General features: G+C 60.9%; 41 protein-coding genes, 1 tRNA gene, 13 pseudogenes and 1 riboswitch. Of the genes and pseudogenes, 31 read left to right on the top strand and 24 right to left on the bottom strand.

What is annotated here, in order from left to right; translation table 11 throughout:
• A partial coding sequence (locus JFT80_RS23345) for a response regulator (protein WP_201149754.1) occupies positions 1-203 on the bottom strand: 203 nt, incomplete at its 3' end.
• 378 nt (positions 204-581) lie between these two features.
• On the opposite strand from JFT80_RS23345, the gene JFT80_RS23340 reads away from it, so the two are divergent.
• From JFT80_RS23340 to JFT80_RS23325, 4 genes and pseudogenes are all read left to right on the top strand, one after another.
• Entirely contained in the window at positions 582-1,559 is a 978-nt protein-coding gene (locus tag JFT80_RS23340; RefSeq protein ID WP_201149752.1) for a tripartite tricarboxylate transporter substrate binding protein, read from the top strand.
• Positions 1,560-1,615: 56 nt separating this feature from the next.
• A complete protein-coding gene (locus tag JFT80_RS23335; protein WP_201149750.1) occupies positions 1,616-2,074 on the top strand; it encodes a tripartite tricarboxylate transporter TctB family protein in 459 nt (152 codons plus the stop codon).
• Position 2,075: 1 nt separating this feature from the next.
• Positions 2,076-3,589, top strand: a pseudogene (locus JFT80_RS23330) (tripartite tricarboxylate transporter permease).
• A pseudogene (locus JFT80_RS23325) lies at positions 3,582-4,615 on the top strand (AbrB family transcriptional regulator). Before JFT80_RS23330 ends, JFT80_RS23325 begins: the two co-directional pseudogenes overlap by 8 nt.
• Here JFT80_RS23325 and ung read toward each other — a convergent pair.
• Positions 4,612-5,304 (bottom strand): uracil-DNA glycosylase, encoded by a 693-nt coding sequence (gene ung, locus JFT80_RS23320; RefSeq protein WP_201149748.1) that lies wholly within the window; start codon positions 5,302-5,304, stop codon positions 4,612-4,614. The pseudogene JFT80_RS23325 and the gene ung overlap by 4 nt on opposite strands.
• A 132-nt stretch (positions 5,305-5,436) precedes the next feature.
• Here ung and JFT80_RS23315 point away from each other — a divergent pair, with 132 nt between their 5' ends.
• Positions 5,437-6,549: an enoyl-CoA hydratase/isomerase family protein gene (locus JFT80_RS23315; RefSeq protein ID WP_201149746.1), complete on the top strand. Its 1,113-nt coding sequence runs from the start codon at positions 5,437-5,439 to the stop codon at positions 6,547-6,549.
• A gap of 142 nt (positions 6,550-6,691) precedes the next feature.
• On the opposite strand, the gene JFT80_RS23310 is transcribed toward JFT80_RS23315, so the two are convergent.
• Positions 6,692-7,135, bottom strand: a complete 444-nt coding sequence (locus tag JFT80_RS23310; RefSeq protein WP_201149744.1) for a hypothetical protein — start codon at positions 7,133-7,135, stop codon at positions 6,692-6,694.
• 348 nt (positions 7,136-7,483) lie between these two features.
• A riboswitch (guanidine-I (ykkC/yxkD leader) is annotated at positions 7,484-7,584 on the top strand.
• 61 nt (positions 7,585-7,645) lie between these two features.
• Here JFT80_RS23310 and JFT80_RS23305 point away from each other — a divergent pair.
• The 13 genes and pseudogenes from JFT80_RS23305 (at position 7,646) to JFT80_RS23235 (ending at position 22,568) form a co-directional block, all read left to right on the top strand.
• Positions 7,646-8,714, top strand: a pseudogene (locus JFT80_RS23305) (putative urea ABC transporter substrate-binding protein).
• 15 nt (positions 8,715-8,729) lie between these two features.
• Complete coding sequence (locus tag JFT80_RS23300) at positions 8,730-9,545, top strand: ABC transporter permease (RefSeq protein ID WP_201149742.1); 816 nt, start codon at positions 8,730-8,732, stop codon at positions 9,543-9,545.
• A pseudogene (locus JFT80_RS23295) lies at positions 9,542-10,249 on the top strand (ABC transporter ATP-binding protein). Before JFT80_RS23300 ends, JFT80_RS23295 begins: the two are co-directional and overlap by 4 nt.
• 89 nt (positions 10,250-10,338) lie before the next feature.
• Positions 10,339-11,064, top strand: coding sequence for an urea amidolyase associated protein UAAP1 (locus JFT80_RS23290; RefSeq protein ID WP_201149740.1), 726 nt, complete (start codon positions 10,339-10,341; stop codon positions 11,062-11,064).
• Between the two features lie 11 nt (positions 11,065-11,075).
• Positions 11,076-11,718 (top strand): annotated as a pseudogene (locus JFT80_RS23285) (urea amidolyase associated protein UAAP2).
• 278 nt (positions 11,719-11,996) lie between these two features.
• Positions 11,997-15,630, top strand: a pseudogene (uca, locus tag JFT80_RS24680) (urea carboxylase).
• A 26-nt stretch (positions 15,631-15,656) separates the two neighbouring features.
• A pseudogene (gene atzF / locus JFT80_RS23265) lies at positions 15,657-17,431 on the top strand (allophanate hydrolase).
• Between the two features lie 172 nt (positions 17,432-17,603).
• Positions 17,604-19,103: a sensor domain-containing diguanylate cyclase gene (locus JFT80_RS23260; RefSeq protein ID WP_201149736.1), complete on the top strand. Its 1,500-nt coding sequence runs from the start codon at positions 17,604-17,606 to the stop codon at positions 19,101-19,103.
• The gene (locus tag JFT80_RS23255; RefSeq protein ID WP_122837797.1) at positions 19,096-19,314 is read left to right on the top strand and encodes a cysteine-rich CWC family protein; all 219 of its coding nucleotides are present in this window, start codon (positions 19,096-19,098) and stop codon (positions 19,312-19,314) included. The genes JFT80_RS23260 and JFT80_RS23255 overlap by 8 nt, the downstream gene beginning before the upstream one ends.
• 31 nt (positions 19,315-19,345) lie before the next feature.
• Positions 19,346-20,037: pseudogene (locus JFT80_RS23250) on the top strand (16S rRNA pseudouridine(516) synthase).
• 317 nt (positions 20,038-20,354) lie between these two features.
• Positions 20,355-21,239: an alpha/beta fold hydrolase gene (locus tag JFT80_RS23245; protein WP_201149734.1), complete on the top strand. Its 885-nt coding sequence runs from the start codon at positions 20,355-20,357 to the stop codon at positions 21,237-21,239.
• A gap of 165 nt (positions 21,240-21,404) precedes the next feature.
• Positions 21,405-21,478 (top strand) — tRNA-Gly (locus JFT80_RS23240).
• Positions 21,479-21,839: 361 nt separating this feature from the next.
• Positions 21,840-22,568 (top strand): class I SAM-dependent methyltransferase, encoded by a 729-nt coding sequence (locus tag JFT80_RS23235; RefSeq protein WP_201149732.1) that lies wholly within the window; start codon positions 21,840-21,842, stop codon positions 22,566-22,568.
• 171 nt (positions 22,569-22,739) lie between these two features.
• Here the strand turns inward: JFT80_RS23235 and tam are convergent, their stop codons facing one another.
• Entirely contained in the window at positions 22,740-23,510 is a 771-nt protein-coding gene (gene tam / locus JFT80_RS23230; RefSeq protein ID WP_201149730.1) for a trans-aconitate 2-methyltransferase, read from the bottom strand.
• 75 nt (positions 23,511-23,585) lie between these two features.
• Positions 23,586-23,732 carry a hypothetical protein gene (locus JFT80_RS23225; RefSeq protein WP_163019358.1) on the bottom strand — a complete coding sequence of 49 codons (147 nt, stop codon included), beginning with the start codon at positions 23,730-23,732 and terminating at the stop codon, positions 23,586-23,588.
• 175 nt (positions 23,733-23,907) lie between these two features.
• Between JFT80_RS23225 and JFT80_RS23220 the strand changes: the two genes are divergently transcribed.
• Complete coding sequence (locus JFT80_RS23220) at positions 23,908-24,318, top strand: low affinity iron permease family protein (RefSeq protein WP_201149728.1); 411 nt, start codon at positions 23,908-23,910, stop codon at positions 24,316-24,318.
• A 47-nt stretch (positions 24,319-24,365) separates the two neighbouring features.
• On the opposite strand, the gene JFT80_RS23215 is transcribed toward JFT80_RS23220, so the two are convergent.
• From JFT80_RS23215 to yiaY, 4 genes are all read right to left on the bottom strand, one after another.
• Positions 24,366-24,869 (bottom strand): DUF4142 domain-containing protein, encoded by a 504-nt coding sequence (locus JFT80_RS23215; RefSeq protein WP_201149726.1) that lies wholly within the window; start codon positions 24,867-24,869, stop codon positions 24,366-24,368.
• Between the two features lie 166 nt (positions 24,870-25,035).
• Positions 25,036-26,385: a GGDEF domain-containing protein gene (locus JFT80_RS23210; protein WP_201149723.1), complete on the bottom strand. Its 1,350-nt coding sequence runs from the start codon at positions 26,383-26,385 to the stop codon at positions 25,036-25,038.
• 19 nt (positions 26,386-26,404) lie between these two features.
• Entirely contained in the window at positions 26,405-27,043 is a 639-nt protein-coding gene (locus JFT80_RS23205) for a LysE family translocator (protein ID WP_201149715.1), read from the bottom strand.
• Between the two features lie 130 nt (positions 27,044-27,173).
• Positions 27,174-28,322, bottom strand: coding sequence for an L-threonine dehydrogenase (gene yiaY, locus JFT80_RS23200; protein WP_201149713.1), 1,149 nt, complete (start codon positions 28,320-28,322; stop codon positions 27,174-27,176).
• Positions 28,323-28,475: 153 nt separating this feature from the next.
• Here yiaY and JFT80_RS23195 point away from each other — a divergent pair, with 153 nt between their 5' ends.
• Entirely contained in the window at positions 28,476-29,495 is a 1,020-nt protein-coding gene (locus JFT80_RS23195) for a DUF4917 family protein (RefSeq protein WP_201149711.1), read from the top strand.
• 103 nt (positions 29,496-29,598) lie between these two features.
• On the opposite strand, the gene JFT80_RS23190 is transcribed toward JFT80_RS23195, so the two are convergent.
• Positions 29,599-30,141, bottom strand: coding sequence for a helix-turn-helix domain-containing protein (locus tag JFT80_RS23190; protein ID WP_201149709.1), 543 nt, complete (start codon positions 30,139-30,141; stop codon positions 29,599-29,601).
• 106 nt (positions 30,142-30,247) lie between these two features.
• On the opposite strand from JFT80_RS23190, the pseudogene JFT80_RS23185 reads away from it, so the two are divergent.
• A pseudogene (locus JFT80_RS23185) lies at positions 30,248-31,029 on the top strand (aldolase).
• Between the two features lie 22 nt (positions 31,030-31,051).
• On the top strand, positions 31,052-31,933 hold the full coding sequence (locus JFT80_RS23180) for a dihydrodipicolinate synthase family protein (RefSeq protein WP_201149707.1): 882 nt from the start codon (positions 31,052-31,054) through the stop codon (positions 31,931-31,933).
• A 143-nt stretch (positions 31,934-32,076) separates the two neighbouring features.
• Here the strand turns inward: JFT80_RS23180 and JFT80_RS23175 are convergent, their stop codons facing one another.
• The 3 genes from JFT80_RS23175 to JFT80_RS23165 all read right to left on the bottom strand — a co-directional run bounded on the left by JFT80_RS23175 (position 32,077) and on the right by JFT80_RS23165 (position 33,421).
• Positions 32,077-32,421 (bottom strand): YegP family protein, encoded by a 345-nt coding sequence (locus tag JFT80_RS23175; protein WP_201149705.1) that lies wholly within the window; start codon positions 32,419-32,421, stop codon positions 32,077-32,079.
• Positions 32,422-32,520: 99 nt separating this feature from the next.
• Entirely contained in the window at positions 32,521-32,826 is a 306-nt protein-coding gene (locus JFT80_RS23170; protein ID WP_201149703.1) for a ribbon-helix-helix domain-containing protein, read from the bottom strand.
• Between the two features lie 13 nt (positions 32,827-32,839).
• Positions 32,840-33,421, bottom strand: a complete 582-nt coding sequence (locus tag JFT80_RS23165; RefSeq protein ID WP_201149701.1) for a DJ-1/PfpI family protein — start codon at positions 33,419-33,421, stop codon at positions 32,840-32,842.
• A gap of 380 nt (positions 33,422-33,801) precedes the next feature.
• On the opposite strand from JFT80_RS23165, the gene JFT80_RS23160 reads away from it, so the two are divergent.
• Entirely contained in the window at positions 33,802-34,692 is an 891-nt protein-coding gene (locus tag JFT80_RS23160) for a DMT family transporter (protein ID WP_201149699.1), read from the top strand.
• A 91-nt stretch (positions 34,693-34,783) separates the two neighbouring features.
• Here the strand turns inward: JFT80_RS23160 and JFT80_RS23155 are convergent, their stop codons facing one another.
• The 4 genes from JFT80_RS23155 to JFT80_RS23140 form a co-directional block, all read right to left on the bottom strand.
• A complete protein-coding gene (locus JFT80_RS23155) occupies positions 34,784-35,998 on the bottom strand; it encodes an SAM-dependent methyltransferase (RefSeq protein WP_201149697.1) in 1,215 nt (404 codons plus the stop codon).
• Between the two features lie 97 nt (positions 35,999-36,095).
• Positions 36,096-36,713: a TPM domain-containing protein gene (locus JFT80_RS23150; RefSeq protein ID WP_122837779.1), complete on the bottom strand. Its 618-nt coding sequence runs from the start codon at positions 36,711-36,713 to the stop codon at positions 36,096-36,098.
• Positions 36,714-36,741: 28 nt separating this feature from the next.
• Entirely contained in the window at positions 36,742-37,491 is a 750-nt protein-coding gene (locus JFT80_RS23145) for a YgcG family protein (RefSeq protein WP_201149695.1), read from the bottom strand.
• Positions 37,492-37,522: 31 nt separating this feature from the next.
• Positions 37,523-38,131 (bottom strand): LemA family protein, encoded by a 609-nt coding sequence (locus tag JFT80_RS23140; RefSeq protein ID WP_045061101.1) that lies wholly within the window; start codon positions 38,129-38,131, stop codon positions 37,523-37,525.
• A gap of 237 nt (positions 38,132-38,368) precedes the next feature.
• Between JFT80_RS23140 and bglX the strand changes: the two genes are divergently transcribed.
• Positions 38,369-40,660 carry a beta-glucosidase BglX gene (gene bglX, locus JFT80_RS23135; RefSeq protein ID WP_201149693.1) on the top strand — a complete coding sequence of 764 codons (2,292 nt, stop codon included), beginning with the start codon at positions 38,369-38,371 and terminating at the stop codon, positions 40,658-40,660.
• A gap of 124 nt (positions 40,661-40,784) precedes the next feature.
• On the opposite strand, the pseudogene JFT80_RS23130 reads toward bglX, so the two are convergent.
• The 5 genes and pseudogenes from JFT80_RS23130 to JFT80_RS23110 form a co-directional block, all read right to left on the bottom strand.
• Positions 40,785-41,941 (bottom strand): annotated as a pseudogene (locus JFT80_RS23130) (phosphatidylserine/phosphatidylglycerophosphate/cardiolipin synthase family protein).
• Positions 41,942-41,946: 5 nt separating this feature from the next.
• Positions 41,947-42,538 (bottom strand): annotated as a pseudogene (locus JFT80_RS23125) (YceI family protein).
• Between the two features lie 205 nt (positions 42,539-42,743).
• Entirely contained in the window at positions 42,744-43,073 is a 330-nt protein-coding gene (locus JFT80_RS23120) for an amidase (protein ID WP_201149691.1), read from the bottom strand.
• Positions 43,070-44,165 (bottom strand): annotated as a pseudogene (locus JFT80_RS23115) (serine hydrolase domain-containing protein). The gene JFT80_RS23120 and the pseudogene JFT80_RS23115 overlap by 4 nt, the downstream one beginning before the upstream one ends.
• 365 nt (positions 44,166-44,530) lie before the next feature.
• Positions 44,531-45,404 (bottom strand): annotated as a pseudogene (locus JFT80_RS23110) (acyl-CoA dehydrogenase).
• Positions 45,405-45,557: 153 nt separating this feature from the next.
• On the opposite strand from JFT80_RS23110, the gene olsB reads away from it, so the two are divergent.
• Together olsB and JFT80_RS23100 are read left to right on the top strand one after the other, a co-directional pair.
• Complete coding sequence (gene olsB, locus JFT80_RS23105; protein WP_201149690.1) at positions 45,558-46,313, top strand: L-ornithine N(alpha)-acyltransferase; 756 nt, start codon at positions 45,558-45,560, stop codon at positions 46,311-46,313.
• Positions 46,313-47,104 carry a 1-acyl-sn-glycerol-3-phosphate acyltransferase gene (locus JFT80_RS23100; protein ID WP_201149689.1) on the top strand — a complete coding sequence of 264 codons (792 nt, stop codon included), beginning with the start codon at positions 46,313-46,315 and terminating at the stop codon, positions 47,102-47,104. Before olsB ends, JFT80_RS23100 begins: the two co-directional genes overlap by 1 nt.
• Before the next feature lie 119 nt (positions 47,105-47,223).
• Here the strand turns inward: JFT80_RS23100 and JFT80_RS23095 are convergent, their stop codons facing one another.
• On the bottom strand, positions 47,224-47,802 hold the full coding sequence (locus tag JFT80_RS23095) for an ACP phosphodiesterase (protein WP_201149688.1): 579 nt from the start codon (positions 47,800-47,802) through the stop codon (positions 47,224-47,226).
• Positions 47,803-47,972: 170 nt separating this feature from the next.
• On the opposite strand from JFT80_RS23095, the gene JFT80_RS23090 reads away from it, so the two are divergent.
• The 3 genes from JFT80_RS23090 to JFT80_RS23080 are packed head-to-tail and all read left to right on the top strand — an operon-like array spanning position 47,973 to position 50,554.
• Complete coding sequence (locus JFT80_RS23090; RefSeq protein WP_008080109.1) at positions 47,973-48,275, top strand: helix-turn-helix transcriptional regulator; 303 nt, start codon at positions 47,973-47,975, stop codon at positions 48,273-48,275.
• 34 nt (positions 48,276-48,309) lie between these two features.
• Positions 48,310-49,476 (top strand): MFS transporter, encoded by a 1,167-nt coding sequence (locus JFT80_RS23085; protein ID WP_201149687.1) that lies wholly within the window; start codon positions 48,310-48,312, stop codon positions 49,474-49,476.
• A gap of 28 nt (positions 49,477-49,504) precedes the next feature.
• The gene (locus tag JFT80_RS23080; RefSeq protein WP_201149686.1) at positions 49,505-50,554 is read left to right on the top strand and encodes an alkene reductase; all 1,050 of its coding nucleotides are present in this window, start codon (positions 49,505-49,507) and stop codon (positions 50,552-50,554) included.
• Between the two features lie 323 nt (positions 50,555-50,877).
• Here JFT80_RS23080 and emhR read toward each other — a convergent pair whose 3' ends face one another.
• Positions 50,878-51,510 (bottom strand): efflux system transcriptional repressor EmhR, encoded by a 633-nt coding sequence (gene emhR / locus JFT80_RS23075; protein ID WP_103307022.1) that lies wholly within the window; start codon positions 51,508-51,510, stop codon positions 50,878-50,880.
• A 266-nt stretch (positions 51,511-51,776) separates the two neighbouring features.
• Here emhR and emhA point away from each other — a divergent pair, with 266 nt between their 5' ends.
• Positions 51,777-52,934 (top strand): efflux RND transporter periplasmic adaptor subunit EmhA, encoded by a 1,158-nt coding sequence (gene emhA / locus JFT80_RS23070; protein ID WP_201149685.1) that lies wholly within the window; start codon positions 51,777-51,779, stop codon positions 52,932-52,934.
• Between the two features lie 3 nt (positions 52,935-52,937).
• The coding region (locus JFT80_RS23065; protein WP_201149683.1) for an efflux RND transporter permease subunit at positions 52,938-55,935 on the top strand (2,998 nt) is incomplete at its 3' end.

Below are 55,935 nucleotides of genomic sequence, written 5' to 3'. Positions count from 1 at the left end.
GAGCGCAGCCGCGCCAGCACCTCGAAGCCATCCATGCGTGGCAACCCGACGTCGAGGATCGCCATGGCGTAATCCTCGCTGCTCAGTGCCAGGTCCGCCGCCACGCCATCGTGTAGCACGTCCACGGTCAGCCCCGTGCTTTTCAGCGCCTGGGCGACACTTTCGGCCAGCTGCAAATGGTCTTCGACGAGCAGAACACGCATGGATCTTTACCTCATTCAGGGATGGTCGACGCCATTCTTTGGCGCGAAGTTTACAGCCCGATCCGGCGCTGTGAAGCAGCAAAACCGTGAAAGCACGCTGAAAGGTTGGCGAAAGGTTGGCCCGTTACAGTCGGCCGACGGACGGTTTCGACTGCAAGCCATCACCCCTTGCTTTGAAATGTAGCTCCCGAAAAACGCCTTTGAAGCGTTTTCGCCAATAAGAACAATAAACGAGGTACTGCACCATGCCGTCCACACGCCGCCAGGCTGACCTGTCTCGCCCATCTTCCGCTCCCCAACGCTTATCGACGCCATTGGCATGGTGCGAAATTGCTTCGCCTGAATCATTCCAAAAACAATAACTCCCCTGGAGACACCATGAATCGATCACTGCGCCGTTTCGCCCTCGCCGCCAGCTGCATGCTCTTCGCTGGCCAACTCATGGCCGAACCGAAACGCCCGGAGTGCATCGCCCCGGCCTCGCCCGGCGGTGGTTTTGACCTGACCTGCAAACTGGCGCAAAGCGCGCTGGTCAACGAGAAGCTGCTGAGTAAACCGATGCGCGTGACCTACATGCCCGGCGGTGTCGGTGCCGTGGCCTACAACGCGGTGGTTGCCCAGCGCCCGGCCGATGCCGGCACGCTGGTGGCGTGGTCAAGCGGTTCCCTGCTGAACCTGGCCCAGGGCAAGTTTGGTCGTTTCGACGAGAACGCGGTGCGCTGGCTGGCGGCGGTCGGTACCAGCTATGGCGCCATCGCGGTGAAAAGCGATTCGCCCTACAAGACCCTCGACGATCTGGTCCAGGCGCTGAAGAAAGACCCGAGCAAGGTAGTGATCGGCTCCGGCGGCACCGTCGGCAGCCAGGACTGGATGCAGACCGCGCTGATTGCCAAGGCCGCCGGGATCAACCCGCGCGACCTGCGTTACGTGGCACTCGAAGGTGGCGGTGAAATCGCCACGGCATTGCTGGGTGGCCACATTCAGGTCGGCAGCACCGACATCTCCGACTCCATGCCGCACATCCAGAGCGGCGACATGCGTCTGCTCGCGGTGTTCGCCGACAAACGTCTCGACGAGCCGGAAATGAAAGACATCCCGACCGCCAAGGAGCAAGGCTACGACATCGTCTGGCCGGTGGTGCGCGGTTTCTATCTCGGGCCAAAAGTCAGCGACGAAGATTACGCCTGGTGGAAAGACGCCTTCGACAAACTGCTGGCCTCCGACGAGTTCGCCAAGCTGCGCGATCAGCGTGAACTGTTCCCGTTCGCCATGACCGGCCCGGAACTCGACACCTACGTGAAGAAGCAGGTCGCGGACTACAAAGTGCTGGCCAAAGAGTTCGGCCTGATCCAGTGATCGTCTCTGTCTAGCGGCTGCGTTCCCGATTGCGGGAACGCAGCACAGGAGCTCCCATGCTTATTCAACGCATTTTCGCCTCGGTGCTGTTACTGGTCTGTGTCGGCCTGGCACTGATGGCGTGGCCGTATCAAGCGGCTTTTTCCTACGAACCGGTTGGCCCGCGCGCCTTCCCTCTGCTGATGCTCGCTCTGATGGGCACAGCGCTGCTGTACATGGTGTTCCGTCCGGCGCCGATCAAGCACAGCGAAGACGAGCCGCCACTGGATCGCGAAACCCTGAGCAAAATCGGCATCTGCGTGGTGCTGTTGCTGGTGTTCGCCGGCACCTTCGAGCCGCTGGGTTTCATCGTCGCCAGCATCGTCACCGGCATACCGATGGCGCGTCTGTATGGCGGCCGCTGGCTGCCGAGCATCGTGGTGACCACGCTGATGGCCATCGGTCTGTACCTCTTGTTCGACCGTGTGATGGACGTTCCGCTGCCCCTTGGCCTGCTCGACGCTCTGGAGAACTGATATGGATACTCTTGGCTATTTGGGCCAGGGCTTCGGCGTCGCGCTGAGCCCCTACAACCTGGTGACTGCGCTGTGCGGCACGCTGATCGGCACCGTTGTCGGGCTGTTGCCGGGCCTCGGTCCGATCAACGGCGTGGCCTTGCTGATCCCGATCGCGTTCGCCCTCGGCCTGCCACCAGAGTCGGCGCTGATCCTGCTCGCGGCGGTATACCTGGGTTGCGAATACGGCGGCCGGATCAGCTCGATCCTGCTGAACATTCCGGGGAAGCCTCCACCGTGATGACCACCCTCGACGGTTACCCGATGGCGCGCAAGGGCATGGCCGGTGTGGCGCTGTCGTTGTCGGCGTGGAGTTCGTTCATTGGCGCGTTTATCGCCACTTGCGGCATGGTGCTGTTCGCCCCGCTGCTGGCGAAGTGGGCGATTGCCTTTGGCCCGGCGGAATACTTTGTGTTGATGGTTTTCGCGATTGTCTGTCTTGGCGGCATGGCCGGTGATCGGCCGTTGAAGACGTTTATCGCGGCGCTGATCGGTCTGTTCCTGTCCACTGTCGGCATCGACGCCAACAGTGGCGTCTATCGGTTTACCGGCGACAACATTCATCTCACCGACGGCATTCAATTTGTCGTGCTGGTGCTGGGGCTGTTCTCGGTCAGCGAGATCCTGTTGCTGCTGGAGAAAACCCACCACGGCCAGGAAGCGGTGAAAGCCACGGGCCGGATGATGTTCAACTTCAAGGAAGCGTCTTCGGTGTTTGTGGTGAACATCCGTTGCGGCCTGCTCGGTTTTATCATGGGCGTGTTGCCGGGTGCCGGCGCAACGCTGGCCAGCGCCGTGGCCTACATGACCGAAAAACGCATCGCCGGTGCCGGTGGCAAATTCGGTGAAGGTGATGCCCGTGGCCTCGCGGCGCCGGAAACCGCTATCGGTGCTTCGGCCTGTGGCGCGCTGGTGCCCATGCTGACGCTGGGCGTTCCAGGTTCGGGCACCACGGCGGTGATGATCGGCGCGCTGTCGCTGTACAACATCACCCCGGGCCCGCTGCTGTTCCAGCAACAACCGGACATTGTCTGGGGCCTGATCGCCTCGTTGTTCATCGCCAACATCATGCTGGTCATCCTCAACATCCCGATGATCCGCATCTTTACGCGCATCCTCGCTGTGCCGAACTGGGCACTGGTGCCGGTGATCGCAATCATTACCGGGATCGGCGTCTACGCAGTGCATGCCACCACCTTCGACCTGTTCCTGATGGTCGGCATCGGCATCTTCGGTTACATCCTGCGCAAGCTCGACTTCCCGTTGTCACCGGTATTGCTGGGCTTCATCCTCGGCGGTCTGATGGAGCAGAACCTGCGTCGTGCGCTGTCGATTTCCAACGGTGCGCTGGAAATCCTCTGGTCGAGCCCGATCACCTTCGGTGTCTGGGTGCTGACCGCGCTGATGCTGGTCTTCCCGCTGATCCGCATCTGGCGCAAACGTTCGGTCGCGCGTCGCGCCCTTGCCGATGTTTGATCGCGCCTCACTTAAATCCTGGTGGGGAACCCCGCTGGTCGGTCTGCTCGGCGGTTTCCTCGCCAGCCAGATCGGCTGGCCACTGCCGTGGATGGTCGGCTCGTTGCTGGCGATCATCCTCGTGCGCTGCCTGACGCCGTGGCAGCTCACGGAAATCCCTGGCGGCCGCAAGTGCGGCCAGTGGATTGTCGGCATCGGCATCGGCCTGCATTTCACCCCGGGGGTGATGGAGCAGGTGCTGAGCCACTTCGGCCTGATTTCTTTGGCGCACTGGTCACCAGTCTGTCCGCCGTGGTCGGCGTCTGGCTGATGCGCCGGACGGGCGAAGATCGCGCCACCGCGTTCTTTTCCAGCATGCCCGGCGGCTCCGGCGAAATGGTCAACCTCGGTGCGCGCAATGGCGCGGTATCGAGCCGTGTCGCTGCCGGGCAGAGTCTACGCGTGCTGGTGGTGGTGCTGTGTGTACCCGCGGCATTCAAGTACCTGCTGGGTGACGGCGCACCGGTTTTCCATCCGGCGGCTGTCAGCTGGTGGTGGCTGGCCCTGCTCTTTCCGGCAGGCGCCTTGGCCGCCTGGGTCTGGGAGTTTCTGCGCCAACCCAACCCGTGGCTGTTCGGGCCGTTGCTGGTGAGTGCGGCAGTGAGCATTGGCTGGGATCTGCACATCGGTTTACCCGATGGTGGCAGTCAGATCGGCCAATGGCTGATCGGCAGCGGATTGGGCTGCCACTTCAACCGGCAGTTTTTCCGCCGGGCACCTTCTTTCATGGGCCGCACCTTGATAGCCACCGTGCTGACCATGCTGATCGCGACACTGGCAGCACTGGCGTTAAGTGCCGTGACCCATCTGGACTTGCGTTCGCTGACCCTCGGGATGATGCCCGGCGGGATCGCCGAGATGAGCCTGACCGCCGAGACCCTGCAGCTGTCGGTGCCACTGGTAACGGCGATGCAGGTGATGCGGTTGTTGTTTGTGCTGTTTCTGGCAGAGCCATTGTTCAAGTACTGGAATCGCACTCCGGATTAGACCGGCGGCAAACGCCATTCGATCGGCGTCTCGCCATTCTGCTCGAGAAACTTGTTGGTGCGGCTGAAGTGCCCACAACCCAAAAAGCCGCGATACGCCGACAACGGCGACGGATGCACCGATGTCAGCACCAGATGCTTGGTCGCATCGATGAGCTTCTGCTTGCTCTGCGCATGCGCGCCCCAGAGCATGAACACCAGATGCGGCTGGCGCTCGCTGACCAGTTCAATGATCCGATCGGTGAAAAACTGCCAACCTTTGTCTTTATGCGCATTGGCGTTGGCGCGCTCGACGGTCATGGTGGTGTTGATCATCAAAACCCCCTGATCGGCCCAGCTCTGCAAGTAGCCATGGTTGGGAATGTCGATGTTGAGGTCGCGCTTCAACTCTTTATAGATGTTGACCAGCGACGGCGGTGCCGGCACGCCCGGTTGCACCGAAAAGCACAAGCCATGCGCCTGTCCCGGGCCGTGGTACGGGTCCTGGCCGAGGATCACCACTTTCACTTTTTCCAGCGGCGTCGAGTTCAGAGCATTGAAAATCATCGGTCCCGGCGGATAGATTTCCTTGCCGGCTGCGCGCTCCTGCTGCAGAAACTGGCGCAACTCTGCCATGTAAGGCTGGTCGAATTCAGCACGCAGTGCCTCCTTCCAGCTCGGTTCGAGTTTGATACGGTCGTCAGCAGTCATGGTCATACCCGGCAAAAACAATGGGGCGAACCCTAGGAAAGCCGACCACGCTTGTCAATTGATCTGACGCAGATCCGGCACTTTCCCATACAGCGATCATACTGAACGCTCAAATTCCCGATCGAGGTCACGATGAATCTGCACTTCGAAGAACTCACCGGCACCGACGGCGCCCGCATCGGTGTCGCCAGCCTGGATGCTGAAAAGTCGCTGAATGCGCTGTCCCTGCCGATGATCAACGCCCTCGGCGACAAATTGAATGCCTGGGCCAAGGATCCACAAATCGTCTGCGTATTGCTGCGCGGTAACGGCGCCAAAGCCTTCTGCGCGGGTGGCGAAGTGCGCAGTCTGGTCGACGCCTGTCGTGAACACCCGGGCGAAGTACCGCCCCTGGCCGCGCATTTTTTCGCGGCGGAATATCGCCTCGATTTCAACCTGCATACTTATCCCAAGCCACTGATCTGCTGGGGCCATGGTTACGTGCTCGGTGGTGGCATGGGCCTGTTGCAAGGCGCAAGCCTGCGCATTGTTACGCCGAGCAGCCGCCTGGCAATGCCGGAAATCAGCATCGGCCTGTATCCGGACGTTGGCGCCAGCTGGTTCCTGTCGCGCCTGCCGGGCAAGCTCGGCCTGTTTCTAGGGCTGACAGGCGCGCACATGAATGCTCGCGATGCGATCGACCTCGACCTGGCTGACCGCTTCCTGCTCGATGAGCAACAGGAAGCGTTACTGGAAGGCCTGTTGCAGTTGAACTGGCAGGAACAGACCGACATGCAACTCAACAGCCTGCTCAAGGCGCTGCAGCAAGAAGCCGTGGCGCAGATGCCCGAAGCGCAATGGTTGCCACGCCGTCAGTTGATCGATGAGTTACTGGATGTCAGCGACGTGACCTGCGCCTGGAAAGCCATCAGCCTGCAGCGTGACAGCAGCGATCCTTTAATCGCACGCGCGGCTAAGACCATGAGCGAAGGCTCACCACTGACTGCGCACCTGGTGTGGGAACAGATTGCCCGCGCGCGGCATATGTCATTGGCCGAAGTCTTTCAGATGGAATACACCCTGAGCCTCAACTGCTGCCGACACCCGGAGTTCAGTGAGGGGGTGCGGGCACGATTGATCGACAAGGACCAGAAGCCGCATTGGCACTGGCCTGATGTCAATCATGTGCCGGAGGCGGTAGTCGATGCGCATTTCCAGAAGGTTTGGGAAGGGCGCCATCCGCTGGCGGATCTCTCGGCGTACTGAAAACAATTGCAGGAGCCGGCTTGCTGGCGATGCCAGCAACGCTGGTATGCCTGTTTAACCCGTAGGGCGCGATGTATCAGATACATCGTAGATGGCCGGCAATCCGTCGCCGGCAATTCGCTCCTACACGGTTTCAGCGGCTTCAGCGGTTGCGGCCACCCCGGCCATCGTGATCACCGCGACCATTATGGTCGCCACGCCCACCGTGGCGTCCGCCTCCGCGATAGTCATTGTTGCCGCCGCCACGATTAGATCCATCCCAGCCGTGCCGCTGCTGAGCCCGATAATCGGCCCGTGGTGATGAGTGGTAATAACGCGGTGCCGGCTGGTAGACCCGTGGCTGGTAATAATGCCGCGGAGTCGGCTGATAATACCGCGCAGGCGGTGCGTAGTAGCGGCGCGGCTGGGTGTAATAACCGCCGCCTCCCGAGTAGTAAGTGCCGCCGGAATAGTAGGCAGGCGCGGGCGAGGTATAGACCTCGGAACTGTAATAGCTGCCTCCTCCATCGGAATAGGGCACGCAGGCGCCCACTGATAATCCCAACGCAGCAATCAGAAGAATTCGCAGTTTTATTCGAGAGAGCATGGCGGCCTCCTGGACCGCGAGTGAGCCACACCAGCGACGCTGGCAGGCGACAGTCAATTATTCGGTGACTGTCGATAGATCAGACATCGATTCCGGAATCTGGTGCGGTCTTGCAATACGTTGAAACATCTCGCCGATGAAAGGTTCTTCATCTATCTCCTGCCCTTTAACCGGCACCACCACGATCCATTGCAGTGCACCGCCGCACCATCACAATGCGCACACCTATCCCCTCCCCTGCATGAAATCCGGCAGAACCCCGGCCCAGAGCGGTCGGGCCGACTTGGCACGGCTCTCGCTTTAACAACCTCGTGCAGGAGTCATCACAGGTTCGCGGCACCACAATTTGCAATGGCTGACTAGGGTTCCGGCTCGCTAAGGCGAGTGGCTGGTCCGAGAGTTGGCGACCTCCAGTTGAGGTTACACGGCGGGACAAAAGCCCGGGAGACAAGCCACCGTTCGCGGTGCCGCGTTGCCTCCTGTCCGCCCATGATCAACTGGAGAACCACCATGTCCCAGCCTCGTTTACCCGTTCTGTTCGCCGCTGCCTTCGCAGCCATCGTGAAGTTTCTCTTCCCAGGCCGCGCAAAAAGACCACTTCAGCGTCTGCTGGACCATCTACGCCGGCTGGATGCCCTGGGAATACGCAGGCAGCCAGGGCATCGTCGATAAATGGGCGAAAAAGTACGGCATCAAGATCGATGTGGTACAGCTCAACGACTACGTCGAATCCATCAACCAATACACCGCCGGCCAGTTCGACGGCTGCACCATGACCAACATGGACGCGCTGACCATCCCGGCAGCCGGCGGCGTCGACAGCACCGCGCTGATCGTCAGCGACTTCTCCAACGGCAACGACGGCATCGTGCTCAAGGGCGATGGCAAGAAAGTTTCCGACCTCAAGGGCATGGACGTCAACCTGGTAGAGCTGTCGGTATCCCACTACCTGCTGGCCCGCGCGCTGGACTCGGTGGACCTCACCGAGAAGGACCTGAAAGTGGTCAACACCTCCGACGCCGACATCTCGGCCGCATTCAACACCGATCAAGTCAATGCAGTGACCACCTGGAACCCGATGCTCTCGGACATCAAGGCAAAACCCGGCGTGAGCGAGGTCTTCAACTCCAGCCAGATCCCCGGCGAAATCATGGACATGATGGTCGTCAACAGCGCCACCCTCAAAGACAACCCGGCCCTGGGCAAGGCCCTGACCGGCGCCTGGTTCGAAGTCGTCGAGTTGATGAACCAGAAAAACGCCGCAGGCAAAACCGCGCTCGAACATATGGCCAAATCGTCCGGCACTGACCTGGCCGGTTTCCAGGCGCAACTGGACACCACCAAACTGTTCGCCACACCCCGGGAAGCACTCGACTTTGCCACCAGCAAACAACTGCCGGAAACCATGCGCAAGGTCGCTGAGTTTTCCTTCCAGCACGGCTTGCTCGGCGAAGGCGCCAAGGACACCAGCGCCGTCGGCATGGCCTTCGCCAATGGCGTGACCAGCGGTGACAAGGCCAACCTCAAGCTGCGTTTCGACCCGACCTATGTACAGCTGGCCGCCGACGCCAAGCTGTAACCAGGAGGACTGGCCATGCGCCTGATCAATCGTCACCCGGACCGCCCGAGTCGCCTTTTGCTGGTGATCCTGCCGTTCGCCCTGGTGCTGTTTGCCTACTTCATGGGCTCGGCCGAGCGACTGGCGGAAAACCCCAACGACAAGCTGCTGCCCAGCGCCGTGCAGATGACCGACGCGGTAAAACGCCTGGCGTTCAACGCCGACGCCCGCACCGGGGACTACCTGCTGTGGCAGGACACTGCATCGAGCCTGCGCCGCCTGGCCATCGGCCTTGGCATCAGCGCGCTGGCCGGCCTGTGCCTGGGAATTGCAGCCGGGACCCTGCCGCTGTTCGGCGCGCCGTTATCCCCACTGCTGACGGTGCTGTCGATGGTGCCACCGCTGGCGATACTGCCCATTCTGTTCATCGTGTTCGGGCTCGGAGAACTGTCCAAGGTGATGCTGATCGTCATCGGCATCACCCCCTGCCTGGCCCGTGACCTGGAACAGCGCGCCCGGGAAATTCCGCTGGAGCTGCTGATCAAGGCCCAGACTCTCGGCGCTTCAACCTGGACCCTGATGCTGCGGGTGGTGCTGCCGCAATTGCTGCCGCGCCTGCTGATTTCCTTGCGACTGATGCTTGGCTCAGCCTGGTTGTTCCTGATCGCCGCCGAAGCCATCGCCTCGACCGATGGCCTCGGTTACCGCATCTTCCTGGTACGCCGCTACCTGGCGATGGACGTGATCCTGCCGTATGTGGTGTGGATCACCCTGCTCGCCTGGTTGATGGACTGGGGTCTCAAGCACCTGACCCGGCGCGCATTCCCCTGGTATGAAGGGGCACGGGCATGAGCTTTATCAGCGTAAAAAACGTCTGGCAGCAATACGCCGACCAGGTGGTGCTCGAAGGCCTGAACCTCAGGGTCAACGAAGGTGAATTCTGCACCCTGGTAGGCGCTTCAGGCTGCGGCAAGTCGACCTTCCTGCGCCTGCTGCTGGGCCAGGAACGCGCCAGTCGCGGCGAAATCCTGCTCGATGGCCAGGCCCTGGCCGGCGAACCGGATTCGAGTCGTGGGGTGGTATTCCAGCGGTACTCGGTATTCCCCACCTGACGGTGCTGGACAACGTCGCACTCGGCCTTGAACTGCCGCATTCGCCGTTGTTCGGGCGATTGTTCGGCAGCGCAAAAAGAAGCCCGCGAACACGCCTCGGTGCTCCTGCACAAGGTGGGCCTCGGGCATTCGCTGGACAAGTACCCGGCGCAGCTGTCCGGCGGCATGCAACAACGGCTGGCCATCGCCCAGGCGCTGATCATGAAACCCCGCGTGTTGCTGCTCGACGAACCGTTCGGCGCCCTCGACCCGGGCATCCGCAAGGACATGCACGCCTTGCTGCTGGAACTGTGGCGCGAGACGCAACTGACGGTGTTCATGGTCACCCACGACCTGTCCGAAGGTTTCAGCCTGGGCACCCGCCTGCTGGTATTCGACAAGGTTCGCGTCGACCCGCACGCCCCGGCGCCTATGGCGCACGCATTACCTACGACATCCCTTTGAACAGCGACCGCCGCGTCCATCGCGCCGCCGTCGACGCTTTGCCGGCATCGCTGGCAGGCACGCTTGGAATCGCTTAGAGGAATTAGCACATGACTGACTCGACTCAACTGTTCCCCATATTCGCCGAAGAAACCCTGCCAGGCGGCGGCCACCGTTCGTTCATCCTCAAGCGCGGCCAACTGCTGCGCCTGACCGACCTGCGCGGCGGCGCCAACGTCAGCCTGACGCTGCTCAACGCCAACGAGAAAAGCGAACGCCTGAGCCTGCCCGACAGCCTCAAATGCCAGCACACCGCCAAGCTCACCAACGGCCATTGCCTGTACTCGGACATGGGCCGCGTACTCGCGGCCATCACGGCCGACACCTGTGGCTGGAGCGACAGCCTCGGCGGCGTGCTGTGCGCTGAAGAAGTCGCGCAAAAATACGGTGCAGGCCGCTACCAGGAACTGCGCAATGGCTTCTTCCGCAACGGCACCGACAACCTGCTGGTGGAGCTGGGCAAATGGGGGCTGGGCCTGTCCGACCTGCTGATGACCCTCAACCTGTTCAGCCGGGTGAACGTTGACGAGGCCGGGGCTTTTCACTTCGTGGCCGGCAACTCCAAAGCGGGGGACTACATCGAGCTGTATGCGCCGATGGACACGCTGGTGGTGCTGACCGCCCTGCAACATCCGATGGACCCGGCACCCGATTATGCGCCCCAACCCCTGAAGCTCAGCTGGATGAACGCCGACGCCAGCGTCGCCGAACACTGCCGCACTTCGCGCCCGGAAAACGAGCGCGGCTTCATCAACACCGACCGCCTGTTCGCCTGAGGATCGCTGCCATGTCACTCGCTATCGCCACCCCGCAACAGCTCCCTGAAACGGCGGTCTACCGCGCCACCATCCCGGCAGGCGAACCTTTCCTGCTGGAGGTCAAGGCCGGCCAGACCCTGCGCATCCTTGACCTTGAGGGTAACCAGGCGGTCGACACCCTTGTTCTACAGCCTCGCCAACCCCAGGGAGCGATACGACGTACAGCGCACTCTGCGCCGGCAGAACAGCGTCTACCTGGGGACCGGGAGCGTGCTGTATTCCAACCTCGGCAGGCCGATGCTGACCATAGTCGCCGACACCTGCGGCCGTCACGACACCCTCGGCGGCGCCTGCGCGCAAGAGAGCAACACCGTGCGCTACGCCCTGGAGAAACGCTACATGCACAGCTGCCGCGATAACTACCTGCGGGCCTGCGCTCACGACGGCCGCTTGAGCAAGGGTGATATCGGGCCAAACATCAATTTTTTCATGAATGTGCCGGTGACGGCGGACGGCGGCTTGACGTTTGAGGACGGCATTTCAGCGCCGGGCAAGTACGTTGAACTGCGCGCAGAGATGGACGTGATCATGCTGATCTCCAACTGCCCGCAACTGAACAACCCGTGCAATGCCTACAACCCGACTGCGGCGCAGGTGCTGGTATGGAACTGAAAATGAAGCAGTTGCGCAAATGGCTGTTCGCCCTGTGCCAGGCCCGTTCAGGCCAGTGCCTGAAAAAGTGAGAACGCCATAGCCCCTGAGGGAGCGGGCTTGCCCGCGATAGCGGTGGGTCAGTCGGCATCGATGTTGGAGTGCCGGCCTCATCGCGGGCAAGCCCGTTCCCACAGTGAACGATGGTGTTCTGAAGAAAATTGAATCTGCAGTCGGGGACGACCCCGGCGCCTGTCGAAAAACTGCGGGACGGCCCGCATCCCCTCCAGGGGTTTGCCATGTTCGAAAAAGTCCTGATTGCCAACCGTGGCGCCATTGCCTGCCGAATCCTGCGCACCCTGCGCGAGCTGAAGGTCAAGGGCGCGGCCGTTTACTCCGAAGCCGATGCCGCCAGCCTGCACATCCTGCAGGCCGACGAAGCGCACAGCCTGGGTGAAGGCGCTGCCGCCGGCACCTACCTCGTCGTCGAGAAAATCCTCGCCATCGCCAAGGCCAGCGGCGCCACGGCAATCCATCCCGGCTACGGCTTCCTTTCGGAAAACGCCGCATTCGCCGAGGCCTGTGAAGCCGCGCACATCGCATTCATCGGCCCCACGCCCGAGCAACTGCGGGTGTTCGGCCTCAAGCACACGGCGCGGGCACTGGCCCGCAAGCAAGGTGTGCCGATGCTCGAAGGTACCGAGTTGCTCGACAGCCTCGACGATGCCCTGCTTGCCGGCGAACAGGTGGGCTACCCGGTAATGCTCAAAAGCACGGCCGGTGGCGGTGGCATCGGCATGCGTGTCTGCCGCAGCGCCGCCGAGTTGAGCGAATCCTTTGAAGCGGTCAAACGCCTGGGCCAGAACAACTTCAGCGACGCCGGGGTCTTCATCGAGAAGTACATCCAGCGCGCCCGACATCTCGAAGTCCAGGTGTTTGGCGATGGTCGCGGTGAAGTGCTGGCACTGGGTGTACGCGACTGCTCGGTGCAGCGCCGCAACCAGAAAGTCCTCGAAGAAACCCCTGCACCCAACCTGCCTGAAGGCATGGCTGACGAGCTCTGCGCAGCGGCTATCAAGCTGGCGAAGGCGGTCAACTATCGCAGTGCCGGCACTGTGGAGTTCGTCTTCGATAGCGCAGACCAGCGCTTCTATTTTCTCGAAGTGAACACCCGCTCTCCAGGTGGAACATGGCGTCACCGAACAGGTGTGGGGCGTCGATCTGGTGCGCTGGATGATCGAACTGGCGGCCGGTGATCTGCCGCCGCTGAGCGAGTTGAGCCGCAGCTTGCAGCCTCAGGGTCACGCGATTCAGGCGCGGCTGTATGCCGAAGATCCCGGCCGGGACTTTCAACCGAGCCCTGGCTTGCTCACCACCGTGAACTTCCCGGTCGCCGACGGCAAACACCTGCGTATCGACACCTGGGTCGAAGCCGGTTGCGAGATTCCACCCTACTTCGACCCGATGATCGCCAAGGTCATCTGCTGGGCGCCGAGCCGCGAAGAAGCGGCCGGCGATCTGCATCGAGTCCTGGGCGACAGCCAGCTCTACGGCGTGGAAACCAACCGCGATTACCTGCGCCAGATCCTGCTCGACGCGCCGTTCGCCAGCGGTCAGCCGTGGACCCGTTGCCTTGAAAACCTGGTGTATCAGGCCAACACCTTTGAGGTGCTTAACGCCGGTACCCAAACCAGCGTGCAGGACTATCCCGGACGTCTTGGCTACTGGGCGGTGGGCGTGCCGCCTTCAGGGCCGATGGACAGTCGCGCACTGCGCCTGGGCAACCGCTTGCTGGGTAACGACGAAGGTGCCGCGGCCCTGGAAATCACCATGAGCGGGCCGCTGCTGCGCTTTAATTGCGATGCCGTGGTGGCGGTCACCGGGGCGGCAATTCCAATGACCTTGAACGCAGAAGCGGTGGCGATGAACACCACGCTGCTGATCCCGGCCGGATCCACCCTGAGCCTCGGCACAATAGCCGGCGCAGGTGCTCGCAGCTATCTGTGCCTGCGGGGCGGGCTGCAGGTTCCGGACTACCTGGGCAGCAAAAGCACCTTCACCCTCGGCCAGTTTGGCGGCCACGGCGGTCGGGCATTACGCGCAGGCGATGTGCTGCACGTGCCGACGCTGCAGGAGCGCAGCACTGGCATTACCCTGCCCGAAGCACAGCTCGGCGAGTTGCCCGCCGTCCGGCAGATTCGGGTGATCTACGGGCCCCATGGCGCCCCGGAATATTTCACCGAGCAATACATCGGCACGTTCTTCGCGACTCAGTGGGAAGTGCACTTCAACTCCAGCCGCACCGGTGTGCGCCTGATCGGGCCCAAGCCTGAATGGGTACGTGCCGACGGTGGCGAGGCGGGCCTGCACCCCTCGAACATCCATGACAATCCGTACGCCATTGGCGCGGTGGATTTCACCGGCGACATGCCGGTCATCCTCGGGCCGGACGGGCCGAGTCTGGGCGGCTTCGTTTGCCCGGTGACCGTGATCGAGGCGGACCTGTGGCAGCTTGGGCAGCTCAAGGCCGGAGACAAAGTGCAGTTCCACCCCGTCGATGTCCAGACCGCCCGCTATCTCGCCTGCAAATGGGATACCTGTGGGAGCTGGCTCGCCCGCGATGGGGCCCGACCAGACACCGCATCAACTTCATCGCTGGCAAGCCAGCTCCCACAGGGCCTTATGTCGCCTGTGGTGCTGGAGTTGGGTGAGGGGGATACGCGGTTGGTTGCAAGGTTGTCGGGGGATACGCATCTGCTACTGGAAATCGGCGCGCCCGAGCTCGACCTGGTGCTGCGCTTCCGCGGCCACGCCCTCATGCAAGCCCTGGAAAGCAAACACCTGCATGGCGTGATCGACCTGACGCCCGGCATCCGCTCGCTGCAAGTGCACTACCAACCCGAGCAATTGCCCCTCGCCGATCTGCTGGGCATCGTTGCCGGCGAGTGGGACGCCGTGTGCGCCGCCAAGGACTTGCAAGTGCCCTCGCGCATTGTCCACCTGCCCTTGTCCTGGGACGATCCAGCGTGCCAGTTGGCGATCGAGAAATACATGACCACCGTGCGCAAGGATGCCCCCATGGTGCCCGAGCAACCTGGAGTTCATCCGCCGCATCAACGACCTGCCAAACCTCGACGAAGTGCAGCGTACGGTGTTCGACGCCAGCTACCTGGTTATGGGCCTGGGCGACGTGTACCTGGGCGCTCCCGTGGCCACCCCGCTGGACCCCGCCATCGCCTGGTGACCACCAAGTACAACCCTGCGCGCACCTGGACCGCGGAAAATTCCGTCGGTATCGGCGGCGCCTACATGTGTGTCTACGGCATGGAGGGCCCTGGCGGCTACCAGTTCGTCGGCCGCACGTTGCAGATGTGGAACCGCTATCGCGAAGTCGCCGCATTCGATGGCAAACCCTGGTTGCTGCGCTTCTTCGACCAGATCCGCTTCTACCCGGTCAGCGCCGAAGAACTGCTGGGCATCCGGCGGGATTTTCCCTTGGGTCGCTTCGAGCTGACCATCGAGCACAGCCAGTTGAACCTTGCTGATTATCAGGATTTCCTCGCGAAGGAAGCACAGACCATCGCGGCGTTTCGCGCTCAGCAGCAAGGCGCATTCAGCGCCGAGCGCGAACGCTGGATAGCCAGCGGCCAGGCGCATTTCGACAGCGACGAGCCGGCCCCGCCAGTGACCGAGGACGCGGCGCTGGCCAGCGGCGAAATGAGCGTCGACAGCCATATCGCCGGCAACCTCTGGCAGGTTCAGGTCGAGGCCGGCAGCCGGGTTCAGGCCGGTGATGTGCTGGTGATCCTGGAGTCGATGAAGATGGAAATCCCGCTGCTCGCGCCGATGGCCGGCATCGTCCGCGAGGTCCGCGTGCAACCGGGTTCGCCGGTGCGCGCCGGACAACGCGTGGTGGTACTGGAACTCGACTGAATCCATTTTGCAAAAGGACTGACAGCATGAACATCAACCTGCAACTCGACGCCCTGCGCACGGCCTACCGCGACGGCAGCCTCACCCCTCGTCAACTGCTTGCGGGTCTGCGCGACAAGGCCGCAGCGCTGAACCCGGATTATCACCTGTTCATCCATTTGCTCAGCGCCGACGAGCTCGAACCTTACCTTGCCGCACTCGACGGTCGCGACATCGAGAGCCTGCCGCTGTACGGCGTGCCGTTCGCGATCAAAGACAACATCGACCTGGCAGGCATCCCGACCACCGCTGCGTGCCCGGCGTTTGCCTATGTGCCGGAGCGCTCGGCGACCATCGTCGAGCAGTTGCTGGCGCTGGGCGCGATTCCCCTGGGCAAGACCAATCTCGATCAGTTCGCCACCGGCCTCAATGGTAGTCGCTCGCCTTATGGAGCATGCCCCAACAGCGTATTGTCGGAGTATCCATCGGGCGGTTCCAGTGCCGGGTCTTCGCTGGCGGTCGCCCTGGGTGTGGCGAGTTTCGCGTTGGGTACCGACACGGCGGGCTCCGGACGCGTGCCGGCCGCACTGAACAATCTGGTGGGGATGAAAGCCACCAAAGGCTTGATCTCCACCGCAGGCGTAGTCCCGGCCTGTCGCACCCTCGATTGCGTCACCACTTTCACTGCTACCGCCCGGGAAGCCAGCCAGCTTTTTGGCGCTGACCGCGCAGCTGGACCCACGGGATGCGTACAGCCGCAGCAATCCGCTGTGGAATGACGGCTCGGCATTCGGTACTGCGGGCCCGTTCCGCTTCGGCGTGCCGCGAGCGCAGGATCTGCAGTTCTTCGGTTGTCCTGAAGGGCCGCTGCTGTTCGGTGATGCCATCGACCGCCTCAAGGCGCTGGGTGGCGAGGCGGTCGAGCTGGATCTGTCGCCCTTTCTCGAAGCGGCGCGCCTGGCTCTATGAAGGCCCCTGGGTCGCCGAGCGCTACAGCGTGGCCGGGGAATTGATGGAGCGCAATCCAGAGGCGGTGCTGCCGGTCATCCGCGCGGTGTTGGCCAAGGCGCCTGCGGTAGATGGCGTGCAAACCTTCCGCGCGCAGTACCGCCTGCAAGCCTTGAAAGCACTTTGCGACAAGGCGCTGGAAAACCTCGACTGCGTTCTTACCCCGACCATCGGCCGACCTGTGACGTTGGCCGAACTGCATGCCGAACCGGTACAGCGCAATTCGGAGCTGGGGTACTACACCAACTTCATGAACCTGCTCGACTACGCCGCCGTGGCCGTGCCCAGCGCCTTCATGGGCAATGGCCTGCCCTGGGGCGTGACGCTGTTTGGCCGGGCGTTCACCGATCAATACCTGCTGAGCGTGGCCGAGGGTTTCCAGCATTCCGACGAGGCCTCCACGCCCGCCCCGGTCGCCCGCAATGATCGCGCCAGGCTGGTGGTGTGCGGTGCCCACCTGGACGGGCTGGCGCTCAACTGGCAGCTCAAGCGCCGGGGAGCGACGCTGGTCGAGACCACTTTCAGTTCAGCGGACTATCGCCTGTACGCATTGGCCGGTGGCCCACCGTTTCGCCCGGGCATGGTGCGGGTCAAGGACGGCGGCGCGGCCATCGCAGTGGAGGTCTGGGAGTTGCCGAGCAGCGAACTGGGCTCGTTCCTCACCGGCATCCCGGCCCCTTTGGGCCTGGGTAAAGTGCAGTTGGCAGATGGCCGTTGGGAGAGCGGATTTATCTGTGAAAATTATGGCCTGGAAGGCGCAGTCGACATCAGCCATTTTGGCGGATGGCGTGCGTATCTGACCGATCGGCAGTGACCTCACGCTTCGCGAGCAAGCCCGCTCTTGCAGGAGCAAGGCTTGCCCGCGATGACAGCCTCCCTGCCACCACCCGTCCTGATCCTTACCAATTCACCCTGCAAATCCCACAGTTATTTCCCCGCAGTGCCTTTAGAATGTTTTGCACCGGATCATTGCCAACGGAATTGTCATGCCGCTTCGCTCGCCGCTGTATTCGCAACGTTCATTGGTGCTCACCCTGATCGCCTTGCTCGGCGCCGGCTTCCTGGCCACGTCCTTGCTCAGCTATTACGCCTCGCGCGCGTCGATCCGCGACAGCATCGTCAACACCGAGCTGCCGCTGACATCGGACACCGTCTATTCGGAAATCCAGAAAGACCTGGTCCGGCCGATCCTGATTTCCTCGATGATGTCCCGCGACACCTTCATGCGAGACTGGGTGGTGGACGGCGAGCAGAACCCCGAGCAGATGACCCGCTACCTCAATGAAGTGATGACGCACTACGGTGCCTACACCGCGTTTTTCGTCTCCAACGCCAGCCTCACCTACTACCATGCCAAGGGCGTGCTCAAGCAGATCAAGGTCACCGAGCCCCGCGATGCCTGGTACTTTCGCGTGCGCGACATGGCCGAGCCCTACGAGATCAACGTCGATCCGGACCTGGCCAACAAGGACAATCTGACCTTCTTCATCAACTACAAGGTCTATGACTACAACAACCGGTTCATCGGCGCGGCAGGCGTCGGCCTGACCGTCGATGCGGTGATCAAGCTGATCGACCGCTACCAGCAGCGCTATCAACGCAGCGTGTACTTCGTCGACACCTTTGGCCGCCTGGTGCTGACCGGCGCAGAAGGCGGGCCCCAAGGCGCGCACATTGGGCAGACCCTGAGCGAACTCGACAGCATGAAGAGTCTCGTCAGCCAACTGCCCAAACCCAACAGCGGCAGCTACGAGTACTCGGTCCAGGGCGAGGGCCATTTCCTCAACGTGCGGTTTATTCCGGAGCTCAACTGGTACCTGTTCGTCGACAAGCGCGAAGACGGCGCACTGAGCGAAATTCGCCATTCGCTGTACCTCAATTTGCTGATCTGCCTGCTCGTCACCCTCATCGTGCTGGCCCTGCTGAACCGTGTGATCAAGCGCTACCAGAGCCGCATCCACGCCCAGGCCACCCTCGACAGCCTGACCGACCTGCCCAACCGCCGCGGCTTCGATCTGCTGGCCGCGCAAGCCATGCATGAAGCGCAGCGCGAGCCGAAACCCCTGACCGCGTTACTGCTCGACCTGGACCACTTCAAGGCATTGAACGACACCTATGGCCACCTCGCCGGCGACCAGGTGCTGATCGGCTTTGCCCGGGACCTGGAAAGCTGCCTGCGCCATTCCGACATCGTCTGCCGCTGGGGCGGCGAAGAGTTCATTGTGTTGCTCAAAGACACCGATGGCGAGACTGGCCAGATGATCGCCGAGAAAATCCGCCGGCACGTCGAGCAGCAGGACTATGCCTATAACGGTCATTCGCTGAAGCTGACCGTGAGCATCGGCCTTACCACCCTGCAACCTGACGACACCTTGCACACATTGCTGTCCCGGGCGGATCATGCGATGTATCGGGCCAAGCAAACCGGCCGCAACCGCACCTGCATGCTGTCCCACTCAAGCAGTCCACACACCGTTCATGAATAAACCAGATACCTGCCCGGCCTGCGGTGCGCCCAACGACTGCACCCTGGCCGACCCGCTCACCGCCGCTCGGGCCTGCTGGTGCTACGGCGTCAGCATCGACCCGGCAGTGCTTGAAGCCTTGCCCGCCGAACTGCGCAACGCCACCTGCCTGTGCCCACGCTGCGCCGGCGTCGAGGCGCAACTGCAAGCGGGCGCCCGGCCGATCACGTAAGATACGCGACCTTTTCCTGCCGACGCCCCTCATGCGCGTCGACCGTTTTCTCAGCAACCTGCCCCGCTACAACCGTCAGCAGGTTCGCCTGTTGCTGGTGGAAAAGCGCGTGCGGATTGACGGAAAAGTCGTCAGCGATCCGCACAGCGATGTCCTCGAGTTCAGCCGTGTCGAAGTCGATGACGAGGTGCTGCAAACCGGCAAACCGGCCCGATACTTCATGCTGCACAAGCCGCCGGGCTGCGTCAGCGCCACCCGCGACCCGCAGCATCCGACCGTGCTCGACCTGATCGACGAACCCGACAAGGACGACTTGCATATCGCCGGACGCCTGGACTTCAACACCACCGGGTTGATGCTGATCACCAACGATGGCACGTGGTCGCGACGCCTGACCCAACCGCAAACCAAACTGCCAAAGGTCTATTACGTCGAAACCGAGCAGGAGATTGGCGCGCAATATGCGATCACCTTTGCCCAAGGGATTTACTTCGCCTTCGAGAACCTGACCACGCAACCGGCGCAGCTGGAGTTACTCGGCCCAAGGTCGGCGCGCCTGAGCATCGTCGAGGGTCGCTACCATCAGGTGAAGCGCATGTTTGGCCACTTCAACAACAAAGTGCTGCGCCTGCACCGCGAATCCATGGGCCCGCTGGTGCTCGACAGCTCGTTGAACCCGGGGAATACCGCCCGCTGACCGCCCAAGAGATCGAAATGATCTAAGCCAGCGACCGCTCAGCAGAAGTTGTCGAACAATTTACCAACGGCACTTGCGCGATCCTGATCCCCCTGCTTGAATCAGGACGTCGGCCAAATTGTGACCGATGAGTCACACCATACCTCTAAGAAACTTTTTGCCGGTCGTCAGCCCTCTGGGTTGCGCCTCAGCCGGCAGACTGCCCGCCAATAACAACACCCGTCGACCTGCCGTAACGGATCGACATGGGCCAAGCAAATTCCAGGCGTATGCCTACCTGTCACAAAGCTCGTGCAATCTCTATTTGCGCGCATACCCGCTTGCTTGCCAGGAGTCTTATGACATGAGGCCAGAAATCGCTGTGCTGGATATACAGGGTCAGTATCGGGTTTACACGGAGTTCTATCGCGCAGACGCCGCAGAAAAGACCATCATTCTGGTCAACGGCTCGATGGCCACGACTGCGTCGTTTGCACAAACCGTGAAAAACCTGCATCCGCAGTTCAACGTGGTCTGCTACGACCAGCCCTATGCGGGCCGTTCAAAGGCGCACAACCGCCACGAAAAGCCGCTGACCAAGGAAGTCGAAGGGCAGATTCTGCTCGAGTTGATCGACCACTTCGCCGCCGAGCACGTGCTGTCGTTTTCCTGGGGCGGCGCCGCGACACTGGTCGCCCTCGCCCACCAGCCTCGACGCATTGAAAGGGCCGTGATCAGCTCGTTCTCGCCGGTGATCAACGCACACATGCTCGATTACCTCGAACGCGGCGTCGACTACCTCGGCCAACGCGACGGCGACCGCGTCGGCCACTTGGTCAACAACACCATCGGCAAACATCTGCCATCACTGTTCAAGCGCTTCAACTATCGCCACGTCAGCAGCCTGGCCGAGCACGAATACGGGCAGATGCATTTCCACATCAGCGATGTGCTGCACAGCGATCGCCAGTGCTATTTGAACGCAGCGAAGAAGATCAACGTGCCGGTGCTGTTTCTAAACGGCGAATGGGACGAGTACACCGCTGCCGAAGATGCGCGTCTGTTTGGCAACCATGTGGCGCAGAGCACGTTTACCACCCTGCAAGCCACCGGGCACTTTCTCGACATGGAGCACAAGGCTGCCTGCCGTGACAGTCAGAATGCCTTGCTCGGGTTTCTGAAACCGGCGCCGCAGACCAGCCGAACGCGTTACTCGTTTGTTCAGGATCAACATGCATTGGCCATTTGAAAGCGTGTCGTCGCGAGCAAGCCCCTCCCGCTTTGCAGGAGCAAGGCTTGCCCGCGATTGACCGCCGTATGGTTTTTTTGAACGGTTTCACCTGTACTAAAGCCTTGCACTTAAAGAAAAACTTCAAATCCGTGGCCGAGTCTGGTACAAAGTCAGCCGCTCTGAGCGGGTATAGTTTAATGGTAGAACAGTAGCTTCCCAAGCTTCCGACGAGGGTTCGATTCCCTCTACCCGCTCCACTCAAATATCGGTCTAACGTTGCGCTTTTCGACGGGAGATCAGGAACAGAAAAAACCGGCCTAACAGGGCCGGTTTTTTTGTTTCTGAGTTTGTTCCAAGCAGTGTTACTGGAACTATGAGTGCTTCTCTTGCAGACAGACTTCACGCTGTGCTCAATTAAGGGCGCTAACCGTTGACGTTCGGGTTCAGGAATACGAGCGCTCAAGTGGAAATTCATAGGCAACCTAAGGCGATTCCCCTTCCCACTATAGTATGCGGCACGGTTTGACCGGGTCTGCGCCGGCAGATGTAGCGCATTGCCATCTCGCCGACGGATGCACCAGCCGCCCGTGCTCACCAACGCGACAGAGCAGCTCGAACATGACTCAAAACATCTACGACGATCACGAATTTTTCCAGGCTTACAGCCAGTTGGGCCGCTCGGTCGGTGGCCTGGAGGCCGCACCGGAGTGGCCTGCCCTCAAAGCGCTGCTGCCACCCATGACAGGCCTGAAGGTGGTGGACTTGGGGTGCGGTTATGGCTGGTTCTGCCGCTGGGCCAGTGAACAAGGCGCAGCTCGTGTGCTGGGGCTCGACGTCTCGGAAAAAATGCTCGAACGGGCCCGTCAGACTACCAGCGGCGCCACCGTGCAATACGCCCGCGCCGACCTGGAACACCTTGACCTGCCAGCCGCGCAATTCGACCTGGCCTACAGCTCCCTGGCGCTGCACTACATAAAGGATCTGCCAGGGCTGTTTGCACATCTGTACGCGGCGTTGAAACCGGGCGCGCACTTTGTCTTTTCCATCGAACACCCGATCTTCATGGCGCCGCGCAACCCCGGTTGGCTGATCGACAGCGAAGGCCATAAACGCTGGCCGCTCGACAGCTATCAGAGGGAAGGCGAGCGGGTAACCAACTGGTTGGCCGAGGGCGTGATCAAACAGCACCGCACGCTCGGCACACTGCTGAACACGTTGATTGGCGCAGGTTTCACGATTCGTCACGTCAACGAATGGGGGCCGAGCGATCCCGACGTGGCGGCGCAACCGGCGCTGGCCGAGGAACGTGAACGGCCGATGATGTTGCTGGTTTCAGTGCAGCGCTGACGAGCGCGCCGAATCACGACTCCCCTGTAGGAGCAAAGCTTGCTCGCGATTGCGCACTGACAGCCATCATTGATGTCGGCTGACACAACGCAATCGCGAGCAAGCTTTGCCCCCACAAGATTCAGATCCAGATTTGCTCACAGTGGATTCAGGTCCGGAGAACCTGGCGCACTACCGGGTCGCGACAATAAACAACCGCGGAAACGGCAGCAGTACTGATCCATCTTCCAGCGCCGGATAAGCCTGCTCGACGCCCGCCAGATACTCCTGCAGAAAAGCTTCGCGTTCTTTCTCGTTCAGAGGCTCGAGAAAGGGTCGCAAACCACTGCCCTTGAACCACTCGACGATCCCCGAAGGCCCGGCAGCCAGGGGGTGATGATAAGTGGTCAGCCAGACGTCGACCCTTGAACAGTGCGGGCGCAGCACGGCGTAATAATCGCTGGCGCTGGCGACCTCGGTGCGTTGCGCGGCAGCCCCGGCCAGCTTTTTTGTCCACGGCCCCGTCGCAGCTACCTCTCGCATCAAGCGGTGAGATGGCTGGTTGAGCGTGTCGGGCATCTGCACCGCCAGGCTGCCACCCGGCGCCAGTTTGTCCACCAACGCGGGCAACAATGAGGCGTGATCGGGCAACCACTGCAACACTGCATTGGCGAAAATCACATCGAACGGACCGGTCTCGCTCCACTGATCGATGTCGGAAACATCGAACCGCACTTGGGGCAAGCGCTTGCGTGCGGCTTCGATCATGTCGCTGGAACTGTCCAGCCCGCGCAATGTGGCGTGGGGAAAGCGCTCCACCAGCAGCTCCGTGGAGTTGCCCGGACCGCAGCCGATATCGATGGCCGAATGCACATCCCCTGGCGGTAGCGCGGCCAACAGGTCGCGGGCGGGACGCGTGCGCTCATCTTCAAAAGCGACGTATTGTCTGGCAGACCAACTCATTGCGTTCTCCTGTAGGTGCGAAAGGGCCAGGCACAAGCTTCACGGCAAATTCGCACCCACAAAAATAGCACGAACCTATTTGTCCGCAGCCTCCTTGTCCTGCATCTGCACCGAAGACTTGGTGCCATCAGTGTTGTCCCGGGTTTCGTTATCGGAATTATCAAAGCAGCCTTGCAGGGCGAACAGGCAGCAGGAAAGGCAGAGGGTGCGCAGGATGTTCATGGGGGTGCTCCAACTCTAATGGGTTTAACTAGTGACTCTCCAGAGCGGGCAAAGGTTGCGACTGTCACGATCAACGTCGAGCGTGGCTTTTTTTGACTCGAGTAAAATGTAAGCAGAATTTTCCACGTGCCGGTGCTGTCACAAATTCAAGTGCACCCCAATAAGGAATACGGCTATGAAATTCGCGAAGATTTCCCAGAAGCTCGCTCTATGGGCCGGTAGCCCGAAGACGTTCATGGGGGCGTTGATCCTGATCGGGTTGTGGGGGTTGAGCGGGCCGATTTTTCATTTCAATGACACTTGGCAACTGATCATCAATACCTCAACGACCATCATCACTTTCCTGATGGTGTTCCTGATCCAGAACACGCAAAACCGCGACACCGACATCCTGCACCTGAAGATCGACGAGTTGCTGCTGGTGACCAAAGAGGCACAGAACGCGATGCTGGGCCTCGAATTACTCGACCTGAAACAGCTGGAAGCCTTGCGCAAACACTATCGGGCCATGGGCGAAAAAGACGTCCACGCCCTCCAAGGGCTGGCTGCGGCGAGCAAGCGCAAACAAGACCTGAACGAATGCTGAGCAAAAAAACGGCGCCTGTGATGGGCGCCGTTTTGCGTTACTGGAAGTTATCGACTGGCTTGCAGGGCCTTGGCCATCTGTAAGTGATTCTGCAACTTGGGCAGAGTCTCTTCGGCAAACGCCTTGATTTCCGGCACCTGCGTGGACTGCGCCTGTTGCTGCAGTTGCTGGATGGCTTCTTCAGTAGTTTTCACCTGACTGGCCGCATAGGCCTGGTCGAACGAAGCGCCGTCCTGCACCTCGGGCATCAGGGCCTTGGCTTTATCCACCACCACTTCCCGTGGCGCCACCGGCAAGTCCAGCTGCTTGGCTATCTTGGCCAGATGCTGGTTAGCGGTGGTGCGGTCGTTGATGACGACAATGGTGTAGTCCTTGACCTCTTTCGATTCGGTCTTACCATGCGCCAGGCGGCTGGCTTCGATATCGGCCATACCTTTGGCCGAAGCATCATTGATGAACTCGGCAGGCGACTGGGCAAAGGCGCTGCTGGCACACAGGCCCAACAGCGATGCAAAACTGGCGTTGCGTATACGGGTGGCCATCCGGCTCATGGTCGCGCCCTCCTTCTTGCTAAATTCAAGCGGGAGCTCACGCCCCCGCCTCTGGATGATGACTGCGGCAGACAGCAGCCCGCATCACATAGGAAGTTCAAGAGCTTGAAAGGTTTAGTAAAGCTGACGCCAGTGCGACGAACGGTGGCCATTACTGAGCTCAGGCTCAGACATCCAGGCGACGGCGATCTCTACGCTTGGCGCCGTACATCGCTTCGTCAGCATGGCGCAGCAGCTGCGACTCTTCGCTGCCATGCTCCGGGTAACGCGCGATGCCGATGCTGGTCTGGATGCTCATACCATGCCCGCCAAGGTGGAGCGGCTGAGCCAGCACCTGGCGGATCTTGGCCGCGACCCGCTCGGGGTCTTGCCCGGCATCAATACGGTGCAGCAGCACGACGAACTCGTCTCCGCCCATGCGGGCCACTGTGTCCGAACGGGTTACGCAACTCTTGAGTCGATGGGCGACCGCCTGCAACAGCAGATCACCAATGGCGTGACCATGGGTATCGTTGACCTGCTTGAAGCGATCCAGATCGACATACAGCAACGCCATTCGGCCGTCATTGAGATGCGCCGCTGTCAGCGCGGTCTTCAGGCGCTCGCGTAACAGGGTGCGGTTGGGCAACTGGGTCAGGGCGTCATGCCGGGCCATGTGATGCAAACGCGCGTGCAGTTGCTTGCGTTCAATTGCTGTTGCGACCTGGGCGCAGACGAAATGCAGCAGTTCCTGGTCCTGTTCGGTATAACGCAGGCCATCCGGGCCGCTTTTGACCAGTACGGCGCCGATGGTGCCGTTCTGCGAGCTCAACGGCACACCCAGCCAGCACGGCGAATCCTGGCTCGACACCAGCGCTTCAAAGCCTGCCGCCGCAGTGTGTTGCCCGGGTGTCAGCAACAGCGGCTGGCCGCTGCGAATGACCTCAGTGCACAGACGCTCGGTCACCGCTCCCGGCAGATCGGGCGAACACCCTGCTTCATCGACGTGATAAGGAAAGCTCATTTGCGCGCAGTGCTCGTCGTACAGCGCCACGGAAAAATTAAGTGCCGGCAGCCATTCACCGATGATCAAGTGAATGCGCTTGAACAGCGCCAGCAAATCCTCCGCCACATGGGCGGCTTCGGAAATTGCATACAGCGCAGCCTGGCGTGACTCAGCCTGTTTGCGCTCGGTGATATCGCGGGCCACGGCGATGCGCAATTGATCGACTTCCGACCAGCGCGCCGACCAGAGAAGGTGCACGACGCGGCCATCCTTGCGCACGTAGCGATTTTCGAAGTTGAGTTTGGGCTCGCCGCCCATGATTTCCCGCGCGGCGTCGAGGGTGCGCTGCCGATCGGCCGGGTGTACCAGGTCGATCATCCGCTGGCCGATCAGCTCGTCGGCGGTATAGCCAAAGACCTGTTCGCAGGCCGCGCTGATGAATACGAAGGTGCCTTGCTTGTCGACGGCACAAACCGCGTCCAGCAGCAGATCGATGTAACTCGCCAGGGGCGCGGAATTTCTGCTTGCCATGATGCTCCGGCGATTCGCCTCAAGTCCTGTCAGTCACCAGCCCGGGCAATGCATGCGCCAGGGCATTGATGGCGAAACCGATAAACATCACGCCACACAACCGGGTGATCAATAACTCATGGCGTTGGTACAAGGTCCGCACCTGACGGGCACCGACGATGCCAATGAGGATAGCGTAGGCTACCAGGCCGCCGAGAAAACTCAGCACGATCAACCAGGGCAGCATCGACCAGTTGAGCAACTCTGCCCGGCTGGACAACAGCGCGGTGAATGTTGCCACCGCCACCGGATACGCCTTGGGATTGGTCAGCCCGAACATGATGCCGTGCCAGAACGGCTGCCGCGCCGCGCCCTGGGGCGCCTCGCCACTGCCACGCCTGGCCCGCACTGCGCGCCATCCGAGCCAGAACAGATACAGCCCGCTGAGCACGCCCAGCACGTCGAACGCGGTGCTGCCGATCTCCCGGGCACCCACTATGGCGATCAGTGCTGTACTGCACCAGACCACATCCCCGAGCAAATGCCCACACAAAAAACCTGCCCCGGCCCGCCGCCCTCGCGCTGCACCGATGCCAAACACCGCCAAAACACCGGGCCCTGGTGTAATGCCGTAGATAAAACCCGAGGCGAGAACGGCCATGAGCAACGATGGGGTCATCGGTAAATCCTTTGAACGACGGGGTGACTGCACGCCAGTCTATCTCAGGTCTCGGGGCAGCCAGTGTATTCTTCGTCGATACGCTCTCCTGTGGGGGCTCTGCGAGCCCTGCACCCGGCCGAAAAACAACTTAAAACGCGCTGCGGAAAATCTCCTCGATCTGGCGCTGATCCGCTGGGCGCGGGTTGGTCAGGCCGCAGGCGTCTTTGAGGGCGTTGGTAGCCAGGATCGGGATGTCGCTGAGTTTGGCACCCAGGTCGCGCAGGCCGGCGGGGATCTCGACGTCACGCGCCAGGGTGCGGATCGCGGCGATGGCGGCCTGGGCGCCCTCCTCCGGACTGAAGCCGCGGATATCGGCGCCCATGGCGTGGGCCACGTCGGTCAGGCGGTCGGCGCAGACCAGCGCGTTGAAGCTCTGCACGTGAGGCAGCAGTACGGCATTGCAGACGCCATGGGGCAGGTCGTAGAAACCGCCCAATTGGTGCGCCATCGCATGGACATAACCGAGCGAGGCATTGTTGAAGGCCATGCCGGCGAGAAACTGTGCGTAGGCCATGTTCTCCCGCGCAGCGAGGTCACTACCGTCACGCACGGCCAGGCGCAGATTGTTGCTGATCAGGGTCATGGCCTTCAGCGCGCAGGCGTCGGTGATCGGGTTCGCAGCGGTCGAAACGTAGGCCTCGATCGCATGGGTCAGGGCGTCCATGCCGGTGGCGGCAGTCAGGCCTTTGGGCATGGCGACCATCAATGCCGGGTCGTTGACCGACAGCAGTGGCGTGACATTGCGGTCGACGATGGCCATTTTCACGTGGCGCGATTCGTCGGTAATGATGCAGAAGCGGGTCATCTCGCTGGCGGTGCCCGCCGTGGTGTTGATGGCGATCAGCGGCAGTTGCGGTTTGCTCGATTGATCGACGCCTTCGTAATCGCGAATTTCACCGCCGTTGGTCGCACACAAGGCAATGCCCTTGGCGCAGTCGTGGGGCGAACCGCCGCCTAGCGAGACGACGAAATCGCAGCGACTTTCCTTGAGCAAGCCCAGCCCCGACTCGACGTTGGCGATGCTCGGGTTGGGTTTGGCGCCGTCGAAAATCACCGAATCGATGTCCTGCATCGCCAGTTTTTCGGCGAGCATCGTGGCCACGCCGGCCTTGGCCAGCCCTGCGTCGGTAACGATCAGCGCCTTGCGAAAACCGTAGTTACGAATGGCGACCATGGCTTCGTCGAGGCATCCATTGCCCATGATGTTTACCGCTGGAATGAAGAAGGTGCTGCTCATCGGAGTCTCCTGACAGGGGCCGAATCGACTGCTCCGATTCGGCGGCTACCCACAGGATCGACCGATCGGTCACAACCGATGTTGATCTGGCTCAATGCCGGCTCGTGATAAAGTCGCCGCCCATCAGCCCCTATGTTTTGAGACGCCTGCGCAATGACCGATTTCCAGGATGTTGATGCCCAACTTGAAGACTGGAATGCCTTGCGCGCCACCGCCACGCTTGATGGCCTGCTGGTGGGCAATGGCGCCAGTCGCGCCGTGTGGGATGATTTTGGCTATGACTCGCTGTTTGAAAACGCCCGCACGGTTGAAGAAAAACCCTTGAGCCAATCCGAGCTGAGCGTATTCGACGCGTTGCAGACCCGCAGTTTCGAACAGGTCCTCAGCGCGCTGAAAACCACCAGCCGGGTGAACAAGGCCCTGGCGGTGAGCTCCGCCGCCCCGCGCAATCGCTACTACGCAATCAAGGAAGCGCTGATCAACACCGTGCATGCGGTGCATATTCCCTGGCGCCTGATCGTGCCTGCCACACTGGCTGCCATCAGTCAGGAGCTGGGCCGATACCGGACGGTGTTCACCACCAACTATGATCTGCTCAACCACTGGGCGATCCAGCACCAGCCAGATGCGATCAGCGACCTGTTCCAGGGCACCGAGCCACGCTTTGACCTGAGTACCGCGGCCACGGACAAAACCCGCTTGCTGTACCTGCACGGCGGCCTGCACCTGGTACGCAACCAGGACGGCACGGCGCGCAAACTGATGACGACCGAGGGCACGTTGCTGGGCAGTTTTGCCATCAACAACACGATCAAGACCCTCGACGACGTGCCACTGTTCGTGAATGAGGGACAGTCCCAGGACAAGCTCAGGACCATCCGCAGCTCGGACTACCTGTCGTTCTGCTATGACCAGCTACTGGGGCATGGCGAGGGTTTATGCATTTTCGGGCATGCGTTGGGCGAGCAGGATAACCACATCATCCAGGCGCTGCGCCAGGCGCAACCCAAGGTGGTGGCGATTTCGATTTATCCGCGCAGCAAGGCTTTTATCCAGCACCAGAAGCGGCATTACGCGAAGGTGTTCGAGGGGACGGGGTCAGCGTTGCGGTTCTTTGATGCCAAAACGCATGCGTTGGGCAGCCCCAAGCTCACCGTACCGGTGGAGGTTTAGCGCTGGGGCGGCCGACGCCATCGCGAGCAGGGCACACTCCCACAAGGTGAGCGTATCCCCGTGTGGAAGCGAGCCTGCTGACGATGGCGTCAGCGCGGCTGACTCATTCTTCGTTGCTGTGCACCACCACCAGCAACTGCGCCTGAACCTCGCCAACCGAGCGAATACGGTGCGGTTTCTGCGAGTTGAAGTGCAGCGCATCACCGCGATCCAGCAACACGCGCTCGTTCATGAAGTCCACTTCCACCTGCCCTTCGTGAACGAACAGAAACTCTTCGCCCAAGTGCTCCTTAAAGGTCTTGTCGGTGAATTCGCTCGGCGGGTAGATGATGAACGGCAGCAGGTTGCGCTCGCTGACCTGATGGGCGAGCACCGCGTAACCGTGGCTCTGATCATTGGCCGCCAATGACTGACGTTCGTGGCTGCGCACCAGGCTGTAACTGTCGAGGCTGACGTTGTCTTCGGAGAACAACTCCTCGACTTTCACGTTCAGTGCCTTTGCCAGTTTCAACGCGGCGGCGATCGACGGAGTGTTCAGCCCGCGCTCGACCTTCGACAGATAACTCTTGGTCATGCCGGATTTCTCGGCCAATGCCTCAAGGGTTACGCCAAGTTTTTTTCTCAATAATTTCAAACGGATAGACATGCGCAGCGGTTATTCCATTGAGGAAGCGACGATTTGTGCTTGCCAATGACACTTTGTGTCATATAGCCTCTTTAGTGTCATTTGCAATCACCCAAAGGACACACACATGGCCAAGACATTAGCACTACCCAAAGACCAACTGGTCAAGCAAGCGCTGACCCAGATGCAAAAAACTCTGGCGGATAATACGTGGACAGACCGGCAAAAGCTGGCGTTGACCTGCCGGATTCTCTTTGAAAACGGTCACGACTCCGGCCTCGCCGGTCAGATCACCGCCCGAGGCCCGCAGCCCGGCACCTATTACACGCAGCAACTGGGCCTGGGCTTCGACGAAATCACCGCGGGCAATTTACTGCTGGTCAACGAAGACCTGGAAGTGCTCGAAGGCCACGGCATGGCCAACCCGGCCAACCGTTTCCACAGCTGGGTGTACCGTGCTCGACCGGACGTGAACTGCATCATCCACACCACCCGACCCACGTCGCGGCGCTGTCGATGCTGGAAGTGCCGCTGCAGATCTCGCACATGGACCTTTGCCCGCTCTACGACGATTGCGCATTTCTCGAAGGCTGGCCGGGCGTACCGGTGGGCAATGAGGAAGGCGAATTGATTGCCGGGGCATTGGGCGACAAGCGCGCGATCCTGCTTTCACACCACGGTCAGTTGTCGACCGGCTCGACGATCGAAGAAGCTTGTGTCATCGCTCAACTGATCGAACGTGCGGCCAAGCTGCAACTGCTGGCGATGGCGGCGGGCACGATCAAACCGATCATCCCCGAGCTGGGCCGCGAAGCCCATGACTGGATCGCCAAGCCGAAACGCCACGCAGCCGCCTTCAACTATTACGCCCGGCAGAACCTGCGCCAACACGCCGATTGCCTGAACTGAAACCTGTTACGGAGAGACAACCATGTCCACTATTCACGGCATCATCGGCTACACCATCACCCCGTTCAGCGCCAATGGCGAAACCCTCGATCTGCCGGCCCTCGGCCAATCGATCGATCGCCTGATCGACAGCGGCGTTCACGCCATCGCCCCACTGGGCAGCACCGGCGAAGGTGCTTATCTGAGCGATGCGGAGTGGGATCAGGTCGCCGAGTTCAGCATCAAACACGTGGCCAACCGTGTGCCGACCATTGTCAGCGTCTCCGACCTGACCACCGCCAAAGCCGTGCGTCGTGCACGTTTCGCCGAAGCCCATGGCGCCGACGTGGTGATGGTGCTGCCGGCCTCGTACTGGAAACTCAGCGAAGCGGAAATACTCGCCCATTACCGTGCAATCGGCGACAGCATCGGCGTGCCAATCATGCTGTACAACAACCCGGCCACGAGCGGCACCGACATGTCGGTCGAACTGATTCTGCGCATCGTCAACGCCGTGGAAAACGTAACCATGGTCAAGGAGAGCACCGGCGACATCCAGCGCATGCACAAGCTGCAACTGCTCGGCGAGGGTCAAGTGCCGTTCTACAACGGCTGCAATCCGCTGGCGCTGGAAGCGTTCGCCGCCGGGGCGAAAGGTTGGTGTACGGCGGCACCGAACCTGATCCCGCAACTGAATCTGGATCTTTATGACGCGGCCATGGCCGGCGACCTGGATCGGGCGCGGGATCTGTTCTACCGCCAGTTGCCGTTGCTGGACTTCATTCTCAAGGGTGGTTTGCCGGCGACGATCAAGGCCGGGCTGCGTGCAACCGGGCTGGAAGCGGGCGAACCCCGCTTGCCAGTGTTTGCGCTGGCTGAAGCGGGTGTCGGTCAGTTGACGGCGTTATTGAAAGAATTGAGCTGATCCGGACAGTCCACACCTACCCCGTGGGAGTGAGCCGGCTCGCGATGGGGCCTGACAGTCAACATCGATGTTGGATGTTATGGCCTCATCGCGAGCAGGCTCACTCCCACCGAGAGATGAGTATCGGGTTTGAGGGAGGGTGATCAGAGCACCGGCAGAGTCTTGTCCTTGATCACCGTGCTCGGGCCGTTGGCCTTGACGCTGGCGATGCCTTTTTCCAGTGCCGAAGCGTTGGCGTAGGATTCGCTGCTGCCGATGACCTCGTGATTGCCAGCCTTTAGATTGAAGTAAGGATGGCCGTCTTTGGTGGTCTTCCTTTCGTAGCGTTCTTCCAGCGGGCTGTTGCTCTGCACTGCCGCAATGCCTTTGTCGGCAGCGACACGGGTGGTGTACAGCTCGCTGGTCAGAATCGTTTCGGCATTCGCCGCTTTCAGCACAAACCTGAACTGGCCGTTGCTGCTTTTACTCAATTCGTACCATCCGGACATGCTCGTTTCTCCTTGGCGATTGAATGGTCTCGCGCCAAAGAGTAAAGACCAGCCAAGGGTATCTGTCGCCTGTCCGCGATGGCGGCGACGCGGTTAACGCTACTTCACCGCCGCACGCACCACCGACAACTCCGGCGCAATCACCCGCCGCTGACTCAGATAGCGCATACAACTCACGCGCAAGAACGACGCAAAATTCACCACCTCCCCGCGATAATCCATCACCTCTTCATACAGCTTGGCGATCAATTGATTGGTGGTCATGCCATCGACTGCGGCGATCTCGCTGAGAATGTCCCAGAACTGATTTTCCAGGCGCAATGTCGTCACCACCCCGCAGATGCGCAGCGAGCGGGAGCGCGACTCGTAGAGAATCGGGTCGGCCTTGACGTACAGCTCGCACATGGGCGAATCCTCGTTACAGAGTGATTTTAGTGCCGAGCAAACCCAGGAAACCGGCGAGCCAGCTCGGATGCGCCGGCCATGCCGGGGCAGTGGCCAGATTGCCTTGAACGTGGCCAGCAGTCACTGCAATGTCGATGTACGTACCGCCCGCCAGTCGCACTTCCGGGGCGCAGGCCGGATAAGCGCTGCACTCGCGACCTTCGAGAACGCCAGCCGCTGCCAGCAGTTGTGCGCCATGGCAGACCGCGGCGATGGGTTTGCCGGACTTATCGAAGGCACGCACCAAATCGAGAACTTTTTCGTTGAGGCGCAGGTATTCCGGGGCACGACCGCCGGGGATCAGCAGCGCGTCGTAATCGGCCTCGCGGGCGTTGGCGAAATCGAAGTTGAGGGCGAACAGGTGACCGGGCTTTTCGCTGTAGGTCTGGTCGCCTTCGAAATCATGGATCGCAGTGCGCACGGTGTTGCCCGAGGCTTTGTCCGGGCACACGGCGTGCACCGTGTGACCGACCATGAGTAATGCCTGGAACGGCACCATCACTTCGTAGTCTTCGACGAAATCGCCGACCAGCATCAGGATCTTTTTCGCAGCCATGAGGGGCACTCCTTGGGGGTACAGGGGAGTATTGAAGGTAGTCTTTATCTGTGGGGGTGGGTAATAACCTGCTACTACGGCCTGGCGTTGGGATGGGTTGGGTTGGTTCGGGGCGTAATGGGGGTTGCGGCTGCGGCTGCGTCTGCGGCTGCGGTTGTATGCGGACGGCGTAGGAGCTGGCGTAGCCTGCGATCTTTTGGCGGTGTTGGGGGGACTCAAGATCAAGATCGAGATCAAGAGATCGCAGCCTTCGGCAGCTCCTACGTTCGGGGATTACCCGAACTGTACACCCAACTCTGTGCCTATCTGTAACCGTCCAGGCGCGGTGGATTGTGGCTAGATGAAGCCACGCTCCATCATCCCTGATCCTGGTTCCCATCATGTCCTCGCGCGAAAACACCGGCATGGCCCTCGGCCTGCTCGGGGTTGTGATTTTCAGCCTCACTCTGCCCTTCACCCGCATCGTGGTGCAGGAACTGCATCCGCTGCTCAACGGTTTGGGCCGCGCATTGTTCGCGGCAATTCCGGCGGCGTTGCTGTTGTTATGGCGCCGCGAGAAGTGGCCGACCTGGCAGCAGATCAAAGGCCTGAGCCTGGTGATTGCCGGCGTGATTCTCGGGTTCCCGGTGCTGTCGGCCTGGGCGATGCAAACCTTGCCGGCGTCCCACGGTGCGTTGGTCAATGGCTTGCAACCCTTGTGCGTGGCGCTGTATGCCGCGTGGCTGTCCCATGAGCGTCCGTCGAAAGCTTTCTGGGCCTGTGCCGCATTGGGTAGCGCGCTGGTCCTGGGTTATGCGCTGTACAGCGGGGCTGGCAGCATTCAGGCCGGGGATTTGCTGATGCTCGGCGCGATTGCCGTGGGCGGCCTGGGTTACGCCGAGGGTGGCCGCCTGGCCAAGGAAATGGGTGGTTGGCAGGTGATCTGCTGGGCGCTGGTGCTGTCGACGCCGCTGCTGATCGGGCCGGTGCTTTATCTGGCGTTACAACATCAGGGGACGGTTTCGGCGAAAGCCTGGTGGGCGTTCGGCTACGTCGCACTGTTTTCGCAGTTCCTGGGATTCTTCGCCTGGTACGCCGGGCTGGCGATGGGCGGGATCGCGCGGGTGAGTCAGATCCAGTTGCTGCAAATCTTCTTCACCATCGCGTTTTCGGCGCTGTTCTTTGGTGAACATGTCGAGCCGATTACCTGGGTGTTTGCTTGCGGGGTGATTGCGACCGTCATGCTCGGCCGTAAAACCGCCGTCAAACCTGCCCGCATCGCGACCTCATGAGGCCTCGCCGCCCGGAGCAGGCGCAACGCCTGCTCACGATATCGAGATCGCCATCGCGAGCAAGCTTTGCTCCTACAGGCATGGTCACCCGTCAGAGGTAACCATCAGCCCGCAGCAAGGTTTCCAGGCAGTGCTCGCTGATACGGTAGAAGTCCTTCAGCTCCTGGATCTTTACCAGCAACTGCGCCGGGTCCACGGGCTCGGCGCGCTTGACTGCCAGGATCATCTTGTTTTTGTTGGTGTGGTCCAGCGAGATGAACTCGAACACCTTGGTTTCATAACCGCAGGCTTCCAGGAACAGCGCACGCAAGCTGTCAGTGACCATTTCCGCCTGCTGGCCGAGGTGCAGACCGTATTGCAGCATCGGCTTGAGTAAAGCCGGGCTCTGGATCTGCAGGCGGATCTGTTTGTGGCAGCACGGCGAACACATGATGATCGAGGCGCCCGACCGAATGCCGGTATGGATCGCGTAGTCAGTGGCAATGTCACACGCATGCAAGGCGATCATCACATCCAGTTCGCTCGGCGCCACGCTACGCACGTCACCGCATTTGAACACCAGCCCAGGATGCTCGAGCTTGGCAGCAGCGGCATTGCACAGGGTCACCATGTCTTCGCGCAGCTCGACTCCAGTCACTTCGCCCTCGGCGTGCAGCGTGTTGCGCAGGTAGTCGTGAATCGCGAACGTCAGGTAGCCCTTGCCTGAGCCAAAATCGGCGACCCGAACCGGCTTGTCCAGCGCAAGTGGCGAGGTGGTGAGGGCGTGGCTGAAGACCTCGATGAACTTGTTGATCTGCTTCCATTTACGCGACATCGCCGGGATGAGTTCGTGTTTCCCGTTGGTCACACCGAGGTCGGCAAGGAACGGCCGGCTGAGGTCCAGAAAACGATTCTTCTCGCGGTTGTGCTCGGCGGACGGCACTTCGCGCAGTTGCTGGGGTTTACTCTTGAACAGCGAACTCTTGCCCTTTTTACTGTATTCGAGCTGGGCTTCGTCAGTCACCGACAGCAAGTGGGCATTCTTGAACGAGGCCGGCAGCAACGCGCCAATGCTGGCCACGCCCTCGCCCAGCGCCAGGTTCCTGGTGATATCACGGGTCTTGTAACGGTAGACAAAAGACAGGCACGGCTGATCCTTCACCGTCAGCTGCTTGATGATCACACGCTGCAAATCCGGCTCGTCACCGACGTACTTGGCCAGTACCAACTTGATAAACGCATGCTGCTCCAGGCTTGAACGCAGCAAGTCGATGAACTGCGCGTGGTGATCCGGCGCGAGGCTGGCGGGGGTGGCGACAATGGACATGACAGAAACAGCCTCAGGCGGAGCAAACAGGGAATGCCGCTATTTTAAGGGGGATGGGCGCTTTGGGCACGGGGTTATTTGCCACAGGCCCTGAAACCTAACCCAATACCACCAGACGGTTGGGCAACTCGTTCCTGGCATGGGTAACCGGCACATGCACCTTCAGCAACTCGCCACAGGCCTCGACGCAGGTCACGAACCCCTGCAAGGTCTGACCCTGTTTCACCTGGTGGGTAAAGGTCGAGACAATCGCGTCCCAGGTCTTGTTATCCAGGCGACTGGAGATCCCTTCATCCACCAGGATTTCCACATAACGCTCGGCTTCGCAGACAAAAATCAGCATCCCGGTGCTGCCCACCGTGTGGTGCAGGTTCTGCTCCAGGAACTGTCGGCGCGCCAGGTTCGATGCACGCCAATGCCGCACCGACCGAGGGATAAGGTGGGTGGTGATGCGCGGGATGCGGAACAGCAGGCACAACACGATAAAGCTCGCCCATTGCACCAGCAGCAGGCTGTGCAGGGTCAGCCAGCCGGTCAGGTAATGCATGACACCCGGCACCACCAGGGCCAGCAGGCTGGCCCACAGCAGTGGAATGTAGGCATAGTCGTCCGCACGAGCGGCGAGCACGGTGACCAGTTCGGCGTCGGTCTCGCGCTCCACCCGCGCGATCGCTTCGGCGACCTTGCGCTGTTCGTGTTCATTCAGTAATGCCATATCAGAAACGCTCGCTCACTTATTGTCATCACCAGCCGCCCGACGAACCACCGCCCCCGAAACTGCCCCCACCACCACTGAAGCCACCGCCACCGCCGCCACCGAATCCACCACCGCCGAAACCGCCCGAACCGCCCCGCCCACCGCCACCACTGGGCAGGATGCCGAGCATCTGGCAGACGAATACAGTGAGGATGAACAGCATGACGAGGAACACCAATACCCCGGGATGCCGTGACAGGAAATCGCTGTCCTGATCCCCGCGGGGTTCGTAGACCGTGGAAGGTTCGTCCAGCGGATTGCCGCCCAGCACGACCAGCATGGCCGCAACGCCGTCGCTGATGCCCTTGCTGAAGTTACCGGTCTTGAACGATGGAGTGATGACCTGATTGATGATCACCGAACTCTGCGCATCGGTCAGGCGATCTTCCAGCCCGTAACCGACCTCGATACGCAACCGTCGATCATCCCGGGCCACAATCAGCAGTGCGCCGTTGTTCTTGTCCTTCTGGCCAATGCCCCAGTACCGACCCAGTTGATAGCCGAAGTCGGCAATGTCTGTGCCCTGCAAATCCGCCACTGTGACCACCACCAACTGTTCACCGGTGGCTTTTTCGTGAGCCTGGAGTTGCTGGGCCAGTTGCTCGCGAACCACGGGCTCGATCATCTGGGCGTTATCAACCACCCGCCCGGTCAGCTGGGGAAACTTCAACTCGGCCTGGGCCGCCAGGGCAAACACCCAAAGCAGCAGCACCAGGCCAACTTTCAACACGCGCATTGGCAACCTCATCCGTGGTAATGCAGCCCGATCAGAACTTCACTTGAGGTGCTTTATCGGCATCGGGGCTGGTCGCCTCGAAGGTTTCACGCACAGGCAGATCGCTGTACATCACACTGTGCCAGAGGCGCCCAGGGAAAGTACGGATCTCGGTATTGTATTTTTGCACTGCCAGGATGAAATCCCGTCGTGCGACCGCGATACGGTTCTCGGTACCTTCGAGTTGCGACTGCAGCGCCAGGAAGTTCTGATTGGCCTTGAGGTCCGGATAACGCTCGGACACCACCATCAGTCGACTCAGGGCTCCGGTCAGCTGATCCTGGGCCTGCTGGAACTGCTTGAGCTTTTCCGGGTTGTCGAGGGTGCTGGCATCTACCTGGATCGAAGTCGCCTTGGCCCGGGCTTCAATGACCGCAGTCAGGGTTTCTTCTTCATGTTTGGCGTAGCCCTTGACCGTTTCCACCAGGTTGGGGATCAGGTCGGCACGGCGTTGGTACTGGTTCTGCACCTGACCCCAGGCGGCCTTGGCCTGTTCGTCCAGGGTTGGAATATTGTTGATGCCACAGCCGGCCAACAGCGTGGTCAGCAACATCAGGGCGGCCACCTGCAGGCTCGACCGATAGTGGTGTCGTACATTCATCTGGTTGACGCTCCCTTGCACATTCCGTTGAAAAAACAACCTGCGAACTTTGAACGCGGCTCTTGGGGCATAATCGGCGCCGCCACTGGATTGCATCCTGCCGATGGGCTAAAAGATGCTCCAGGATTAAAACAGTTCAGAAGTTTGCTGCATTTACCTGAACAACAATAGTCGCTCCCTCAATTTTGGCTGACCGGCGCGAAGTCATCGCCGCTTAGGCTTTCGAGAAGACAATTCATGAAGAAGCTGTGTTTGCTGGGTCTGTTCGTCAGCCTGGCCAGTCATCAAGTATTGGCCGCCACGACCCCGGTACCCCTGGAAAACAAGGACGCGTTCATCAGCAACCTGATGAATCAAATGACCCTCGACGAGAAGATCGGCCAGTTGCGCCTGATCAGCATCGGCCCGGAAATGCCCCGCGAGCTGATCCGCAAAGAGATCGCCGCCGGCAACATCGGCGGCACGTTCAACTCGATCACCCGCCCGGAAAACCGTCCGATGCAAGACGCAGCGATGCGTAGCCGGTTGAAGATCCCGATGTTCTTCGCCTATGACGTGATCCACGGCCACCGGACGATTTTCCCGATTCCGCTGGCCCTGGCGTCGAGCTGGGACATGGACGCCATCGGCCTGTCCGGGCGCATTGCTGCCAAAGAGGCCGCCGCCGACAGTCTCGACATCACCTTCGCACCGATGGTCGACATCTCCCGCGACCCGCGCTGGGGCCGCACTTCCGAAGGCTTCGGCGAGGACACCTACCTGGTGTCGCGCATCGCCGGGGTGATGGTCAAGGCGTTCCAGGGTGCCGGCGCGAATGCGGCCGACAGCATCATGGCCAGCGTCAAGCACTTCGCCTTGTATGGCGCGGTAGAGGGCGGTCGCGACTACAACGTGGTCGACATGAGCCCGGTCAAGATGTACCAGGACTATCTGCCGCCGTACCGCGCCGCGATTGATGCTGGCGCCGGCGGAGTCATGGTGGCACTGAACTCGATCAACGGCGTACCGGCGACCGCCGACACCTGGCTGATGAATGACCTGTTGCGCAAGGACTGGGGCTTCAAGGGCCTGGCGGTCAGCGACCACGGTGCGATCTTCGAACTGATCAAGCACGGCGTCGCTCGCGACGGTCGTGAAGCGGCGAAGCTGGCGATCAAGGCCGGCATCGACATGAGCATGAACGACACCCTGTACGGCAAAGAGCTGCCGGGGCTGCTCAAGTCCGGCGAGATCGAACAGCAAGACATCGACAACGCGGTGCGCGAAGTGCTCGCGGCCAAGTACGACATGGGCTTGTTCAAGGATCCGTACCTGCGCATCGGCAAGGCTGAAGATGATCCGGCCGACACCTACGCCGAAAGCCGTCTGCACCGCGCCGACGCCCGCGAAGTGGCGCGCCGCAGTCTGGTCCTGCTGAAGAACCAGAACGAAACCCTGCCGCTGAAGAAAACCGCGAAGATCGCCCTGGTCGGTCCGTTGGCCAAGGCGCCAATCGATATGATGGGCAGTTGGGCCGCTGCCGGCAGACCCGCGCAATCAGTGACCCTGTTCGACGGCATGAACGCGGCCATGGCCGACAAGGCAACGTTGATCTACGCCCGCGGCGCCAGCATCACCAGCGACAGGAAGGTCCTGGATTACCTTAACTTCCTGAACTTTGACGCACCGGAAGTGGTGGATGATCCGCGCTCGGCCCAAGTGCTGATCGACGAAGCCGTGAAAGCGGCCAAGGACGCCGATGTGGTAGTGGCAGCGGTGGGCGAATCCCGTGGCATGTCCCACGAGTCCTCAAGCCGCACCGACCTGAACATCCCCGCCAGCCAGCGCGAACTGATCAAGGCCCTCAAGGCCACCGGCAAGCCATTGGTCCTGGTGTTGATGAACGGGCGTCCACTGTCGATCCTTGAAGAAAAGGACCAGGCAGATGCCATTCTGGAAACCTGGTTCAGCGGCACGGAAGGCGGCAACGCCATCGCCGACGTGCTCTTCGGCGACTACAACCCCTCGGGCAAACTGCCCCTGACCTTCCCGCGTTCCGTGGGCCAGATCCCGACGTACTACAACCACCTGAGCATTGGCCGGCCGTTTACACCGGGCAAGCCGGGCAACTACACCTCGCAGTATTTCGATGACACGACTGGGCCGCTGTTCCCGTTCGGTTATGGTCTGAGCTACACCGACTTTGCCCTGAGCGACATGGCGCTGTCGTCGACCACGCTGAACGCCACCGGCAAGCTCGACGCCAGTGTCATGGTGAAAAACACCGGCAAGCGGGACGGCGAAACCGTGGTGCAGTTGTACATTCAGGACGTCACCGGTTCGATGATCCGCCCGGTGAAAGAACTGAAGAACTTCCAGAAAATCCTGCTCAAGGCCGGCGAACAGAAAGTCGTGCACTTCACCATCAGCGAGGATGACCTGAAGTTCTACAACGCCCAGCTCAAATACGCGGCCGAACCTGGCAAGTTCAACGTGCAGATCGGCCTGGATTCGCAGGACGTGACCCAGCAGAGCTTCGAGTTGCTGTAACAGCGAGCACACCGCAAAACACCTGTGGGAGCGAGCCTGCTCGCGATGAGGCCATAACATCCAACATCTACGTTGACTGTCAGGCCGTCATCGCGGGCAAGCCCGCTCCCACAATAATTTACGACTACCCCCGCCGATCCAGCAAATTCACCACCACCCGATCCACCCAGCCCCAGATCCGCTGCTTCACCCGCCGCCACAACGGCCGGCGCTGCCACGCCTCCAGACTCACCAACTGGCTCAGCCCGAAGTCCTTCACAAAACTGGCCACCACCGCTCGGGTCAACCCCGGGTCCAGGGCTTCAAGGTTGGCTTCCAGGTTGAAACGCAAATTCCAGTGATCGAAATTGCACGAGCCGATGCTGACCCAGTCATCGACCAGGACCATTTTCAAGTGCAGGAAACAGGGCTGGTACTCGAAGATCTTCACGCCAGACTTCAGCAACCGGGGGTAATAACGATGCCCGGCGTAGCGGACCGACGGGTGATCGGTGCGCGGCCCAGTGAGCAGCAGCCGCACATCGATCCCCCGCGACGCAGCGCGGCGCAGCGAGCGACGGACCTTCCAGGTCGGCAGGAAATAGGGCGTGGCGAGCCAGATACGTTTCTGCCCGCTGTTCAGCGCACGGATCAGCGACTGCAGGATATCGCGGTGCTGGCGCGCATCAGCGTACGCCACCCGCCCCATGCCCTCGCCCGTGGAAGGCACCTTGGGCAGGCGCGGCAAACCGAAATGCGCCGCAGGCCTCCAGGCGCGGCGATGGCGGTTGGCGATCCATTGGCGGTCAAACAGTAACTGCCAGTCGATCACCAGAGGACCGGAAATTTCCACCATGACCTCGTGCCACTCGCTGACGTCCTCCCCGGGCTCCAGAACTCATCGGTGACGCCAGTGCCGCCGACCACCGCCAGGCTCTGATCGACCAACAGCAGTTTGCGGTGGTCACGATAAAGATTGCCCACCCAGCGCCGCCAGCTCAAGCGATTGTAGAAGCGCAACTCCACGCCAGCGGCTATCAGGCGCTGACGCAGGGCCTGGGTAAATGCGAGGCTGCCATAGTCATCGAACAGGCAGCGCACACGCACTCCGCGCTCGGCGGCCTGGGTCAACGCCTGCACCATGGCTTCGGCGCAGGCGCCCGCCTCCACCAGATACAGCTCCAGTTCGACCTGTTCCTCGGCGCGTGCGATCGCCACCAGCATTCGCGGGAAGAACTGCGGACCATCGATCAACAGCTCAAAGCTGTTGCCTTCACGCCAGGGGAAGATCGCACCGGCCATGGCAGTCAGCGCGCCGTGAAGATCAGTACCGCACCCACCGGTACCGACAGGCTGATCGCCGATAGGCCGGCGACCTTGCGCAAGCTTTCCAGCCCCGGCGCCAGGTCGAAGTCCGCCGCGTTGATCACCAGCGGCTCCAGCGTCACTACCTGAAATCGCCGGTCATCAAGACGAGTCGCCAACAGCTCGGCGTTGTATTCGTGGGTCTTGCCATGCAGGTTAACGGTCACCGGCAGGCGCAACTCGAGCTGGGCACCGGAGGCGAGATCAGTTGATCGGGCCCAGATCAATTTGCGTAGTGATCAGGGCTTCGGGGAAGGTCTTGGTGTCGAACAGCTCCTTGCGCATGCGTTCGTCGCGCAATGGAATACCACTGTTCACCGAGTCCAGCTCGACTTCGACCTCCGCCAGGCCTTTGGGGCTGACCTTGCCGTGCAGCACGAGGAAGCGTTGCACTTCGGAAATGTTGGCGTTCTTGGTGCTGATAAAAGACAGCCGCGAGGATTCGCCGTCCAGGTACCAGTTGGCCTGGGCCGACGCAGTAGCGCCGGCCAGCAACAGAAAGGCGAGAGTTTTGCAAAGGGACCGCTTGAACATAAAGACTCGTGGGGCAGATAAACCTGAGCGAACCTTAACCGCCCCTGAGCGCATTGCAAACTGTGGCGTCGAAACATCGCAGTCGAAATCCTGTGGGAGCGAGCCTGCTCGCGATGGCGGTTTCACATCCAGCATTGGCAGCGGATGCCAGATCGCAATCGCGAGCAGGCTCACTCCTGCAGTGTTTCTCCAGTTGCTACCGGTTTCAGGGCATCAGGCGACAGCCCTGACGCGCGCCGAGCCACTGCGCGCTGCTGCTGAGACCCAAGCCACTGACGGAGACGGTCTTGCTGGCGGAGTCATCCGCGAAACCGCTGGTCGGCAGCCACTGCTTCACATAGCGGTGGCAATACTCGGCGGGGTTGTTCATCACGTAACGGCACGAGCAATATTCCTTCGCCGTGTAGGCGCTGATGATGTCAGGAAACGCCCACAGCGCCACCCGCTCCTGCCACACCCAGCCAAGCAGGGCGAAAAGCACAATCAACCACAGCGTGGTGAGAGGACGGCGGCGTACAAAGCTGCGGCGAATCACGGCTGCACCTGTCCGGCGACTGCCCGGCGCACCAGCCTGAGTAATGTGTTGTGGTTATAGCTGCCATCGCGATCATCACCATAGCGCACGATCACAAGGTTTTCGCTGGGGATCACGTACAGCGCCTGCCCCCAATGGCCGAGTGCTGCGAAAGTATCGGCAGGTGCATCGGGCCAGGGTCGCGCGGCACCCTCGACGGCGCGGTTAAGCCACCAATGTCCGCCCGGCACCGTGGCGTCCTGGTGGGCCTTGTACCGCGTGAAGGGCTCGCGATTGAAGGCAACCCAGTCTTTGGGCAGCAATTGCCGCTCGCCCCAGCGCCCGTCGCGCGCCATCAGCAAACCGATACGTGCCAGATCGCGGGCGGTGAGGTAGGCATAGGAGGATGCGACGAAAGTGCCACTGGCGTCGGCCTCCCCAGGTCGCGTCGCGGATGCCCAGCGGCTCGAACAAGGCGGTCCATGGATAGTCCGGATAACGCGCCGGCCCGACGATGTTTTTCAGCGCGGCGGACAGCAGATTACTGTCGCCACTGGAATAGCGAAACACCTGGCCGGGCTCGGCGTACGCGTCATGGGAGGCGGTGAACGCGGCCATATTCGAATGACCGCGGGTATACAGCATCGCCACCACCGAGGACTTCAGCGGGGCGTACTCGTAGTCTTCCTGCCAGTCCAGGCCGGAGGCCCAGTGCAGCAGGTCAGCCATGCTGATGGCCGGATGCTTTCCCAGCGCCGGATAGAACTTCAGCACCGGGTCCGAAAGCTTGAACAGGCCTTCGCCGTACGCCACACCGAGGACGGCGGCCATCAGGCTTTTGCTGATCGACCAGGTCAGGTGTGGGGTTTGCGCGCTGGTTGGGCCGGCGTAGCGTTCGTAGATGATCTGGCCGTCGCGGATGATCAACAGCGCATCGGTGCGTATACCTGCCCGGGTGTTGTCATTACGGAGCGCGAATGCGTAGGCCTCCAAGGCTTGCAGCGTTGGCCCGCTCAGGCTCGGGCCGCTGGACCACTGTTCCCCGGGCCAGGTTTCGGCACGGGCGCAGACACTGAGCATCACCAGGAAACACAGGGACAAACCTTTGGACATGGTGAGGGCTCGGGAGGTTGAACCTGTTAAGCCTAGTTGAAGCTAATTACAGTTTTAAGTTGAGTGGGACCTTTGAGACGCCATCGCGGGCAAGCCTTGCTCCCACAGGTCAGTGGCCACACCGCTGACTGGTCTGCCTCAAAATGCTAGACATCAATTATCACTTTTGGGGGCAGACCAGACGGTAGAAGCTGACGAGTGAAACGAGGCTGCGATCTTTTGACCTGGTTTAGCCACCAGCAAGATCAAAAGATCGCAGCCTCGTTTCGCCTGGCAGCTCCTACGTCGCGCAGAGTCGCGTGTGCACTGCAAATCCCTGTAGGAGCAAGGCTTGCCCGCGATGGCGCCATTCAATCCAGCGCAGCTCACGCCAATGCCTTGGCCAACCGCTTGTCCCGCGCCACCGCTGCCAGATCCATCACCGCCTGATCGCGCTGCCACATCGCCGCCCAGTGCGGCGGCCCATCCGCCAGCGCCAGGCCGATCTCGACCTTGAGCCCGATCGAACTGGGCGAACAAACCGCCCAGCAGCACATGCCCTGCCGGATTGTTCGGCGCCTGGCGGCTGACTTCCGCACATCCGGCGAGCAACGCCAGCAAGCGCAGTTGCAGGGACCGTGGCCAGTCACTGTCCTGCCCTATACCGTAAAGCCAGGCGGTCATTGCGCTCAGCACATAGATATCTTCCAGGGTGCGGAACGGTTTGACGTAGGCGTCCCAACCGTCCCCGGCCAGCAATTCGCATTGGGCGTTCTCCAGATACAGCCGACAGTGGCTGATATCCGGCATCAACGGGATCGACGGCAGGTGCTCCAGGCGTACTCCGGGCTCGCCTGGATACACCACCGCCAGGCTCAGGCGAGGCGCTTCGCCGGGCTGCTCGCTACGCGCGGCCACCAGCAGCCAGTCAGCGGCATTGCCCGCAGTGACGAAATCCTTGCGGCCACTCAGACGTAGATCGCCCAGGCGAGTCTGCATGTCCGCCACCCGCAGGCTGCGCTGCTCGGTCGCACACATGGCGCCCAGGCTCAGCGGCGCGCTTGGCCAGAGCATGCGTAACGCAGCCTGATACCCCACCAGAAATGCCAGCCCCGGCGTCGCCATCAATCGCCCGCCCGCCACTGCCAGCTCGAAGGGCGTGACACTCCCCAGTTGCTGCAAAAGATTGGCAAAGCCTTCCGCCAGGTCCGCACTGGCCGGCACTCGATCACAACGTTTCAACAGGTTCTGCCAAGGCATTGAAGGCTCCTCAAGGGCTGTCATACAAGCATCACCAAAGCTTCATGGCGATGACACCGGGGCTACATAGCCTGACTTTGCACAACACGGCTGCATAAAGAAAGTCGATCGGCTGCAACCCACGACGGGTTAAAGGCCCGTACGGAGATTCACATGACTCAGATCGCCCGCATCCGCGACACCGGCAATGAACGTCGCCTGCAAGCCGAACGCCTGATCGGCGCCGAAGCCTTGCAGCAAGCCCAGGCTTTGCGATTCAACGTCTTCAGCGGCGAGTTCAACGCCAAGCTGAAGGGCGCGGAGTGGGGTCTGGACATGGATGACTACGACGTTCACTGCGCCCACATCGGGGTGCGCGACCTGAACACCGGCCGCCTGGTAGCGACTACCCGCCTGCTTGACCACCAGGCCGCGAGCAGCCTGGGCAGGTTCTATAGCGAAGAGGAGTTCAGCCTGCATGGCCTGGTCCACTTGCAGGGCCCGATTCTGGAAATCGGGCGCACCTGCGTCGACCCCGCCTATCGCAACGGCGGCACCATCGCCGTGCTCTGGGGTGAGCTGGCCGAAGTGTTGAACCAGGGCGGCTACAGCTACCTGATGGGCTGTGCCAGCATCCCGATGCAGGATGGCGGAATCCAGGCCCATGCGATCATGCAGCGCCTGCGCGAGCGCTACCTGTGCACCGAACACCTGCGCGCCGAGCCGAAAAAGCCGCTGCCGACGCTGGATATTCCCTCCAACGTCATCGCTGAAATGCCACCGCTGCTCAAGGCTTATATGCGCCTGGGCGCGAAGATCTGCGGCGAGCCATGCTGGGATGAAGACTTCCAGGTCGCCGACGTGTTTATCCTGCTCAAGCGCGACGAACTCTGCCCGCGTTACGCCAAGCACTTCAAGGCGGCCGTGTAATGAGCCGGCTGCGGGTGTACGCGCGAATCGCGCGAGTGTTGTTGGTGGTGTCGCTGGGTTTGACCATGGCCAGCGTCTTCGGCGTATTTGAACGCATTGGCCTCGCACATTCGATGGAACGCCGTCAGCGCTGGTCGCGCTTCTTCATGGCGCGCCTGGCCAATGCCCTGCCCTTTCGTGTGACCGTCCACGGCGAACTGCCGCAGCAGCCGATGCTCTGGGTCAGCAATCACGTGTCCTGGACCGACATTCCGCTGCTGGGCATGCTCACCCCGCTGTCGTTCCTGTCCAAGGCCGAGGTGCGCACCTGGCCGGTGGCGGGCTGGCTCGCGGCCAAGGCTGGCAGCTTGTTCATTCGTCGCGGTTCAGGCGACAGCCAGTTGATCCGCAAGCAGATGACCCGTCACCTGCAAACCGAACATGCGCTGCTGATGTTCCCGGAAGGCACCACCACCGACGGCCGTTCGCTGCGCACCTTTCATGGTCGCTTGCTGGCGGCGGCGATTGATTCCGAGGTGATGCTGCAACCGGTGGCGATTCGTTATCTGCGCGATGGCGAGATCGATTCGCTGGCGCCTTTTGTTGGCGACGATGACTTGCTGTCGCACCTGATGCGCCTGTTCGGCAATGATTGTGGCGATGTCGAAGTGCACCTGCTCAAGCCGATGGCCTGCCAGGGCCGCGAGCGCGCGGCGCTGGCGTTCGAGGCGCAGCAGGCGGTGCAGAAGGCGTTGTTTGGGGCGATTCCGGAACAGCAGCAAAGGCCGATGCGCCCTGCTATAGCTGCCTGACACCATTCCCCGAAACAACAAATCTCCTGTGGGAGCGAGCGCTGCTCGCGATAGCGGTGTATCAGTCGACAACTCTGTTGGATGACAGACCGCAATCGCGAGCAGGGTCTCCCCAAGGTCTATTTTGCTGGATGGTTCTGCACAAAGCGCTGAAGCTGAGGGTAGAACAACCGGAAATCCTCGCTAAGCGGCTCATACAGCACCCGCAATTCGTGCATCGCCCCCGCCAGTTCCTCCGGTCGGCTCAACCGCCGCGAGATGCCGCGCAGCACCTGCTCCAGCACTTCAAACTCCTGGTACGAACCCAGCCAGTCATTGGCAACCATGTGCGGCGCAATCTTCGCCAGTCGCTCGGGCAACTGCCGTTCATGGGTCAGCACCCGATAAACGTCAGCGGTAAAGACCTCCAGCGGCTGATCGGCGTACATCCGCCAGTCCCGCGCCAGGCAATGGTCGAAAAACACATCGATGACGATCCCGGCGTAACGCCGCCGTGTCTCGGTAAATCGCCCCAATGCGATGTCCACCAACGGATGGCGATCGGTGAATACGTCAATCCGTCGATGCAGTTGAATGGCCGCTTCCACCTCCGGCGCGAACTGCCCTTGCAGCCGACCTTTGACGAAATCGCCATACAGGCTGCCGAGTAATTGACTGGGGCGCTGGCCACCGAGGTGCAAATGTGCGAGATAGTTCATGGGCGCAGCTTAGCACCGCGCCCTGCAATCCTCACACCATCATATCGTTATAACCCGATATACCGATTTGTTCTGCCGTCAGATCAAAATCATATTGGTATATCGCGAAATACCGATTTAAAGTTCGCCTCATCGCGATATAGCGTTGTACACATCACGAGCACCCAGCCATGAACCTTGACCTCGACGAAATAATAAAAGCCCTGGCGCATCCAGTACGACGAGACATTCTCAACTGGTTGAAAGACCCCAAAGCCGAGTTTCCAGAACAGCTGCACAACCACGAGTACGGCATTTGTGCCGGACAGATCGACCAACGCTGCGGCCTGTCGCAGTCGACCGTTTCCGCGCATCTGGCGACGCTGCAACGCGCCGGCCTGATCAGCAGCCAGAAGGCGGGTCAGTGGCATTTTTTCAAACGTAACGAGGACGTGATTCAGGCGTTCCTCAGCACCCTCAGTAAAGAGCTCTGACCCTTAACGTCAGCCAGCCGACAAGGAACCCCGCATGCCCCTTTCGCTTCTCATACTCGCCTTGAGCGCTTTCGCCATCGGCACCACCGAATTCGTCATCATGGGCTTGCTGCCTGATGTGGCGGCCGACCTCGGTGTATCGATCCCCGGCGCTGGCTGGCTGGTGACCGGGTATGCCCTGGGCGTGGCAATCGGTGCGCCGTTCATGGCACTGGCCACCGCGAAGTTGCCGCGCAAGGCAGCACTGGTGGCATTGATGGGCATTTTCATTGTCGGCAACCTGCTCTGCGCACTGGCCAGTGATTACAACGTATTGATGATCGCCCGGGTAGTCACCGCGCTGTGCCACGGTGCCTTCTTCGGGATCGGTTCGGTGGTGGCGGCCAATCTGGTGCCAGCCAACAAACGTGCTTCGGCAGTGGCTTTGATGTTCACCGGTCTGACCCTGGCCAACGTTCTCGGCGTGCCACTGGGCACCGCGCTGGGTCAGGAAGCCGGCTGGCGTTCGACCTTCTGGGCGGTGACGGTCATTGGCGTGATCGCGCTGATCGGCCTGATCCGCTTCCTGCCAGCCAAGCGTGATGAAGAGAAACTCGACATGCGCGCCGAACTGGCGGCCCTCAAAGGCGCGGGGATCTGGTTGTCGCTGAGCATGACCGCGCTGTTCGCCGCGTCGATGTTCACTCTCTTTACCTACGTCGCACCGCTGCTCGGCGATGTCACTGGTGTTTCGCCAAAAGGCGTTACCTGGACCCTGCTGTTGATTGGCCTGGGCCTTACCGTGGGCAACATCATCGGCGGCAAGCTGGCGGACAAGCGACTGGCAGCGACCCTGATTGGCGTTTTCATCTCGATGGCCGTGGTCTCCACCGTGCTGACCTGGACCAGCGTGGCGCTGATCCCGACCGAAATCACCTTGTTCCTCTGGGCCACCGCCTCGTTCGCCGCAGTGCCGGCACTGCAAATCAACGTCGTGACCTTCGGCAAAGCTGCGCCGAACCTGGTCTCGACCCTGAACATCGGCGCGTTCAACGTCGGCAACGCCCTCGGCGCCTGGGTCGGCGGCAGCGTCATCGCCCATGGCTTCGGCCTGACCAGTGTGCCGCTCGCAGCGGCGGCCCTCGCGGTGCTCGCCCTGCTGGTGACGCTGATTACTTTCCGTCAGAACGGCGATGCCGATCTGGCCCCTGCTACCAACTGATTAATTTTCACTTACGAGGGTTGTAGACATGGCAACTATTTTCGATCCGATCAAACTGGGCGACGTCGAGCTGGCCAACCGCATCATCATGGCGCCGCTGACCCGCTGCCGCGCTGACGAAGGACGCGTGCCAAACGCACTGATGGCCGAGTACTACGTACAACGTGCCTCCGCCGGCCTGATCCTCAGCGAAGCCACTTCGGTCACGCCAATGGGCGTCGGCTACCCTGACACTCCGGGCATCTGGTCCAACGATCAAGTGCGCGGCTGGTCCAACGTAACCAAAGCCATTCACGGCGCTGGCGGCAAGATCTTCCTGCAACTGTGGCACGTCGGCCGGGTTTCTCATCCGTCGTACCTGAACGGTGAAGCGCCGGTTGCGCCGAGCGCCATCCAGCCTAAAGGTCACGTCAGCCTGGTGCGTCCAATGGCCGACTACCCAACCCCGCGGGCACTGGAAACCGCTGAGATCGCCGACATCGTCGACGCCTACCGCACCGGTGCCGAGAACGCCAAAGCAGCCGGTTTCGACGGCGTGGAAATCCACGGCGCCAACGGTTACCTGCTCGACCAGTTCCTGCAGAGCAGCACCAACCAGCGCACCGACAACTACGGCGGCTCCCTGGAAAACCGTGCACGCCTGCTGCTGGAAGTGACTGACGCAGCGATCGAAGTCTGGGGCGCTGGCCGTGTCGGTGTGCACCTGGCACCACGCGCAGACTCCCACGACATGGGCGATGACAACCTGGCGGAAACCTTCACCTACGTTGCTCGTGAGCTGGGCAAACGCGGCATCGCGTTCATCTGCTCCCGCGAGAAAGAAGGCGCTGACAGCCTCGGCCCACAATTGAAAGAAGCTTTCGGCGGCCCGTACATCGCCAACGAAAAATTCACCAAGGACAGCGCCAATGCATGGCTGGCCAGCGGCAAGGCTGACGCCGTCGCCTTCGGTGTGCCATTCATTGCCAACCCGGACCTGCCAGCTCGTTTGAAGGCGGATGCGCCGTTGAATGATGCGCGTCCGGAGCTGTTCTACGCGAAAGGCCCGGTCGGTTATATCGACTACCCGACGCTGTAAGCGCTATTCAGTACAAGGCAGCAGAAACGCAAAAGCCCCCGACTTGTGAGAGTCGGGGGCTTTTTTCGTGGAGCCGACCGGGGAATGTTCGAAACCTGAGTTCAACCGAATATTTCAGGTCGGCGTACCTCGAAAGAACACCTCGGTCAGTCCCCTCTCCCTCTGGGAGAGGGTTAGGGTGAGGGCAATCGGCTCACACTCATTCACACAGACGACACAAATTCCCTACAAAATGCGTAGCTCGCTACGTATAAACTCCCGCACCGCGAACGTATATAAAAGCAGGCCAATTGACATAAGCTGTGCCAATTACGCATTTTGTTTCATTTGCGCAGGCTGGGGCTCAGGCGCAGCATATCCAACCCTGTATCGACCCAACGCTCGGCCTCGGCATGCAGCTCAAAGCTGTCCGGCGCCAGAAGCCATCCATACAGAAGGCCATCGATATAAGCATGAATGCTGATGGCCGCACGGGCAGTGTCGAGATCTTCCGGCAACTGGCCGCGATTCACCGCATTACGCAGGGTCAGCCCGATACGCAGATTGCAATCGAGACTGGCCGCCCGGCGCTGCTGGCGCAGATCGCACATTTCATCGGTGAACTCGCACTTATGAAACAGAATTTCGTTGATACGCCGGGTTTTCGGGTCCAGCGCAACTTGATGAAACAAATGAATCAGCAATTTGCGCATGCAACCCAACGGATCGAGTTCGTCCTCGCTCTCACTGGCCTTGGCCAGCTCATCCAGCGGTTCATGCAGGCTGTCGAGCATGGCCTGGACCAGATCGGCCTTGTTGCTGAAATGCCAATAGATAGCGCCCCGGGTGACACCGGCCATGGTCGCGATGTCCGCCAACGTCGTACGAGCGACGCCCCTTTCATAAAAGGCTTTCTCTGCCGCTTCCAGGATCTGGCTGCGAGTTTCTTGAGCTTCCTCTTTGGTACGACGGACCATGGCAGTAAAACCTCAAACAGGATGTTTCAGGGATGGCTGAATATCCGCTGAATAAAGAGGGGGCGATCTCTCGTGAATCGGTTCCCCGGCCTACAATTTCAAACCTTGCAACGACTTTTGTAACAGGGTGGGTACGAAGCCAAGGTATTTACAAACAACCATGAACGTAAGTATATTCCTTAGCAAGCTACTTATCCACCCGGCAGCATTTTTTTACCCTTCCACACTTCTTGTGCGCTTTTTGCGCGCCTGACCCGAGGATCTTCATGCAATTCAAGCCAGCTGTTACCGCTCTGGTCACTGCCGTCGCCCTGGCATCGCTGCTCAGCGGATGTAAAAAGGAAGAAGCGGCACCGGCCGCTCCGCCTCCTCAGGTCGGCGTCGTCACCCTGCAACCACAAGCCTTCACCCTCACGTCGGAACTGCCGGGCCGCACCAGTGCGTTCCGCATCGCGGAAGTGCGACCACAGGTCAACGGCATCATCCTCAAGCGTCTGTTCAAGGAAGGCGGCGATGTCAAAGCCGGCCAACAGCTGTATCAGATCGATCCGTCGGTCTATGAAGCAACCCTGAAAAGCGCCGAAGCCAACCTGCGTTCGACCAAGTCGATCTCTGATCGCTACAAGCAACTGGTCGATGAGCAGGCCGTGAGCCGTCAGGAATACGACACTGCCGTGTCCAACCGTCTGCAATCGGAAGCGTCCTTGCAGAGCGCGCAGATCAATGTCCGTTACACCAAGGTTTACGCGCCGATCTCCGGGCGCATTGGCCGTTCTTCGGTCACTGAAGGTGCCTTGGTCAGCAACGGCCAGACCGACGCCATGGCCGTAATCCAGCAGCTGGACCCGATCTACGTCGACGTGACGCAATCCTCGGTTGAGCTGCTGGAACTGCGCCGCGAGCTGGAAAGCGGCCGCCTGCAGAAATCCGGCGACAACTCGGCAGCGGTCAAGCTGACGCTGGAAGACGGCAGTCTGTACAAACTCGACGGTAAGCTGGAATTCTCCGAAGTGACGGTTGACCCGACTACCGGCTCGGTGACCTTGCGCGCCGTGTTCCCCAACCCTGACCACACCCTGCTGCCCGGCATGTTCGTTCACGCCCAGCTGCAGGCCGGTGTGAACAGCGCAGCGATCCTGGCCCCCCAGCAAGGCGTGACTCGCGACCTCAAGGGCGCGCCAACGGCACTGGTCGTGGGCCCGGACAACAAGGTCGAGCTGCGCCAGCTCAAGGCCAGTCGCACCGTGGGCAGCCAGTGGCTGATCGAAGACGGCCTGAAAGCCGGCGATCGACTGATCACCGAAGGGCTGCAATACGTGCGCCCAGGTGTGCAGGTGAATCCGACCGAAGCCACCAACGTGGGCAAAAAGAACCCGGCCCCCGCTCAGGCAGCTGACAAAGCCGCTGGCGGCAAAGGGGAGTAACTCATGTCAAAATTCTTCATCGACCGTCCGATTTTCGCTTGGGTAATTGCCCTGGTGATCATGCTGGTCGGGGCACTTTCGATCCTGAAATTGCCGATCAACCAGTACCCGAGCATTGCGCCACCGGCCATTGCGATCTCCGTGACCTACCCGGGCGCTTCGGCGCAAACCGTGCAGGACACCGTGGTCCAGGTGATCGAGCAGCAGCTCAACGGTATCGACAACCTGCGTTATGTGTCCTCGGAAAGTAACTCCGACGGCAGCATGACCATCACCGCAACCTTCGAGCAAGGCACCAACTCCGACACCGCGCAGGTACAGGTTCAGAACAAGCTGAACCTGGCCACCCCGCTGTTGCCGCAGGAAGTGCAGCAACAAGGTATCCGTGTAACCAAGGCAGTGAAGAACTTCCTTCTGGTGATCGGCGTGGTGTCGCGCGACGGCAGCATGAACAAGGACGACCTGTCCAACTACATCGTGTCGAACATGCAGGATCCGATCTCGCGGACTGCCGGTGTCGGTGACTTCCAGGTCTTCGGTGCCCAGTACGCAATGCGCATCTGGCTCGACCCGGCCAAGTTGAACAAGTACAACCTGACCCCGTCTGACGTCAGCACCGCAATCTCGGCGCAGAACGTTCAAGTCTCGTCCGGTCAGCTCGGCGGTTTGCCGGCGCTGCCTGGCCAGCAACTGAACGCCACGATTATCGGCAAGACACGTCTGCAAACTGCCGAGCAGTTCAAGGCGATTCTGCTGAAGGTCAACCAGGACGGTTCGCAGGTACGTGTCGGCGATGTCGCTGATGTCGGCCTGGGTGGTGAGAACTCGAGCATTTCCGCCCAGTTCAACGGCAGCCCGGCTTCCGGTCTGGCGGTAAAACTGGCCAACGGTGCCAACGCTCTCGACACCGCCAAAGCGCTGCGCAAGACGATTGACGACCTCAAGCCGTTCTTCCCGCAAGGCATGGAAGTGGTTTTCCCGTATGACACCACTCCGGTAGTGACCGAGTCGATCAAGGGTGTGGTTGAAACCCTGGTCGAAGCGATCGTGCTGGTGTTCCTGGTGATGTTCCTGTTCCTGCAGAACTTCCGCGCTACCGTCATCACCACGATGACCGTGCCGGTGGTATTGCTCGGTACATTCGGCATCCTCGCCGCCGCCGGTTTCAGCATCAACACCCTGACCATGTTCGGTATGGTGCTGGCCATCGGTTTGCTGGTGGACGACGCCATCGTCGTGGTGGAAAACGTCGAGCGGGTGATGGCCGAGGAAGGCCTGTCACCGAAGGAAGCGACGAAAAAGTCCATGGGCCAGATCCAGGGCGCACTGGTCGGTATCGCCCTTGTTCTGTCGGCGGTATTGCTGCCGATGGCGTTCTTCAGCGGCTCTACCGGTGTGATCTACAAGCAGTTCTCGATCACCATCGTCTCGGCCATGGCCCTGTCGGTACTGGTTGCACTGATCTTCACCCCGGCGCTGTGCGCCACCATGCTCAAGCCGATTGCGAAAGGTGAGCACGGCACGCCGAAAAAAGGTTTCTTCGGCTGGTTCAACCGTAACTTCGACCGCGGTGTCAGAAGCTATGAGCGCGGTGTAGGCAACATGCTGCAACGCAAGGCGCCGTATCTGCTGGCGTACTTGCTGATCGTCGTCGGTATGATCTGGCTGTTCACCCGCATTCCAACTGCATTCCTGCCGGAAGAAGACCAGGGCGTATTGTTCGCTCAGGTGCAAACCCCGGCCGGCTCCAGCGCCGAACGCACCCAAGTGGTGATCGACGAGATGCGTTCCTACCTGCTGGATAAAGAAGCGGGTGCCGTGTCCTCGGTGTTCACCGTGAACGGCTTCAACTTCGCCGGTCGTGGTCAGAGTTCGGGTCTGGCGTTCATCATGCTCAAACCGTGGGGCGAGCGTGACGCGGGTAACAGCGTGTTTGCCCTGGCGCAGCGTGCCCAGCAACACTTCTTCAGTTTCCGCGATGCGATGGTGTTTGCCTTCGCTCCGCCAGCCGTACTGGAGTTGGGTAACGCCACAGGTTTCGACGTGTTCCTGCAGGATCGTGCCGGTATCGGTCACGAAAAACTGATGGAAGCGCGTAACCAGTTCCTCGGTCTGGCAGCGCAGAGCAAAGTGCTCTATCAGGTGCGTCCGAACGGCCTGAACGACGAGCCGCAATACCATCTGGAAATCGATGACGAGAAAGCCCAGGCCCTTGGCTTGAGCCTCTCCGACATCAACAGCACGCTGTCGATCTCCTTCGGTAGTAGCTACGTCAACGACTTCATCGACCGTGGTCGGGTGAAGAAGGTTTACGTGCAAGGTCAGGCCGGTGCTCGCATGAGCCCTGAAGACTTGAAGAAGTGGTACGTGCGCAACAACGTCGGGACCATGGTGCCGTTCTCCGCCTTCGCCAAGGGCGAGTGGATCTACGGTTCGCCGAAACTGGCCCGTTATAACGGCGTGGAAGCGATGGAGGTGCTCGGTTCTCCGGCGCCGGGTTATTCCACCGGTGAAGCGATGGCCGAAGTCGAAGCGATTGCCAAGAAGCTGCCGGCCGGTGTCGGTATCTCCTGGACCGGTCTGTCCTACGAGGAACGTCTGTCCGGCTCGCAAGCGCCAGCGCTGTACGCCCTGTCGCTGCTGATGGTGTTCCTGTGTCTGGCGGCGTTGTATGAAAGCTGGTCGATTCCGATCGCGGTCATGCTCGTGGTGCCGCTGGGGATCATTGGTGCTCTGATGGCCACCAGCCTGCGCGGTCTGTCCAACGACGTGTACTTCCAGGTGGGCCTGTTGACGACCATCGGTCTGGCAGCTAAAAACGCCATTCTGATCGTCGAGTTCGCCAAGGAACTGCATGAACAGGGACGCAGCCTGCGTGACGCGGCGATCGAAGCCTGCCGCATGCGTCTGCGACCGATCATCATGACGTCGCTGGCCTTCGTCCTCGGTGTTGTACCGTTGGCGATCTCCACCGGCGCCGGTTCGGGCAGCCAACATGCCA

It is taken from the genome of Pseudomonas sp. TH10 (assembly GCF_016651255.1).
Classification (GTDB): Bacteria; Pseudomonadota; Gammaproteobacteria; order Pseudomonadales; family Pseudomonadaceae; genus Aquipseudomonas.
Note: the sequence above shows the minus strand (reverse complement) of the source record. Positions and strands in the feature narration are given on the sequence as shown.

Excerpts from the sequence above, each read along its gene's own strand:
- JFT80_RS23290 (WP_201149740.1), top strand. The coding sequence starts at position 10,339 with ATGACTGACTCGACTCAACTGTTCCCCATATTCGCCGAAGAAACCCTG.
- JFT80_RS23165 (WP_201149701.1), bottom strand. The coding sequence starts at position 33,421 with ATGGCTGCGAAAAAGATCCTGATGCTGGTCGGCGATTTCGTCGAAGAC.
- JFT80_RS23220 (WP_201149728.1), top strand. The coding sequence starts at position 23,908 with ATGAAATTCGCGAAGATTTCCCAGAAGCTCGCTCTATGGGCCGGTAGC.
- JFT80_RS23210 (WP_201149723.1), bottom strand. The coding sequence starts at position 26,385 with ATGGCAAGCAGAAATTCCGCGCCCCTGGCGAGTTACATCGATCTGCTG.
- JFT80_RS23205 (WP_201149715.1), bottom strand. The coding sequence starts at position 27,043 with ATGACCCCATCGTTGCTCATGGCCGTTCTCGCCTCGGGTTTTATCTAC.
- yiaY (WP_201149713.1), bottom strand. The coding sequence starts at position 28,322 with ATGAGCAGCACCTTCTTCATTCCAGCGGTAAACATCATGGGCAATGGA.
- bglX (WP_201149693.1), top strand. The coding sequence starts at position 38,369 with ATGAAGAAGCTGTGTTTGCTGGGTCTGTTCGTCAGCCTGGCCAGTCAT.
- JFT80_RS23335 (WP_201149750.1), top strand. The coding sequence starts at position 1,616 with ATGCTTATTCAACGCATTTTCGCCTCGGTGCTGTTACTGGTCTGTGTC.
- JFT80_RS23150 (WP_122837779.1), bottom strand. The coding sequence starts at position 36,713 with ATGGCATTACTGAATGAACACGAACAGCGCAAGGTCGCCGAAGCGATC.
- JFT80_RS23085 (WP_201149687.1), top strand. The coding sequence starts at position 48,310 with ATGCCCCTTTCGCTTCTCATACTCGCCTTGAGCGCTTTCGCCATCGGC.
- JFT80_RS23255 (WP_122837797.1), top strand. The coding sequence starts at position 19,096 with ATGAATAAACCAGATACCTGCCCGGCCTGCGGTGCGCCCAACGACTGC.
- JFT80_RS23095 (WP_201149688.1), bottom strand. The coding sequence starts at position 47,802 with ATGAACTATCTCGCACATTTGCACCTCGGTGGCCAGCGCCCCAGTCAA.
- JFT80_RS23310 (WP_201149744.1), bottom strand. The coding sequence starts at position 7,135 with ATGCTCTCTCGAATAAAACTGCGAATTCTTCTGATTGCTGCGTTGGGA.
- ung (WP_201149748.1), bottom strand. The coding sequence starts at position 5,304 with ATGACTGCTGACGACCGTATCAAACTCGAACCGAGCTGGAAGGAGGCA.
- JFT80_RS23090 (WP_008080109.1), top strand. The coding sequence starts at position 47,973 with ATGAACCTTGACCTCGACGAAATAATAAAAGCCCTGGCGCATCCAGTA.
- JFT80_RS23340 (WP_201149752.1), top strand. The coding sequence starts at position 582 with ATGAATCGATCACTGCGCCGTTTCGCCCTCGCCGCCAGCTGCATGCTC.
- JFT80_RS23215 (WP_201149726.1), bottom strand. The coding sequence starts at position 24,869 with ATGAGCCGGATGGCCACCCGTATACGCAACGCCAGTTTTGCATCGCTG.
- JFT80_RS23080 (WP_201149686.1), top strand. The coding sequence starts at position 49,505 with ATGGCAACTATTTTCGATCCGATCAAACTGGGCGACGTCGAGCTGGCC.
- JFT80_RS23260 (WP_201149736.1), top strand. The coding sequence starts at position 17,604 with ATGCCGCTTCGCTCGCCGCTGTATTCGCAACGTTCATTGGTGCTCACC.
- tam (WP_201149730.1), bottom strand. The coding sequence starts at position 23,510 with ATGAGTTGGTCTGCCAGACAATACGTCGCTTTTGAAGATGAGCGCACG.
- JFT80_RS23235 (WP_201149732.1), top strand. The coding sequence starts at position 21,840 with ATGACTCAAAACATCTACGACGATCACGAATTTTTCCAGGCTTACAGC.
- JFT80_RS23245 (WP_201149734.1), top strand. The coding sequence starts at position 20,355 with ATGAGGCCAGAAATCGCTGTGCTGGATATACAGGGTCAGTATCGGGTT.
- JFT80_RS23100 (WP_201149689.1), top strand. The coding sequence starts at position 46,313 with ATGAGCCGGCTGCGGGTGTACGCGCGAATCGCGCGAGTGTTGTTGGTG.
- JFT80_RS23170 (WP_201149703.1), bottom strand. The coding sequence starts at position 32,826 with ATGTGCGAGCTGTACGTCAAGGCCGACCCGATTCTCTACGAGTCGCGC.
- JFT80_RS23300 (WP_201149742.1), top strand. The coding sequence starts at position 8,730 with ATGCGCCTGATCAATCGTCACCCGGACCGCCCGAGTCGCCTTTTGCTG.
- emhA (WP_201149685.1), top strand. The coding sequence starts at position 51,777 with ATGCAATTCAAGCCAGCTGTTACCGCTCTGGTCACTGCCGTCGCCCTG.
- JFT80_RS23175 (WP_201149705.1), bottom strand. The coding sequence starts at position 32,421 with ATGTCCGGATGGTACGAATTGAGTAAAAGCAGCAACGGCCAGTTCAGG.
- JFT80_RS23180 (WP_201149707.1), top strand. The coding sequence starts at position 31,052 with ATGTCCACTATTCACGGCATCATCGGCTACACCATCACCCCGTTCAGC.
- JFT80_RS23140 (WP_045061101.1), bottom strand. The coding sequence starts at position 38,131 with ATGAATGTACGACACCACTATCGGTCGAGCCTGCAGGTGGCCGCCCTG.
- JFT80_RS23315 (WP_201149746.1), top strand. The coding sequence starts at position 5,437 with ATGAATCTGCACTTCGAAGAACTCACCGGCACCGACGGCGCCCGCATC.
- JFT80_RS23155 (WP_201149697.1), bottom strand. The coding sequence starts at position 35,998 with ATGTCCATTGTCGCCACCCCCGCCAGCCTCGCGCCGGATCACCACGCG.
- JFT80_RS23190 (WP_201149709.1), bottom strand. The coding sequence starts at position 30,141 with ATGTCTATCCGTTTGAAATTATTGAGAAAAAAACTTGGCGTAACCCTT.
- emhR (WP_103307022.1), bottom strand. The coding sequence starts at position 51,510 with ATGGTCCGTCGTACCAAAGAGGAAGCTCAAGAAACTCGCAGCCAGATC.
- JFT80_RS23195 (WP_201149711.1), top strand. The coding sequence starts at position 28,476 with ATGACCGATTTCCAGGATGTTGATGCCCAACTTGAAGACTGGAATGCC.
- olsB (WP_201149690.1), top strand. The coding sequence starts at position 45,558 with ATGACTCAGATCGCCCGCATCCGCGACACCGGCAATGAACGTCGCCTG.
- JFT80_RS23225 (WP_163019358.1), bottom strand. The coding sequence starts at position 23,732 with ATGAACATCCTGCGCACCCTCTGCCTTTCCTGCTGCCTGTTCGCCCTG.
- JFT80_RS23145 (WP_201149695.1), bottom strand. The coding sequence starts at position 37,491 with ATGCGCGTGTTGAAAGTTGGCCTGGTGCTGCTGCTTTGGGTGTTTGCC.
- JFT80_RS23160 (WP_201149699.1), top strand. The coding sequence starts at position 33,802 with ATGTCCTCGCGCGAAAACACCGGCATGGCCCTCGGCCTGCTCGGGGTT.